Origin of the sequence: uncultured Umboniibacter sp. (assembly GCF_947497555.1) — a bacterium.
In the GTDB taxonomy this organism is placed as follows: Bacteria; Pseudomonadota; Gammaproteobacteria; order Pseudomonadales; family DSM-25080; genus Umboniibacter.
Map to the genome: position 1 here is coordinate 229,730 of NZ_CANMGY010000003.1, position 57,671 is coordinate 287,400.

General features: G+C 49.0%; 50 protein-coding genes (2 of these 50 running past the window's edge). 17 read left to right on the forward strand and 33 right to left on the reverse strand.

From position 1 onward, the window contains the following. Positions 1-669 carry the 5' portion of a rod shape-determining protein gene (locus Q0698_RS05900; RefSeq protein WP_121877213.1) on the reverse strand. Its footprint begins 372 nt before the window's first position, so 669 of the gene's 1,041 nt are visible here — the first part of the coding sequence; its start codon is at positions 667-669; its stop codon lies beyond the left edge, outside the window. 219 nt (positions 670-888) lie between these two features. Between Q0698_RS05900 and gatC the strand changes: the two genes are divergently transcribed. The 4 genes from gatC to cysZ are packed head-to-tail and all read left to right on the forward strand — an operon-like array spanning position 889 to position 4,901. Then, the gene (gatC, locus tag Q0698_RS05905; RefSeq protein ID WP_298634683.1) at positions 889-1,176 is read left to right on the forward strand and encodes an Asp-tRNA(Asn)/Glu-tRNA(Gln) amidotransferase subunit GatC; all 288 of its coding nucleotides are present in this window, start codon (positions 889-891) and stop codon (positions 1,174-1,176) included. 10 nt (positions 1,177-1,186) lie between these two features. Then, positions 1,187-2,662, forward strand: coding sequence for an Asp-tRNA(Asn)/Glu-tRNA(Gln) amidotransferase subunit GatA (gatA, locus tag Q0698_RS05910; protein WP_298634686.1), 1,476 nt, complete (start codon positions 1,187-1,189; stop codon positions 2,660-2,662). Further along, complete coding sequence (gatB, locus tag Q0698_RS05915) at positions 2,659-4,116, forward strand: Asp-tRNA(Asn)/Glu-tRNA(Gln) amidotransferase subunit GatB (protein ID WP_298634688.1); 1,458 nt, start codon at positions 2,659-2,661, stop codon at positions 4,114-4,116. The genes gatA and gatB overlap by 4 nt, the downstream gene beginning before the upstream one ends. Positions 4,117-4,118: 2 nt before the next feature. Then, positions 4,119-4,901 (forward strand): sulfate transporter CysZ, encoded by a 783-nt coding sequence (cysZ, locus tag Q0698_RS05920; RefSeq protein ID WP_298634690.1) that lies wholly within the window; start codon positions 4,119-4,121, stop codon positions 4,899-4,901. Positions 4,902-5,087: 186 nt separating this feature from the next. Here cysZ and Q0698_RS05925 read toward each other — a convergent pair whose 3' ends face one another. The 5 genes from Q0698_RS05925 to Q0698_RS05945 form a co-directional block, all read right to left on the reverse strand. After that, a complete protein-coding gene (locus Q0698_RS05925) occupies positions 5,088-5,675 on the reverse strand; it encodes a YhgN family NAAT transporter (protein ID WP_298634692.1) in 588 nt (195 codons plus the stop codon). A 47-nt stretch (positions 5,676-5,722) separates the two neighbouring features. Continuing rightward, a complete protein-coding gene (locus Q0698_RS05930) occupies positions 5,723-7,669 on the reverse strand; it encodes a prolyl oligopeptidase family serine peptidase (protein WP_298634693.1) in 1,947 nt (648 codons plus the stop codon). Between the two features lie 4 nt (positions 7,670-7,673). Continuing rightward, positions 7,674-8,285, reverse strand: coding sequence for a hypothetical protein (locus Q0698_RS05935; RefSeq protein WP_298634795.1), 612 nt, complete (start codon positions 8,283-8,285; stop codon positions 7,674-7,676). Beyond that, entirely contained in the window at positions 8,258-9,196 is a 939-nt protein-coding gene (locus Q0698_RS05940) for a class I SAM-dependent methyltransferase (protein WP_298634694.1), read from the reverse strand. Before Q0698_RS05940 ends, Q0698_RS05935 begins: the two co-directional genes overlap by 28 nt. A gap of 62 nt (positions 9,197-9,258) precedes the next feature. Beyond that, positions 9,259-11,874: a TonB-dependent receptor gene (locus Q0698_RS05945; protein ID WP_298634696.1), complete on the reverse strand. Its 2,616-nt coding sequence runs from the start codon at positions 11,872-11,874 to the stop codon at positions 9,259-9,261. Positions 11,875-12,244: 370 nt separating this feature from the next. On the opposite strand from Q0698_RS05945, the gene Q0698_RS05950 reads away from it, so the two are divergent. From Q0698_RS05950 to Q0698_RS05965, 4 genes are all read left to right on the forward strand, one after another. Further along, positions 12,245-13,330 carry a methyltransferase gene (locus Q0698_RS05950; RefSeq protein ID WP_298634698.1) on the forward strand — a complete coding sequence of 362 codons (1,086 nt, stop codon included), beginning with the start codon at positions 12,245-12,247 and terminating at the stop codon, positions 13,328-13,330. A gap of 91 nt (positions 13,331-13,421) precedes the next feature. Continuing rightward, a complete protein-coding gene (locus tag Q0698_RS05955) occupies positions 13,422-14,837 on the forward strand; it encodes an aldehyde dehydrogenase family protein (protein WP_298634700.1) in 1,416 nt (471 codons plus the stop codon). Between the two features lie 3 nt (positions 14,838-14,840). Beyond that, positions 14,841-16,097 carry a TetR/AcrR family transcriptional regulator gene (locus Q0698_RS05960; RefSeq protein ID WP_298634702.1) on the forward strand — a complete coding sequence of 419 codons (1,257 nt, stop codon included), beginning with the start codon at positions 14,841-14,843 and terminating at the stop codon, positions 16,095-16,097. After that, entirely contained in the window at positions 16,090-16,635 is a 546-nt protein-coding gene (locus tag Q0698_RS05965; RefSeq protein ID WP_298634703.1) for a histidine phosphatase family protein, read from the forward strand. Before Q0698_RS05960 ends, Q0698_RS05965 begins: the two co-directional genes overlap by 8 nt. Before the next feature lie 120 nt (positions 16,636-16,755). Here Q0698_RS05965 and Q0698_RS05970 read toward each other — a convergent pair whose 3' ends face one another. Continuing rightward, the gene (locus Q0698_RS05970) at positions 16,756-18,978 is read right to left on the reverse strand and encodes a bifunctional (p)ppGpp synthetase/guanosine-3',5'-bis(diphosphate) 3'-pyrophosphohydrolase (RefSeq protein WP_298634705.1); all 2,223 of its coding nucleotides are present in this window, start codon (positions 18,976-18,978) and stop codon (positions 16,756-16,758) included. A gap of 138 nt (positions 18,979-19,116) precedes the next feature. Between Q0698_RS05970 and Q0698_RS05975 the strand changes: the two genes are divergently transcribed. The 4 genes from Q0698_RS05975 to Q0698_RS05990 all read left to right on the forward strand — a co-directional run bounded on the left by Q0698_RS05975 (position 19,117) and on the right by Q0698_RS05990 (position 25,126). After that, positions 19,117-19,626, forward strand: a complete 510-nt coding sequence (locus tag Q0698_RS05975) for a DUF1643 domain-containing protein (protein ID WP_298634708.1) — start codon at positions 19,117-19,119, stop codon at positions 19,624-19,626. An 87-nt stretch (positions 19,627-19,713) separates the two neighbouring features. Then, positions 19,714-20,733 carry an efflux RND transporter periplasmic adaptor subunit gene (locus Q0698_RS05980; RefSeq protein ID WP_298634710.1) on the forward strand — a complete coding sequence of 340 codons (1,020 nt, stop codon included), beginning with the start codon at positions 19,714-19,716 and terminating at the stop codon, positions 20,731-20,733. Beyond that, positions 20,730-23,831 (forward strand): efflux RND transporter permease subunit, encoded by a 3,102-nt coding sequence (locus Q0698_RS05985; RefSeq protein WP_298634712.1) that lies wholly within the window; start codon positions 20,730-20,732, stop codon positions 23,829-23,831. The genes Q0698_RS05980 and Q0698_RS05985 overlap by 4 nt, the downstream gene beginning before the upstream one ends. 5 nt (positions 23,832-23,836) lie before the next feature. Then, the gene (locus Q0698_RS05990) at positions 23,837-25,126 is read left to right on the forward strand and encodes an FAD-binding oxidoreductase (protein WP_298634713.1); all 1,290 of its coding nucleotides are present in this window, start codon (positions 23,837-23,839) and stop codon (positions 25,124-25,126) included. Positions 25,127-25,142: 16 nt separating this feature from the next. On the opposite strand, the gene Q0698_RS05995 is transcribed toward Q0698_RS05990, so the two are convergent. The 6 genes from Q0698_RS05995 to Q0698_RS06020 all read right to left on the reverse strand — a co-directional run bounded on the left by Q0698_RS05995 (position 25,143) and on the right by Q0698_RS06020 (position 32,571). Next, complete coding sequence (locus Q0698_RS05995) at positions 25,143-26,507, reverse strand: tetratricopeptide repeat-containing sulfotransferase family protein (protein ID WP_298634715.1); 1,365 nt, start codon at positions 26,505-26,507, stop codon at positions 25,143-25,145. A gap of 171 nt (positions 26,508-26,678) precedes the next feature. Then, entirely contained in the window at positions 26,679-28,748 is a 2,070-nt protein-coding gene (locus tag Q0698_RS06000) for a M13-type metalloendopeptidase (RefSeq protein WP_298634717.1), read from the reverse strand. 100 nt (positions 28,749-28,848) lie between these two features. Continuing rightward, entirely contained in the window at positions 28,849-29,139 is a 291-nt protein-coding gene (locus tag Q0698_RS06005) for a hypothetical protein (RefSeq protein WP_298634719.1), read from the reverse strand. Between the two features lie 61 nt (positions 29,140-29,200). Next, positions 29,201-30,349 (reverse strand): DUF3089 domain-containing protein, encoded by a 1,149-nt coding sequence (locus Q0698_RS06010; protein WP_298634721.1) that lies wholly within the window; start codon positions 30,347-30,349, stop codon positions 29,201-29,203. A gap of 333 nt (positions 30,350-30,682) precedes the next feature. Next, positions 30,683-31,744 (reverse strand): phosphotransferase family protein, encoded by a 1,062-nt coding sequence (locus tag Q0698_RS06015; RefSeq protein WP_298634723.1) that lies wholly within the window; start codon positions 31,742-31,744, stop codon positions 30,683-30,685. After that, positions 31,741-32,571, reverse strand: coding sequence for an SDR family oxidoreductase (locus Q0698_RS06020; RefSeq protein WP_298634725.1), 831 nt, complete (start codon positions 32,569-32,571; stop codon positions 31,741-31,743). The genes Q0698_RS06015 and Q0698_RS06020 overlap by 4 nt, the downstream gene beginning before the upstream one ends. A gap of 142 nt (positions 32,572-32,713) precedes the next feature. On the opposite strand from Q0698_RS06020, the gene glpK reads away from it, so the two are divergent. Then, on the forward strand, positions 32,714-34,204 hold the full coding sequence (gene glpK / locus Q0698_RS06025; RefSeq protein ID WP_298634727.1) for a glycerol kinase GlpK: 1,491 nt from the start codon (positions 32,714-32,716) through the stop codon (positions 34,202-34,204). A gap of 295 nt (positions 34,205-34,499) precedes the next feature. On the opposite strand, the gene nhaA is transcribed toward glpK, so the two are convergent. The 9 genes from nhaA to Q0698_RS06070 form a co-directional block, all read right to left on the reverse strand. Next, positions 34,500-35,675: a Na+/H+ antiporter NhaA gene (nhaA, locus tag Q0698_RS06030; protein ID WP_298634729.1), complete on the reverse strand. Its 1,176-nt coding sequence runs from the start codon at positions 35,673-35,675 to the stop codon at positions 34,500-34,502. Between the two features lie 105 nt (positions 35,676-35,780). Continuing rightward, entirely contained in the window at positions 35,781-36,218 is a 438-nt protein-coding gene (locus Q0698_RS06035) for a ClpXP protease specificity-enhancing factor (RefSeq protein WP_298634731.1), read from the reverse strand. Between the two features lie 60 nt (positions 36,219-36,278). Further along, positions 36,279-36,914, reverse strand: coding sequence for a glutathione S-transferase N-terminal domain-containing protein (locus Q0698_RS06040; protein WP_298634733.1), 636 nt, complete (start codon positions 36,912-36,914; stop codon positions 36,279-36,281). Positions 36,915-36,999: 85 nt separating this feature from the next. After that, the gene (locus Q0698_RS06045; protein ID WP_298634736.1) at positions 37,000-39,228 is read right to left on the reverse strand and encodes a ubiquinol-cytochrome c reductase; all 2,229 of its coding nucleotides are present in this window, start codon (positions 39,226-39,228) and stop codon (positions 37,000-37,002) included. Next, positions 39,228-39,824, reverse strand: a complete 597-nt coding sequence (petA, locus tag Q0698_RS06050) for a ubiquinol-cytochrome c reductase iron-sulfur subunit (protein ID WP_298634739.1) — start codon at positions 39,822-39,824, stop codon at positions 39,228-39,230. The genes Q0698_RS06045 and petA overlap by 1 nt, the downstream gene beginning before the upstream one ends. Positions 39,825-40,307: 483 nt before the next feature. Next, the gene (gene rpsI / locus Q0698_RS06055; RefSeq protein WP_121877245.1) at positions 40,308-40,697 is read right to left on the reverse strand and encodes a 30S ribosomal protein S9; all 390 of its coding nucleotides are present in this window, start codon (positions 40,695-40,697) and stop codon (positions 40,308-40,310) included. 13 nt (positions 40,698-40,710) lie between these two features. Further along, positions 40,711-41,139 (reverse strand): 50S ribosomal protein L13, encoded by a 429-nt coding sequence (gene rplM, locus Q0698_RS06060; RefSeq protein WP_298634743.1) that lies wholly within the window; start codon positions 41,137-41,139, stop codon positions 40,711-40,713. Positions 41,140-41,656: 517 nt separating this feature from the next. Continuing rightward, positions 41,657-42,760: a cell division protein ZapE gene (gene zapE, locus Q0698_RS06065; RefSeq protein WP_298634745.1), complete on the reverse strand. Its 1,104-nt coding sequence runs from the start codon at positions 42,758-42,760 to the stop codon at positions 41,657-41,659. Positions 42,761-42,773: 13 nt separating this feature from the next. Then, positions 42,774-43,406: an alpha/beta hydrolase gene (locus Q0698_RS06070; RefSeq protein WP_298634747.1), complete on the reverse strand. Its 633-nt coding sequence runs from the start codon at positions 43,404-43,406 to the stop codon at positions 42,774-42,776. 117 nt (positions 43,407-43,523) lie between these two features. On the opposite strand from Q0698_RS06070, the gene Q0698_RS06075 reads away from it, so the two are divergent. From Q0698_RS06075 to Q0698_RS06085, 3 genes are all read left to right on the forward strand, one after another. After that, positions 43,524-43,937 (forward strand): hypothetical protein, encoded by a 414-nt coding sequence (locus tag Q0698_RS06075; protein WP_298634749.1) that lies wholly within the window; start codon positions 43,524-43,526, stop codon positions 43,935-43,937. A gap of 71 nt (positions 43,938-44,008) precedes the next feature. Continuing rightward, entirely contained in the window at positions 44,009-45,103 is a 1,095-nt protein-coding gene (locus tag Q0698_RS06080; RefSeq protein WP_298634751.1) for a trypsin-like peptidase domain-containing protein, read from the forward strand. A 136-nt stretch (positions 45,104-45,239) separates the two neighbouring features. After that, entirely contained in the window at positions 45,240-45,773 is a 534-nt protein-coding gene (locus Q0698_RS06085; RefSeq protein WP_298634753.1) for an aspartyl protease family protein, read from the forward strand. Between the two features lie 97 nt (positions 45,774-45,870). Here the strand turns inward: Q0698_RS06085 and Q0698_RS06090 are convergent, their stop codons facing one another. The 11 genes from Q0698_RS06090 to Q0698_RS06140 all read right to left on the reverse strand — a co-directional run bounded on the left by Q0698_RS06090 (position 45,871) and on the right by Q0698_RS06140 (position 56,971). Continuing rightward, on the reverse strand, positions 45,871-46,608 hold the full coding sequence (locus Q0698_RS06090; protein WP_298634755.1) for a 50S ribosomal protein L11 methyltransferase: 738 nt from the start codon (positions 46,606-46,608) through the stop codon (positions 45,871-45,873). After that, positions 46,605-46,778: a rubredoxin gene (locus Q0698_RS06095; protein WP_298634758.1), complete on the reverse strand. Its 174-nt coding sequence runs from the start codon at positions 46,776-46,778 to the stop codon at positions 46,605-46,607. The genes Q0698_RS06090 and Q0698_RS06095 overlap by 4 nt, the downstream gene beginning before the upstream one ends. Positions 46,779-46,854: 76 nt before the next feature. Next, positions 46,855-47,682 carry a DUF72 domain-containing protein gene (locus tag Q0698_RS06100; RefSeq protein ID WP_298634760.1) on the reverse strand — a complete coding sequence of 276 codons (828 nt, stop codon included), beginning with the start codon at positions 47,680-47,682 and terminating at the stop codon, positions 46,855-46,857. Between the two features lie 4 nt (positions 47,683-47,686). After that, positions 47,687-48,784 (reverse strand): AI-2E family transporter, encoded by a 1,098-nt coding sequence (locus Q0698_RS06105; RefSeq protein ID WP_298634762.1) that lies wholly within the window; start codon positions 48,782-48,784, stop codon positions 47,687-47,689. Positions 48,785-48,822: 38 nt separating this feature from the next. After that, on the reverse strand, positions 48,823-49,413 hold the full coding sequence (locus Q0698_RS06110) for a 1-acyl-sn-glycerol-3-phosphate acyltransferase (RefSeq protein WP_298634764.1): 591 nt from the start codon (positions 49,411-49,413) through the stop codon (positions 48,823-48,825). A gap of 202 nt (positions 49,414-49,615) precedes the next feature. Next, the gene (locus Q0698_RS06115) at positions 49,616-50,032 is read right to left on the reverse strand and encodes a biopolymer transporter ExbD (protein ID WP_298634766.1); all 417 of its coding nucleotides are present in this window, start codon (positions 50,030-50,032) and stop codon (positions 49,616-49,618) included. Positions 50,033-50,222: 190 nt separating this feature from the next. Beyond that, on the reverse strand, positions 50,223-51,809 hold the full coding sequence (locus Q0698_RS06120) for a peptide chain release factor 3 (protein WP_298634793.1): 1,587 nt from the start codon (positions 51,807-51,809) through the stop codon (positions 50,223-50,225). Positions 51,810-52,110: 301 nt separating this feature from the next. Then, a complete protein-coding gene (locus tag Q0698_RS06125; RefSeq protein ID WP_298634768.1) occupies positions 52,111-53,265 on the reverse strand; it encodes a hypothetical protein in 1,155 nt (384 codons plus the stop codon). A 275-nt stretch (positions 53,266-53,540) separates the two neighbouring features. Further along, a complete protein-coding gene (locus tag Q0698_RS06130) occupies positions 53,541-54,725 on the reverse strand; it encodes a hypothetical protein (protein WP_298634771.1) in 1,185 nt (394 codons plus the stop codon). Positions 54,726-54,818: 93 nt separating this feature from the next. Then, the gene (locus Q0698_RS06135; protein WP_298634773.1) at positions 54,819-56,402 is read right to left on the reverse strand and encodes an SGNH/GDSL hydrolase family protein; all 1,584 of its coding nucleotides are present in this window, start codon (positions 56,400-56,402) and stop codon (positions 54,819-54,821) included. Next, positions 56,399-56,971 carry an aspartyl/asparaginyl beta-hydroxylase domain-containing protein gene (locus Q0698_RS06140; protein ID WP_298634775.1) on the reverse strand — a complete coding sequence of 191 codons (573 nt, stop codon included), beginning with the start codon at positions 56,969-56,971 and terminating at the stop codon, positions 56,399-56,401. Before Q0698_RS06140 ends, Q0698_RS06135 begins: the two co-directional genes overlap by 4 nt. A gap of 218 nt (positions 56,972-57,189) precedes the next feature. Here Q0698_RS06140 and Q0698_RS06145 point away from each other — a divergent pair, with 218 nt between their 5' ends. Further along, positions 57,190-57,671: the 5' portion of a TonB-dependent receptor gene (locus Q0698_RS06145; RefSeq protein ID WP_298634777.1), read on the forward strand. It continues 1,972 nt past the right edge of the window; only the first 482 of its 2,454 coding nucleotides appear in the window; it begins with the start codon at positions 57,190-57,192; its stop codon lies beyond the right edge, outside the window.

Consider the following 57,671-nt stretch of genomic DNA (forward strand, 5'->3'; position numbering starts at 1 on the left):
GCCAATTTCATGCTTGATTCGCTCTGCTGTAGCATCGCCAATAACACTGCCGTAGTTACGACGGACATAGTTCGAGATTGCCTCATCAAAGCGATCGCCACCAATGCGCACTGAATCAGAATAAACAACGCCCGAAAGTGCCAAAATAGCGATTTCAGTGGTACCACCACCGATATCAACGACCATTGAGCCACTGGCCTCTTCAACCGGCAGTCCCGCTCCAATAGCCGCAGCCATAGGCTCCTCGATTAAGTGCACTTCACGTGCCCCGGCACCCAACGCCGACTCACGAATCGCACGACGTTCAACTTCGGTTGCCATGCAAGGCACGCAAATCAGTACGCGAGGACTTGGCGTCACAAACGATGATTCATGCGTCTTTCGGATGAAATGTTGTAGCATTTTTTCGGTCACTTTGAAGTCGGCGATGACGCCGTCTTTTAGTGGTCGAATGGCAGAAATATTGCCCGGCGTTCTACCCAGCATGCGCTTGGCTTCAACCCCGACGGCTTCAACCATTTTGGTGCCCTTGTGATCGCGGATTGCAACCACCGATGGTTCATCTAGGATGATGCCTTTGTCCTTGGCATAGATTAGTGTATTGGCAGTACCCAAATCGATCGAAAGATCGCTTGAAAACATTCCGCGAATGCCCTTGAAAAGCTTCATTTAATTAACCTTTTTATATGTGTTTGACTACGCGTCATAATGGTTAGATCTAGGCGTCAAACTTTTTTGTATAGAATGATGCAACTCTAACAACCATGGGGTTTTAGAGCAAGGAGCTAATGTGTTAAGTTACGTCCATTGGTCGGTTTTTTAGGCTCGGTTCGCTTTTATGACCACAGAGTACCAATTTCGTTCGCTTTTAAGAGGTTTTTACGCGGTATGTCCATTACTAATGAGTCCGTTCAACACGTTGCTGAACTCGCAATGTTATCACTTGATCAGCCAGCCATCGACAAGGCGACAACTAAACTCAACCAAGTCCTTGATATGATCGACAAATTGCAGGCGGTGGACACCGAGAATGTAGAACCTTTAGCGCACCCCTTGGATGCTATCCAAGTGCTGAGGGCTGACGAAGTCACCAAGTTAAATCGTCGAGAGGCATTACTTAGCAATGCTCCAGAAGCTCAAGATGGGCAATTCGTTGTTCCACGCGTAGTAGAATAGGAACTGCCACATGACATTGCATACCCAATCCGTTACTCAGCTCAGCCAACTTCTAAGTCAAGGCTCGCTATCAAGCACCGAACTGACTGAGCATTTTTTGCAGCGTATCGAATCGCTCGATAACCAAATCAATAGCTTCATTACCGTAAACCGCGAAGGCGCCCTAGCGCAGGCTAAATTAGCCGATGCACAACGCGCAAGCGGTTCGGCTGGCTCACTCACCGGTGTCCCCATTGCCCACAAGGACATTTTCTGCACCAACGGTTTAAGAACCACCTGTGCAAGCCGTATGTTGAAGGACTTCATTCCTCCCTACGAGTCAACCGTTACCACAAACATTGCCGCGGCTGGCATGGTGAACTTAGGCAAGACAAATATGGATGAGTTCGCTATGGGCTCGTCCAATGAAACCAGCTTCTTCGGAGCCTCTCGCAACCCCTGGAACACCGATCATATACCGGGCGGTTCATCCGGCGGCTCCGCAGCGGCCGTCGCGGCGGCCTTAGCCCCTATCGCTACGGGAACGGATACTGGTGGCTCGATACGCCAACCGGCCGCTCATACCGGGTTAACCGGCATCAAGCCAACCTATGGGTCGGTTTCACGCTGGGGAATGATTGCCTTTGCGTCCAGTTTGGACCAAGCAGGGCCTATGGCCACTTCAGCTGAAGACGCAGCGCTCCTTTTAGAAACCATGGTCAGCCACGACGATAAGGATTCCACGAGTGTTGCTCACCCGAATGGAGCATTCACCAAAAACCTAAACGCTTCGATTGCTGGAATTCGTATCGGCGTACCTGAGTCGTTCTTCAACGCCGACTTGGACACCGAAGTGGGCGATGCCATTCAGCAAGCCATCAGCCAACTACAAAAGCTTGGCGCCATTATCGTTCCTATCTCTCTAGAGATGAATCAACATGCTTTGAGCGCTTACTACGTCATTGCCCCCTCGGAAGCCTCGGCGAATCTTAGCCGCTTCGACGGTGTCCGCTTTGGTCACCGCTGCGACGACCCAAAGGACCTCAAGGATTTATATAGTCGTTCTCGTAGTGAAGGTTTTGGGGCTGAAGTACAAACTCGGATTCTAGTTGGCACCTATGCCCTGTCAGCGGGTTACTACGACGCCTATTACCGTAAGGCACAAAAGCTACGTCGTCTCATTAAAGAAGACTTCGAACAGGCCTTCAAACAGGTTGATATGATTCTAGGCCCAACTACCCCAAACACCGCCTGTAAGATTGGTGATAAATTCGGCGACCCGGCGAAGATGTATCTCGAAGATATCTACACGCTAGCCGTTAACCTTGCTGGCCTGCCAGCCATTTCACTCCCCTGCGGCATCGCCAACGGCCTCCCTATCGGCATGCAGCTCATTGGCAAAGCCTTCGGTGAAGCGGATATTCTCCAAATGGGACATCAGTACCAGCAGCATAGTGACTGGCATAAACAGCGAGCGCCTTTAGCATTGCAGGGGGTTTCAGCATGAAGTGGGATGTAGTTATAGGCTTAGAAATTCATGTTCAGTTAGCCACTCGGAGTAAGATCTTTTCCGGCAGCTCCACGCAGTTCGGCGCGGCCCCGAATACCCAAGTTGATGAGGTCGACATGGCGCTGCCAGGCACCTTGCCAGTGGTCAATCGCGGCGCCATTGAAATGGCGACAAAGTTCGGTCTAGCTATTGGTGCGGAGATTGGCAGAGAGTCCGTCTTCGAACGAAAGAATTACTTCTATGCGGACCTTCCAAAGGGTTATCAAACTACTCAGCTTGAGAAACCGATTGTTGGGGCGGGCGAAGTCACTGTAACACTCGAAGACGGCTCTGAGCGTCATATTCGCATTCACCACGCTCACCTCGAAGAGGATGCAGGTAAATCTATTCACACTGAAATACCCGGCAAGACGGCTATCGATCTCAACCGTGCGGGAACACCGCTCATTGAAATTGTCACCGAGCCCGACATCAGATCCGCTGAGGAAGCCGTTGCTTTCCTGCGTAAAATCCACTCACTAATTACCTATATTGGCATCTCCGATGGCGATATGTCTCAGGGTTCAATGCGCTGTGATGCCAACGTCTCGGTTAAACCGGCGGGGCAGGAAGAACTCGGCACGCGTGCAGAGATCAAGAACATCAATTCGTTTCGCTTTGTTGAGAAAGCGATCAAGGTGGAGACGCAACGACAGATTGAATTAATCGAAGATGGCGGAACCGTTGTCCAAGAAACACGCCTCTACGACAGCGAAAAAAATGAAACGCGCAGCATGCGATCTAAGGAAGTAGCCAACGACTATCGCTACTTCCCCTGCCCCGATTTACTGCCGATTCACATCGACGATAGCTTCATCGAAGCGCTTCGCGAATCGCTCCCAGAGCTTCCTGACGACAAAGCCAAGCGTTTTGTTTCGGACTATCAAATACCCAACTATGACGCACAACTCATAGCTAGTGACCGCTTACTATCTGAATATTACGAAATCGTCGTCGAGGGTTGCAAAAGTGCTAAATTGGCAGCCAACTGGGTGATGGGTGAGCTTTCGGCTGCGCTGAATCGTGACAGTATCACCATTGAAGAATCTCGGATTAGCGCCGCTCACTTGGCTCAGCTTATTCAACGAATTAATGACAGCACACTATCATCTAAAATTGCCAAGCAGGTGTTCGAGTCCTGCTGGAATGACCAGTTAGCGCCTGACGAAATCATTGAACGCGATGGCCTAAAGCAGAACTCCGATAGCGGCGCACTCGAGCTGATGATTGACGAAGTGATCGCTAATTCGGGCACTCAAGTAGCCAACTACGCTAAGGCCGCCGCCGACAAGCGGCCAAAAATGCTCGGCTATTTTGTTGGGCAGATCATGAAAGCGAGTAAGGGGCAAGCTAACCCTAAAATGGTCAACGAGCTGCTTATCGCGAAGCTCAATGTTTTAATTGAGGAGTAACTATGGCTACACCACAGGTACCTATTTCTTCGTTTACTTATGTTGCCAAGGGCCTACGGCTCTTGCTTGATAAACGTATTCGTCCCTTTGTGGTGATTCCAATTGCCATCAACGCCATATTGTTCATTGGGCTCAATATCTATGTGTTTAGCCACCTTAGCGAATGGAATCAGTGGCTGGTTGATACTTATCTACCGGACTGGGATTGGCTCCGTGCGTTGGTCGGATGGTTAGTCGCTATTCTCGCCACCTTAGGAATCTTGGTGGGCAGCGCTTACACCTTCAACTTCGTGGCTGGGCTAATTGCTGCGCCGTTCAATGGCTTACTGGCCGAAAAGGCCGAGGAGTTATTGTCGGGAAGAAAGCCCCCGCCAGAGAAGATCTCCGCGATGATTTGGCGCACCCTTGGTAGAGAGCTGCGTAAGCTAGGCTATTTTATTCCCCGCGCGCTAGGTGTGTTACTGGGATGCTTGTTGCTAGGCTTTATCCCGGTTATTGGCTTAATTGCACCCTTTCTAGCCTTTGCCTGGGCTGCCTGGTCGCTGTGCATTCAGTACTCGGACTACTGCTTTGATAACCATCAAATCGATTTTAACGAATCACTGAATAAGTTGCGGAAAACTCGCCCTCAGAGTTACGGCTTCGGCGCTACCATCGCCGGTGCGTCGATGATTCCCATCATTAACTGGTTCGTGATGCCCGCAGCAGTGATCGGCGGTGTTGTCTATTGGGTGGAGAAGCATCAAGACGCCCACTTTGAAGCAAAACTAAGCAATAGCGATTAGTTTTCTTGGTGTTTAATCATTTTCTCGGCGATAAAAAAGGCGCTCCATATAGGAAGCGCCTTCGATAGAGCTAGCGCATCTTCGTTTAGCTCGTCAACATTAATCCGTTACTGTTAATTCGTTACTTACCCCACGCCGGAGTGCTTTTAGTGGGTGGGTTAAACCATACTCCTCCAAAAGAACTGACTAGTCTAAGACATGAGTGAGTCCATCTAGTGCCATCTGTACTGAGATCATAACCAGAATCATCCCCATCAAACGCTCTACCGCTACCAAACCTCGGTCACCCAATAATTGATAGAACTTGGTGGAGAAGAAGAGGATCAGCGCAGACACCGCCCATGCCGCGAGTAGTGCTCCAGTCCACTCCAGCATCATTTCGGGGTTTTGACCAACTAATAGCATGAGGAATGCCATCGCTGACGGCCCAGCAACTAAGGGTATCGCCAGAGGGACTATAAATGGCTCACCGGACGCGTGCTCGCCCATAATACCGCCCTCAGCCGGTGGGAAAATCATTCGAATTGCAATAATGAAGAGCACTATAGCGCCACCGATCGAGATCGTTTCGGTTTGTAAACCCAACGCGTCAAGGACGACCTTGCCGAAGAAGAGAAAAAACAGAAGAATTCCCAACGCGATGAGGAGTTCGCGGATTAAGACTCGCTTTCTACGTTTCTCGTCGACATCACGTAATACCGCTAAGAACACCGGGATATTTCCCAGAGGGTCCATTACCAGTAACAGTGTTAAAAAGGCGGTTAGCCAATCCATTTTAGCGTTCCTATATTTAAGTCAAATACGTCAGACGACTTTAGCGGTTAGTTTAGTGCATCACAGCGCTGAAGAAATGCCTGCACCTTCTCGTACTGATCCAAGCGGTTCTCCTTAAAATATAGACCATGCCCCTCTTTATCATAGAAGTAATACTCATAATCTAAGTCAGTTTGCTCAAGGGCCTCAATCATTGTCTCGGCGCCCACCATTGGCGTACGAGTATCCTCTCGCCCGTGCACGATCATGAATGGCACGTTGATCTTATCGAGGTTATGAATAGGTGAATTCGTTCGAAGGAATTCAGGGTCCGAGCCAATAGCCTTATTCTCATAACCACCAGTATTGAAACCTGAGCCCGCATCCCACGTTTCCAATTGCTGAGCTAGGTCGAAAACACCGGCAATGATTACGCTACAATCATAATAATCGTTGTGGCGCACAATGCTCTGAGCCGAGGCATAGCCCCCGTAGCTTCCACCCATAATGTAAACCTTTTCACCCACTGAGTAATTAGCCTGAACAAACTCTGCGCCTTCGCGCATATCATCAAGCATCCGTGTGCCCCACTGAAGGTAACCCGCTTCTTCAAAATTCAGCCCGTAGCCACCCGATCCGCGGAAGTTCGGCGCAAAGACCGCATAGCCAAGTTCAGCCATCATTTGCATCCGCCCATCGAAGCTGAACGGAATATAGGGGCCATGAGGTCCACCGTGTATATAGCTCACTAAACCCTTCGGTTGGCCGTTACGAGGCATTAACAACCAGCCCTGAAGCTGAACGCCGTCGGAGGATTCGTAATTAATGGCTTCGAAGGAATTGAGCGCAAGCTGATCAATCTTATCCGCTGACCCCACCAAAAAACGCGCTTGCCCTTTATCCGCTTCCCAAACATAGTATTCGCCATTAATGCCCGGCGAACCTACGTGAAGAGTAAAGTTTTCAGAATCATCGTCGGCACCCGATAAAGAGACAGTATAGCCCGCGAAACTGCGAACAAATCCGCCAACAATTTTCGCCGCCTGGGTATCTTGATACATTTTAAATTCTGGCTTATCCGCTACCCACTGAGCAAACTCGGGATAGCCATCTCGATCGTAGTTAATCTCTACGGAAGAAACGAAGCCAAATTCATCTTCAACCGTTACCTCACCACTGTGTAATGCAATCTTAACTAACTGCTGAGGGGCATTAAGATCTTCACCTACCTGAGACAAACCAAATACGAAATCACCATCAGCCGTGACAGATTGCGCATAAAAACCACCGGGCAAATCAACACTGATTTCGGCCCAACGCTCGTTTCTCCCACGATGGAAGTAACGGGTTTCATAGTCAGTAGTTATTGCCCAACTGAAGGCCTTTGTAGCCTCGCGATTGGTCAGAAACGCTGCACCTCGAGCCGGCCCCGTCACTAACTTCTTCATATCACCGGTCGCTAACTCTAAGCGATAGATCGACGGTCGTACACCACCATCAGCCCGCTCCCATGGGGTGATAGAAACTAGGATGTTGTTGGGGTCGTCGGGCAAGGATGAAAGCACTTGCATACCACCGCGAATCAAATCACCTCGGGCTCGAGCATTATCTTCATAATTACCTTGGTAATACCAAATACGTTCATTATCACCCGTGTTGACGTCCAATAAAAACAGATCCCCGGCATCCGCAGGGCGTTGTCCTTCATTAATTTCGGTGAGAACCGCGTAGGCGTACAATTCATCGTCAATCCAGTAGCCGTAGGAAACTTCGATGTTATCACTCTCTTCATAGCGAATACTTTGGACGGGTTCCATCGTCTCACGCGACAGGATAATTAGGGTATTACGCCCTTCTCGTTTTTGCACCACTGAGAAATACTCGCCGGTCGGCGATACCGAAAGGTTACGGAATTCTCTGCCATCTAAAAGTGCTTCGAAGCTCTCTGGCAGCTCAGCGTTAACCGGTATGCTAGTAATCGCGAGCAATAGCGCGATGGTAATCGTTCTTATCATGAACTTATAATTCCTTTACTTTGATTCGCAATCCATCTTGATTCACTAAAAACATCGAAGACATCATCCCCGCCTCTATTAACAGCTGATCGCCTTCCTTGAAGGTTGCGTAGCTTCCAGACTCCCGTCGAAAGGTGCGTCCTTGCTCGGTGGCAAAGAAAACCTGCCGCCGAGAATTTCTTCGTACATCACTAACAATAAGCGTTTGTGCGTTAGCTATGACCTCGTCGTAGGCCTCCTGAGCCCTTGCGGCAACAGTCTCATCAACGGTGGCTGCTAGTTGATCATCCTTGGGTTCGGATTGCGTTGGCTGAGTGACTACCTCAGTGGCATCAGCTTGGCTATTGGTGGGAGGCGCGGTAACCGCAGCTGGCGCCACCGGAATCTCTGGTGTGTGATTATCAGCCAGTTTCGGTGCGTCTCCTTCGCTCGTCTCAGCAGGCATTACTTCCGAGGTAAGCGCGGAGGGTTGAAATAAACTATCATAACAGGCCAGTCGGACCAGATCGTCGGCCTCTGTACGACATACCTCGACAGACTGGCTCTGAGCCGGCGAAGACAATAAAAGACTACTTCCTAGAAATGAAACTAAGAGACTACGGCAGTTATGGCCCATGCTACAGGTGCTCCTTCATGTTCAAGAGATTGTTTATGTACTTTCGCGAATCCAACGTCCCTAAACTGCTGGCAGATGGCTTCGGCACCCTTCTCATCTTTGGCAACCTCTACCATCTGACGGAATCTCTCCTTAGAGGCTTCGAAGTCGGGCAGAATTGAGTTAATGCGAAGCTTTCGAGACTTCGTATCGTCACGAATATGCTTAAAATAGAGTAACACTTGGGTTACGAAATCCACAAGAATTGGGTTTCGAGACTCAGGATCAACATTCATTATTTTTGACACTTCATCGTTGACGACTTCCCTAGCGGCTACTGCCTTGGCATTCTGGGGAAGTAATGCAGGATCGCCATGACATTCGTTCAAACAAATATCGATGTCTACGAGTGCTTGAACCACAATCGCCATCACGATGAAATCAAACTCGCTTAAGGCCTTTTCCGACATTTTCGTAATGATTGAGTCGTTATGATGAACCAACAGCTCCACTCGCCCTTCCTTAGTCAAGGACTTTAGTCTAGGGATCGATTGATCTAAGTTACTGTATTCTAGTCCGTAAACGGAAGCGATGATATCAAAGTCATCGCGCGGAAGCGTTGCGAGCTCAATCCCTTGCCGAGCGACTAACTCCACTGAGAAACTGCCATTATCTCTCTTCGTTACAGCGTCAGATACAGCCACATCAGCCGCATCAACGCCTACGTAATGACCTTCAAGGTGAGACTCAAACAACACCGGTAGCAATGATGCATTACCACAACCCACTTCAAGTACGGACAGTGGCGAGGCCGCCTCCGCTATGACATTACGCCACCAGCTATTAATATAACCGCGTGTATAGCCATCTGCATAGTACTCGCCAAACGTAGTGCTATGACCCTTTTGCCAAAAGTTTCCCCATGCATCCATGATTATTCTCCAAAAAAAAAGCCCGCTAATGCGGGCTTTATTTTATATCAATCTAGCAAGTATTAAAGCTCGATTGAGTACTCTACGAAGATAACACGGCCTGTGTTGTCGTACATGTACTCATCAGCTTGCTCGCCGAATTGGTCTAGCAACGGATCTTCATTAAGAATGTTGTTAGCACCAACCTTAACTGTACCGTAGTCGTTGAAAGAGTAACCAACAGAAGCGTTGTGTACCATCCATGCGTCATACTCAGTACCGTTGATTGCGTCTTCAGATTCGCCGATGTAATCAACGTTCCAAGATGCAAATACGCCACCAAGAGTCCACTGGATGAAACCGTTTGAACGCCACTCTGGGAATCCTAGGTCGCCCGCTGCGTTTGCAACGTTGCCCTGACCGAAGTCCTGCTCGTATTCGTAAGTTAAGTAGTAAGAAGAGTTACCACGAATCTCGAACATACCAAAGCCAGTTTCAACCAAGCCACCCAACGAGAAGTCAACCGCTTCACGAGTTAGATCGCCTACTGCGTTCTGGTAACCAGCGCTGATTTCGTCAACTCGGCCGTTTGCAGAACGCATAACTGCTGGGTTACCACCTTGTGAGTAGTAATCAACGTCAAGCATATCCTGAGCAGAAACATACTCAATTGAATCAGAAATGCTTAGGTTAAAGTAGTTAACACCAACGTTCCATGCATCAAAGAAGTTGTAGCTAGCACCTAACGAGAAAGTCTTCGACGTTTCTGCGTCTAGATCTGGGTTAGAACCGATGTAAGTATCAAACTGACGTGAGTTACAGTCAGCTTCTGAGATACCGTTTAGCTGACAGCCGTAGTAGTCAGTTGCAGTTTCAGCAGAGAACGAAGTAACACCGTAAAGATCAGACAAATCTGGAGCACGGAAGCCTTCACCGTATGACGCCTTGATTGTTAAATCAGGAATCATTGAGAAGGTAGCACCCAAACGAGGTGATACAGCGCTACCGAAGTCAGAGTAATCATCGTAACGAACAGCTGCGTCAATATCTAACCAGTCAGTTAGCGGGAAGATTGCTTCAGCAGAAATCGCAGATACATCACGTGCACCTTCTGCAGAGTTACCAGCAGAACCACCAACTAGACCCGCTTCAGACTGACCATCAACAATTGCTGCATAGGAAACTTCGAAAGTTTCTGCGGCAAAGTATGAAGAAGCCATACCACCAGCCATTTCGAACATATCCCACTGAAGACCAACGAACATCTTCTGAAGATTCATTGTGTCATCATTAAGGGTTGTAGCCTTTAGATTAGCAACGTACTGGTCGTAGTCAGTGATATTGTAATTGATGTTGTACTCAAAACCACCATAACTCAGGTAGTAAGTACCAACTGAAACCGACTTGTAGTCAGAGTAGGTGTAGTAAGCTTCGTAAGAAAGTGAATCGTTTAGATCACCGCGAAGACCCATGTTGATGTCGGTCAACGTGTCAGTAACTGTATTATCACGAGTACCGATATCTACCCAACGGAAGTAACCGTTAACGGCTTGGCCATACGGGTTCTTAGGGTCAGATGCAAGTGCCGCACCTGGAGCCGCTGGCGGAGCATAGCGACCAAAAGACTCATTCTGAGCAATGACAGCGTCAGCGAAAAGTTCAACATTATCAGTCAATTCAAATGTAGAGCTAACCCAAGAGTTAATGCGCTCTGAACCAGCACGGTTTGCTGATACGTTAGCGTATGCATAACCACAGTAGAAACCTGTATCTGGACCAAATACTAGATCAGCTTTCATTTCACCTACGAACGAACCATCATCAACACAGTTGCTACCAGGTGTAACTTCCCAAGTGTCACGATCCATTGGATCAAACGCTTGGCCGTTGTAGTCAGGGTTCAACAAAGTGTAACCATAGAAAGATACACCAGCAGTCTCAGCATAACCGGTAATATATCCATCACCGTCCATGTCAGAGTAACGCGCTGCGGTATACTCACGATCCTTATCAAATACTGGATCACGGCTATCATACTCAAGACCAAACGTTACAGAACCACGATCGCCTTTAGCACCAGTCAAGAAAGAGAAACTTTTCTCAACACCGTCATCTTCAGAACGATCACCGTAACGAGCATTGAACTTCATGCCTTCGTAATCAGTCTTAAGAATTACGTTTACAACACCAGCTACAGCGTCAGAACCGTATACTGCCGATGCGCCATCAGCGATGATTTCTAGACGGTCAACCGCAGAGAAAGGAATCATGTTCAAGTTAACTGTACCACCGCCACCAAGTGATGGTGAACCTACGGTACGACGACCGTTGATAAGTACAAGTGTACGTCCAGCGCCAGCACCACGAAGGTCAACTGTCGCATTCGACTGAGCTGAGCTACCAGAAGACTCACGGAATGAACCCAACGAGTTTAGCGTTGACGAACGAAGTGCATCGGCAACTGAGATATCGCCAGAGATCTTCATGTCATCAGCACTAATTGTGATGATTTCCTGAGAATCAGTGTTGGTTGAACGCTGAATACGCGAACCGGTTACAAAGATTTCTTCAACCTGAACCTGTTCTTGCTCTTGTTCAACTACTTCAACTTCCTGAGCAAATGCAGGAAGAGCCACACCAGCCAAGACTGATGCACTAATCGCGTTGCGAATAGCTTTTGTTAAAGGTGCAGTTTTCATTAAATATCCCCCAAATGGTTTTAATTGTTATTACTGCTTCCAGTCACAAATGTAACCGAAACTAATAACAAAAAAAACCTTTTTTTACGTATAACCCCGTAATTATCGTAGTAGTTTTGTGAACACACCCAGCCGAACTATAGTCATCATAAGGAAAACACCCTTCGGAGATTGCGTTTCACTAATGCAAACCGCAGGATTACGAGTCGATACAACGCATGCCGTAGCGGATCATATAATTGATTAGTCCGCTGATGACGATTTTTTCTACAACAGAAATTAGATAACGAGCATGACGAAAGGTTCTTTAATAGCGACTATCGGCAATTGGCAATAACCAAAAGTAGTCGAATTAATAGGGAGTAACCTGATGAACATCAGCACGCAGGAGCGATTTCAGCAACTCGATCAACTCCTACTCCGGCATTGGTCAGCTTGGCAACCCGCCTTCGGCTCCGACGCGAAGCTATGGCTGACAGAAGCCACTTTAACAGCCATTGCACATGAACTTGGGTCGGCAACTCAGCTGACGTCATCGCCACTCCTGCCAATCCAATCCGAGCCACCAGCTGGAACAAAACTGCGCAAATGGCGGCAACTACAGCACTTCAAGGGATGTTTTAATTCATCGGCCGAGACAATTGTTGATTGGTGTTGTGGTATGGGCCACCTATCAGGTCATTTAGCAAGCGACCGTCATGCCGTAATTGGCTTAGAGATCGATTCTTCTCTTATAGCGAGAGCTTCGGCACGCAGCAGCAAAATGACACTATTCCACCAGTGCGATGTCCTCAGCGAAGCCGAGCAATATCTATCCTCCGCACAGTCCATTGTGGCCTTGCACGCATGCGGAGCTCTGCACACTGCGCTAGTTGAGAAGGCCGTCGAGTCGCAGGTCCATGACTTACACTTCTCCCCCTGCTGCTATCACAAACGATTTAATCGAGGTCTTAAGATGCTCTCCCAACCAGCGAGACGATCTCCGCTGGTACTTAACGAGAGAAACATCCAGTTAGCGGTGAGACAATCCGTGACAGCGCCCAAACGGGAACAATTCGCGAGAGAGAAATTACGCCTCTATAGATTGGGCTTTGACGAATGGGTAAAGCGGGAACTAGGAATCGAGCATTACACACACCTACCCAGCACCTCACCAGCAATAGCAACTAAGGGCTTCGCTACCTTTTGCGCATGGGGCGCGAAGCAACGTGTTCCCGAGCTATCAGGAGTAGCGGTGAATGACGAATCGAGGCTGCTTTCCAGCGCTGAGGAGCGGCTTGAGCTTGAAGTGGCCTACGAAGCCCAGTGCGAAGTCTTTCGACGGGCGCTAGAAATCCGACTCTGTTTAGACAACGTACTCTTTCTCGAAGAAAACGGATTTCAAGCCGAACTCATTGAGTTTTGCCCATCATCGATTACACCACGAAACATCATGATTCGAGCATTTCGAGCTTAAGTTAGCGACCGCCGTCGGACACTAACTATTGATTCGAAATGCAATTCACATAACACTGATTCATAAATTACGGGTTACAACGAGGACAGTGATGCCTACCAACACCAATAACATTGACGCAATCTTCCTGCAACAAAAGGCCAACCTTCCTACGCTAAAAGCGCGCAGTGCTGCGGATCGAATCGCAATGTTGCAACGTTTGAAGCGCGCTATCCTTCGCTTTCGTAAAAACATTGTTAAAGCTGGCGCGGAGGATTTTGGCAAGCCTGAAACGGAAGTCGATATCGCCGAGATTATGCCGCTTCTTAGCGAACTTGCTAATACTTCGAAGAACCTTAAGCGCTGGATGAAACCAAAGCGTGTCCGCACCCCCGCCACACTTTTCGGGTCGAGTGGGAAGATCATCTATGAGCCGAAAGGCGCCAGCTTAGTTATTGCGCCTTGGAACTACCCTGTGTTCCTCAGCCTTGGGCCAGTTATCAGCGCCGTAGCTGCCGGCTGCAGCGCGATAATCAAACCATCCGAATTTACTCCGGCACTCAGCGCAGTGATTAGGGAAATCGTAGAGGACGTCTTCGACGTTAACGAGGTTGCCGTGATTGACGGTGAGGTCGAAACCACCACTCAGCTCTTAGCGCTCCCCTTCGATCACATTTTCTTTACCGGCTCGCCCAATGTTGGGAAAGTTGTGATGGCCGCAGCGGCGAAGAACCTAAGTTCGGTAACACTCGAACTTGGCGGCAAATCTCCGGTGATTGTAGATGAAAGTGCAAACGTGAAGGACTGCATCGACAAGCTAGTCTGGGCTAAATTTACCAACAACGGCCAAACCTGCATCGCACCTGACTATCTTCTGGTTCATCGCAGTCATGAGCAGAGTTTTAGCGATAGCCTTTACCAGCGCATTGCCACGGTTTATGGCGCTGATCTAGCGGCACAGCAACAGTCGCCAGACCTTGCTAGGATGGTTAACACTCGTCATTTCGACCGAGTGCAAGCCCTGCTGGTTGAAGCTAAATCGAAGGCCAAAACAATTTTGGGGGGGCATTGTGATGCCGATGACCGATTCATCTCCCCAACTCTCGTAGTGGAGCCCAGTGCGGACTCAAGGATTATGCAAGAGGAAATTTTTGGACCTTTGTTGCCGATACTTTTTTACGATGAACTCAGTGAAGCGCTGAGTATAATCGAACAGCAACCCAAACCACTCGCGCTCTATATTTTTGCTAAAGACAACCGAGTCGTCGATGAGGTCATCAATCGGAGCACTGCGGGCGGCACCTGTATCAACACTTGCCTCCTTCACTTTATTCACTCTAACCTTCCCGTTGGTGGCGTCAATAATAGTGGCATTGGCAAATCTCACGGCCGCTATGGTTTCCTGGCGTTTAGCAATGAACGAGGTGTAGTGAAAGATCATCTATCTCTCAGTAAACAACTTTTCGCACCCTACACTCCCCGTGTTAAAAAAGTCATCCAACTGACCCTGCGGTTCCTCGGTAGGTAGATCGTGGCGACCGCCAACATCGAGAAGAAGCAAGCGCTGCGGCGTCGCCAAATTATGGAGCGAGCCGCCGCCGCATTTAATCAGTTCGGCTACGAAGGTGTTTCCATCGCAAATCTGGCAAGTACTCTGGGCATGCGAAGCAGTAATATCTATTACTACTTCGATACCAAGGAGGTATTACTAAGAGATTGTTACTGCGACTCACTAGATACTTATGCCGCTCAACTAGCGGAGATAAAACAACAGTCTGCAAGCTATCAAGAGATTATTCGCAATTTCTTCAGTTTCCACTTCAGAACCTGGCATGAGGTTCATACGTCAGTAAAACCTCCTCTCGCCATGATTTACGAACAACATCTTTTGTCCCCTGAGGCGGGGCTCCAAGTTAAAACTGCATTTGATTCCGTTCAAATACAGCTAGGAGAATACTTCCAGCAATGTCAAAACAGCGGCCTTCTGCGAGAATTCCCTCATCAAGCGGCAGCCGATTTTCTGCACGCAATATTCGACTGGGGGACAGTTTGGACTAATCGTATTCACTCTCCAGAGCAAATCTCCAAGATTAGTGAGATTAACTCTGATGTTTACCTTAACGGTGTTGCAACACACTATGAATCTCAGCTACTGAGTGAACTCCGCCATCTCGACATCTGCGAGCAGATAATTCAGCGCGCAGCTTCCCTTGAGGGGCAAGCTCCGTCCAAAGATGCCATTAGTTGCGCGGCAACGCGCTTGTTTAATACTCAGGGCTACGAAGCGTCCTCCATTGATAGGATTTGCACCGAAGTGGGCCTCACTAAAGGGGCGTTTTATCACCATTTCAAAGACAAGAACGCACTACTTAAATACGCTTTTCGGCAGGCGTTTACCTTCGATAGATATCTCTACCAAGAAGTCGTTCAGCATGCTAAAAATGGTCTTGATGCCATCAAGCTACTTGTTCAGCTCGATGCAATGACCATCCATAACCAACACATCCAACTACCACTATTTCGTCTAATTAATAAGTTAGCACCCGAGGATATCAGCGTTGCCATTCAAGAAGTTGATGATAATCGTAAAAGATTTATGGAATTCGTTGCCTCGGGAGTCCAAGATGGATCGATGCGCGGCGGCTCTTCTTCGGTCATTGCTCATTGTTACTTTGCACTAAAACAACGAACACTCCGCTTCCCAAATCCCATCGGAAGTTACGCTGAATCAACGTTAGACGAAGCATGGGATATTTTTTTCCACGGAACCCTAAAACGCAATGCCTAAACTTTACGTTGTTCGTCATGGCCACCCACAAAGTAAATGGAATGAAGATCCTGATCCCAGCTTATCTGAGCAAGGTCGTGCGCAGGCTTCAGAGATTATAAAGATCCTTTCAGGTCTATCATTTTCCGAGGTGGTCAGCAGCCCCATGATCCGTGCCGCGGAGACCGCTATGATTGCTGCTGCAGGGCATGATATTAAAACAGAGCAAGCGATTCGTGAGATACCTAGCTATTGGATACCCTCCAGCCAACGACATGACTGGTTGAATAGAGTGCTTCGATCAACATGGGATGAGGTAGAACCCGAAATAAATGTCTGGAGAAACCACCTACTTCATTGGGCCTCGGCCCTAAAAGAGGACACCGTAGCGTTCAGTCACTTTGTCGTCATCAACGCACTCTTATCGGCAGCCACGGATTCCAACACAGTAGTCACTGCGCTTCCGGATCACTGTGCTATCGCCGAATTCGACGTAATTGATGGGCAATTGCATTTCATCGGCATTGACCGAGAGTTAGATAGTGAGATTATGGTTTAGTATCAGCGCGGACATTACCACATCTTGACCTCAAAGCGCCGGTCTAATCGCGGCGCAAAAAATAGCTGACCGGAGGGGAAGTGAGCCTCATATCGGTTCGAAATTCAAGCCTCGACCCCCTTATACTCCCCGCTTTCGTTTCGCCGAAACAATGCCCGGAAGCGCCACGAGCTTCGCCAACACTCTGCCTAGATGGTCTAGCGTCGGCACGACAACAGTCAAGGCTATGTATTTTTCTCCTCCAGACTGATCCGAGGAATAGAGCGCGGCGATATCAACTTTTTCATCGGCCAGCAGCACAGTCATATCTCGCAATAACCCCTCTCGGTCAACTGCTTTAATTTCTATATCTACACGGAATGTTGACGACGCATTATCGGACCATGTAACCGCGACCATTCGGGCAGGTTCCGTTTCCTTTAAACGAAGCGCGTTGGTGCATTCAGCACGGTGAACACCTACTCCCCGACTCACCGTGACGTAGCCCACGATATCATCACCTGGCAGAGGGCTACAGCACGTTGCTAGGTAACTCATCATGCCACCTTCACCCCCTACATAGACCGCCTCTTTGTTGGCCACCGGAGGATTCAAGTTAGCAAGTTTAGAACGAATACCCTCTGCATCTAATGGCCGCTGAGTTCGGTCAGACATTCGCTGTGCGGCCGCCAGAACCTGAGTAAGCTTTAAATCTCCAGCGCCTATCGCGGCACACATCCCAGCTTGATCTTTATAATTCACCAGTCCCGCAAGCTTACGAAGATTTATACCGCTGTTACCCATACGCTTCAGTTCGGCGTCTAGTGCCTGTCGGCCTAGCACTTCATTTTCGTCACGTTCATCATTCTTAAACCAGTGAATGATCTTTGCTCTGGCTCGCGAGGTAGTAATATACCCGGCATCACTCGAGAGCCAATCTCTGCTTGGACGGCCATTCTTCTTGGTTAGAATTTCAACCTGATCACCCGTCTTGAGCGCCTGATTCAATGGGATAATCTTGCCGCCAACCTTTGCACCTTTACAGGTATTCCCTACATCTGAGTGAATTCGATAGGCAAAATCTAGCGCTGTAGCGCCCACTGGAAGGTCAATGACATGCCCGGCTTTCGAGAAGACATAGATTCGATCCGCCTTAACGACGGTAGATAGCTCGCTATTCGCTCCGTCATCGATTTCATCGTGCCAATCCAGAACCTGTCGCAACCACTCCAACTTACTTTCGTAGGAGCTCTTGGTATTCTCAACATCCGTCCCTTTGTACTTCCAGTGAGCACAAACGCCCAGCTCAGCTTCGTTATGCATGGCTCGCGTTCGGATCTGCACCTCCATCGTCTTTTGATGAGGACCGAAAACCGCGGTGTGCAGACTACGATAACCATTGGCCTTAGGGTTAGTAATGTAGTCATCAAATTGTTGTGGGATATGATTATACAGCGAGTGAATGACCCCCAGCGCGGTATAACAGTCGGCTAGCTCGTCAACTAAGATGCGAAAAGCGCGAATGTCGAATAACTGCCCAAAGGTATAGTCCTTGATCTGCATTTTTCGCCAAATACTATAGATATGTTTAGCACGGCCCGTAACCTCTGCGTTCCTAACCCCAACTGCCGCCAGCGCCGCTTCAATTTGCTGCTTTGCCTCAAGGATGAATTGATCTCGATCGATGCGACGTTCATCAAGTTGCTTAGCCACGGAGGCATACTCGTCGGGTTTCAGATAGCGAAAGCTTAAATCTTCTAATTCCCACTTTATGTGGCCGATACCCAGCCGATGCGCCAAGGGGGCATAAATCTCTGACACCTCAATGGCAATTTGACTCCGTCGATCAGGATGGTTCTTAACGGCTCGAATTGCGCAGGTACGCTCGGCTAGTTTTATCAGTGCCACCCGAACGTCATCCGTTAAAGCCACCAACATTTTTCGTACGTTATCTTTCTGGTTAAGATGTGCAGCATCTCCGCCGGAGGCTTGACGCCTCGAACGCGATACTGCCGCCATCATCAAGGTACCGGATACCAGCTCCGCTACGTCACGCCCCAAACTATCTTCTATGTCACTAAGCGAAACAAAATCTTCCCTCACCGCTCGGTAGACCAACGCTGCCGTCACGGAGGCCTCATCAAGCTCCAACTCAATTAGAATCTGCGCCATTTCAACGCCAATCTCTAAACAACTCAGATTGGCCTGCCATTCACTGGGTGTCGGGATAGCTCGCAACATCGCTATGGCCTGATCAATTCGCGTTACGGAGAGAAGATCTCTGCTTTTTACGTAGTCCAGCCATTGATCGATATCAATATTGCCTGACTCCGAACGAATCAACGTAGGACGAACCTGAACCATTACACTAATCTACCTTCCAGACGGGGGTTTGTTTCTATAAATTGGAGCCTAGCCGGTTTGCAAGCGCTAACTATATTTTTACAGCTCGCAATTGTTGAACTATGCTCACTTCTTAATTGTAAAATAGATACTAAACTTATGAGTCATCACAGTGTGTATTCTCGCTGCGGTCAATACCGGTTTGCCCACTGGTATTCTTGGGACAATCAGCTGCCATCGATAAATTTTATCGGTCTCAACCCTAGCGACCTTGACGCCGCGGATGAGCCAGTGATCAAACGTTATGTCGAGCTGGCTAAGCGCTGGGGCTTTGGCGCTATTTCCGTTGCCAATCTATTTGCCTACCGCTGTGCCAATCCTCTTCGCCTTGAGAGCCATGCGCCTTCCGTTGACGAAAACAATAATGGTTGGCTTAAGAGCCTACATGTTGATGCGGATATTAGCGTAGCCGCATGGGGCACTCACGGACAGTTAAGTCACCGTGCAGACTGGGCCGTAAGAAACCTCGTCAACCTCTCCTGTTTGGATATTAACGCGAGCGGTCAACCGAGTCATCCACTTCTAATCTCAGTGACAGCGACCATCAAACCTCTTCGACAAACCGTCTATTTCAACCAAACTGAACCAAGCTTACAAAAACGAGCGTAAGTGCCTATCAAGACAGTAAAGATCAGTTAGAATATCATGACTAACTGAATACTTTTTTCCCCTTACCTCAGGTTGATACCTTACATTATGCGCGCAAATTTATTGATAAGCTTTACCATTCTGCTCTCGGGGCTAGCTTTCTCCTCTAATTCGTTAGCCCAACGTCCGGCAACTGCAATTGTTCAACCCATCGTATTTGCGCCGAAAACCGAACGATTGGAATTGACAGGCACCATTGAATCGTCGAATTCAGTGGAGATTTTTCCCGCTGTAGGCGACGTGGTAACCCATGTTTACTTCGAAGCGGGTGACGAGGTTGAGACAGGGTCACCACTGATCCAACTCAATAATCGCCGCGAGCAAGTTGCATTGGAGCTCGCTGAGATCAATCTTCGCGACACTCAACGGCGATTAGATAGACTACAGACTATTCATTCACAAGCCGCCGCTTCGCAGCAGGAGTTAGATGCAGCCATCTTGACACGAGACCTTGCTGCCAACCGCTTAGCTCAGGCTCAGGTTGAACTAGACGAGCATACTGTCATCGCTCCCATTACAGGCATTGCTGGACTTAGTGACGTCCGTGTTGGCGACCGAATAACGCCCAGCACAACGATCACAACGCTTGATGACCTCGATCACTTATTCGTTCTTATTCGTATCCCTGAATCGTTAACTCCCACCTTAAGTAAGGGCCAAACCTTCACCCTTAGCACTTGGGGAGATCAGACCACGTCCATCATCGGTACCGTTACCGACTTAGACTCACGGGTTGATCCGGTTACTCGTACGCTCAAAATTCGCCTAGCTATCGAAAATGTTGACGGGTTGCTTCGCCCTGGGATGAGCCTCAAAGCCGACCATCTTACCCAGGGACAGAGTTATGCCAGTATTCCCGAGGCCGCGTTACTGTGGGGTGCTAGCGGTGCGTACTTATGGACGTTAGACAGTGAGAGCAAAGCACAGCGTCGAAATGTGGAGATCGTTCAACGCCAAACCGGAGTGATTTTAGTTGAAGGCGACTTACAAGTCGGCGAGCAACTGATTGTCGAGGGGGTTCAGCGCCTGCGCTCTAACCAATTAATTACCGTGGTGGAGCAACCATGAGCGACTCAATCCACCAATCAACCAACGATATCGCCTCGTTATCGGTTCGCCGCCCGGTGTTGGTTACCGTATTGAATCTACTGATAATGGTAGCGGGCTTCGCCGCGCTATTTGGTGTCGAGGTTCGTGAATTACCAGACGTAGACCGCCCTGTTGTGACCGTGAGGGCCGTTTTACCTGGAGCTTCGCCAGAAACCGTAGATGCCGAAGTGACCAGTCACCTAGAAGCGGCTGCTACGCGGGTGAGTGGTGTGAAGAACATTCGTTCTCAAAGTGAAGAAAATACCACACGTATCGTTATCGAGTTCCAACCGAATGTAAACCTTGATGCTGCTGCTAGCGAGGTTCGCGAGGCGGTTAGCCGGGCACGTCGTCAGCTGCCCGATGCGGTGGAAAATGTTTCTGTAATTAAAGCAGATAGCGACGCCGACCCCGTCGTAAATCTCGCCGTCGCCAGCGACACGTTAAGCCGTGAAGCCTTAACGCGTAGAGTGGAAACAGATATTGCTCCGCGTTTGATTAGTATCGAAGGTGTTGCCGACGTTCAGTTACGCGGCGATAGCGAACAAGTCCTCATTGTATCCATTGATCCATTAAGACTCTCATCATTCGGGATCTCAATCCTCGACGTTCGTCGAGCCATTGCAGATGCTCCGTTTGATATTCCCGCGGGAAGCTTTCGTTCAGTTGATCAACAGCTCATTATTCGTGCCGATGCCACCGCGGATAATGCCAAATTAGTTGAAGAACTTGTGATCCGTGACGAGACTCGTATCGGCGATGTTGCCAACGTCTACTTCGGCCCAGCTGACGTTGAGAGCTTGGTCCGTTTAGACGGAAAAGCTGTTATCGGTGTGGGTGTTATTCGTCAGGCAAGATCCAATACGATCAATATTTCTGACAAAGTACTCGCTCTTGCCAAGGCCTTAGACCAACAATATCCAGATTTAGAAGTGCGCGTAACCTCTGACGAAGCACTATTCATCAGACAATCTGTGAGTGAAGTCGTCAGTACCTTGCTACTAACGGTCGTCATGGTGGTCTTCACATTGTGGCTGTTTATTGGCTCGTTTCGTACCACTATCGTACCAGCCCTATCTATTCCCGTTGCCTTGGTAGGATCGGTCGCAATCATTTGGTTACTCGGGTTTTCTATTAACATCTTAACCCTGCTAGCACTCGTTCTTGCAACCGGACTTATTGTTGATGATGCTATCGTAGTCGTAGAGAATATTCAGCGTCATCGCGCGCTGGGAGAGGGACGAAGAGCCGCAGCCGTCTTCGGCAGTAGAGAGGTATTCTTCGCTGTGGTGGCTACCACCGCGGTGCTTGCTTCCGTATTTCTGCCCATCGCCTTTATGCCGTCAACAGCCGGTCGACTCTTTCGAGAATTTGGTGCGGTTCTCGCCTGCGCCGTTATCATTTCCAGTATCGTCGCCCTGACGCTAGTTCCCGCTTTCGCCGCGAAGCTTCCATTGCGCAAGATTGCCAGTACACAATCACTCAGCCGCAGAGCGCGGTTAGGGTCTGTCCTGAAGAATTTCTACAGTCAGTCTCTGGATACCTGCCTGCGCCATCGCTTTAAAGTATTATTCCTTTCAGTGGTCGCTGCTAGTGCAGCAGCCTCTTCCTACCTCACTATTGACAATGAACTGCTTCCAGTCGAGGACCGAGGAGTCATCCGCGCGTTCGCAACCGGGCCCGATGGTGTTGGCCTCAACTTTATGAATCGCCAGGCAGTGCAGATGGAAGCCATTCTGCAGCCCTACGTCGACAACGGCCAAATTGATTCCCTGTTCACCGTTGTAGGACAATGGGATCCGAACCGCGTACTCATCACTGCTCCACTCAAGCCATGGAACGAGCGGGACTATAGCCAACAGGAGTTGATCGAAGAACTGCGAGGCCCGCTGGGAAGTATTGCTGGCGCTCCCGCGCGGGTATGGAGTTCAAATAGTTTGAACTTGCGTGGTCAAGGTGGCGGTATGGAGTTCGCGATTACCGGTGAGGATCACCCAAGTATCTATGAGCAAACCCGTTTAGTCGTGGATGCATTGGAAGAACAGATTCCCAATCTGTCCGATGTCGAAATTAAATATCAAGCAACACAGCCTCAGGTTAGGCTCAAAATTGACCGTCAACGTGCTTCAAGCTTGGGTGTTCCGCTTAACGCCATTGCCACTACCTTGCGTGTTGCCGTGAACGGCGACGACGTAGTGGACCTGAATGTGGGTGATCAATCCATCCCCATTATTTTACGTTCTAGCCGCTCCGCAGTGAATAGCCCTTCAGACCTTAATAATCTTTACGTAGCCAGTGATTCGGGGGCGATGATCCCAATGAGCTCACTCACGTCGTTTGTGGAAGAGGGTGTTGCGGCCGAGCTAGAACGTCACGCTCAACGTCGCGGTATTCGCGTTGAACTTGGCGTGGAGGAGCTCACGATGCAGCAGATGATGGACATCGTTTCTGATACCACCGCCGAAATACTTCCGCCTGAGTATGGCTTAGTCTTTTTGGGTGAAGCAGCAGCCTTGGAGGAGACCAGCAATGAAGTTGCCTTAACCTACGCACTGGCATTATTGGTCGTTTTCTTGGTACTCGCGGCACAGTTTGAGAGTGTAAATAGCGCTGTAGTTGTGATGCTTACCGTTCCTTTTGGTATTGCGGCAGCCGTGTTATCCCTTTACCTCACCAACACCAGCTTTAATATCTATTCACAAATTGGCTTAGTAATGCTCATTGGCCTGATCGCGAAAAATGCAATTCTCATCGTAGAATTTGCCGACCAGCTCAGGGATAGGGGATACACGGTTGCGGATGCTGTCCGAGAAGCTGCTGCGGTAAGATTACGCCCAATTATGATGACTTTGCTTTCCACGATTCTTGGGGCATTACCATTGATTCTCTCTACAGGCGCCGGAGCCGAAGCGAGAAACGCTATTGGCTGGGTAGTCTTCGGTGGCCTAGCCATGGCCGCGGTATTTACGCTCTATGTAACCCCCATTTTCTATAGCTATATCGCACCGCTTGCTAAATCTCGCTCCTATGAGACGCAAGAACTTATGAGCGAACTAAGTAAAGGGCCTAGGAGCTAATTTTTATGAATGTTAACAATCAAGGTCATGCTGAGTCCTACTACGCCGCTTCAGCGAACAATAAAACACCCTATCCACAACTTGACGGGCACCTTCAGACCGATGTTGTAGTAGTAGGTGGCGGTTATTCAGGCCTGTCTTCTGCGTTGCACCTCGCTGAACTCGGTTTCTCGGTCGTAGTGCTTGAAGCGTCCCGAATAGGCTTTGGTGCAAGTGGTCGTAATGGTGGCCAGATTGTGAACAGTTATAGCCGCGACGTGGATACCATTCGCGCCAAGTACCAGCCTGAAATAGCTGAGCCACTCTGTAAGATGATTTTTGAGGGCGGTGATATTATTCGTGAGCGAATTAAGACCTACGACATTAAGTGCGACCTTAAACAGGGTGGTATCTTTGCCGCCAAAACCACTAAACAATTGAAAGCATTGGCTAAAACTAAGGAGCAATGGCAAGCCCTTGGGAATGACCAACTCCAGCTACTGGATTCCCCCTCAATACGAGAGCATGTCAATACTGATCTCTATGTAGGTGGACTTTTGGATAATCGTAGCGGGCATATTCACCCACTCAACCTGGCGCTCGGAGAAGCGGATGCGCTTATCCGTCTAGGCGGCCAAATTTTTGAAATGTCTCCCGTAGAGCGTATTACTAAGGGAGATAATCCGGTTGCCTATACCCAAATGGGATCGGTGAAAGCCAAGTTTATGGTACTTGCTGGCAACGCCTATTTAGGAAACTTGGAACCTAAACTAACCACTAAAGCGATTCCCTGCGGAACGCAGGTAATAACGACTGAACAGCTTGAACCAGAAGTCGCGCAGTCATTACTGCCAACCGACGTTTGTGTCGAGGACTGCAACTACCTGTTGGACTACTATCGTTTGACAGGTGACCATCGATTGCTCTTTGGCGGAGGTGTTGTGTATGGCGCTAGAGATCCAGATAATATCGAGAAGCTACTTCGTCCCAACCTAGAGAAGACCTTCCCGCAGCTAAAGGGTATTAAACTGGACTATGCTTGGACTGGAAACTTCCTACTGACCTATTCACGCATGCCACAGTTTGGCCGCTTTGGTAGTTCTGTCTACTACTTGCAGGGCTATAGTGGTCACGGCGTAACCTGTACGCACTTAGCCGGGAAACTCGTTGCTGAGGCCATTAATGGTCAGGCTAAACGCTTTGATGCCTTTGCTAACCTACCTCAGTTTAGCTTCCCTGGTGGCCGTAACTTTGCCATCCCTATGTCGGCCATGGGTGCAGCTTGGTACGGTCTCAGAGACAAGCTCGGTTTCTAGAGCTCAATAATTAGTCTCAAGCTTTGAAGAATAGGTTATCAACCACTTGCTTAATCTGCGTCAAAACTTGCGCATGCTGACCGAGTGCTTGCTCATACTTTTTCCACGAGCCAACTGAACGTTTATTGATGGGCTGTCTAACCTGGCCGGAACTTGGCGTAAGAACAGGACGCTCAGACTCATAAAACTTCAAGCATGCTTGCTCTAAAGGCTTATCTAGATAGGCGAATAGGCGATCTATTTCCGCCTCGGGAGTATCCGTGAGGGTCTCGTAAGAGATATGATGAATCCTTGACCCGTATTGAGATTGCCAACGACGCATCAGCGTAGCGTAGCCCTGCCAGTAGAAGGCAATTCCCTCCAAAGCATTGGTATATTCGTTGCCCTTAGCAAAAAATTGTTTATAAACTGCCATGGCGTTGTCCCGTGGATCACGGACAATATTGATCACCTTTGCCTTGGGAAACAACGCAAAAATTAATCCAATATGAAGAAAGTTAGTTGGTTCTTTATCGATGAGCGCCCCAGCAAAGTGAGGTTGATGAGCCTGCGCTTGTTCAAGGTAGCGCTGTGCCATCTCATCCAGAGATTGTTGATCTAAGTCCGCAAAGCCTTTCGACAAGCTAGCCTGCTCTAAACCATGCGCGAAACGTCTGATATATGGCAGTTCATCGGTTGCTTCGATAGCACTGTGAGCCGCAAGAATTTGCTCAAGCAGCGTAGATCCAGAACGGTGCATGCCCACAATAAAGATTGGCTGCGCATCGCTAGAACTCACTTTACTATGCCAAGGGATCTGCGCACTTTGCATCACAAACTGTTGAAAAGCAGACGGGTCAAAGGGCTGTAATTGCCAGGCTATATTATTCGCACGTTGAGCACTCATAAACGCGTGTTCGTATTCACCGCGACTTTCAAGCACTTTAATCATGGCAAAATCTGCCAAGTAGCGAACCTCTGGTTGATCTTTGAAACGGTCAATAAATTGCTCGAGTGCAGAGATCTCTTCTGAGCTAAATGGTCGCGTTTTCAGATCGGCTAATGACCAAAACGCGACGCCACTAAAGTAGGGGTTTTCGTCAGTAATCATACTACGGTAGGCGGTGGCGGCTGCGTCGGAATCATTGAGCGCCTTGTGCGCATGACCAACCACTAATTGAACAGCTAAATAGTCCGAATGTTTGGGGCTAACATCGCTAAATGTCTCCAATGCCTCCGCGGGAAATCCCGCCTGTAGCTGACTTCGACCGAGGTCGAGTAAAGCTTTAGGGGCATTACTATCAATCGCTAATATTTGTTCTATCGTGCTGATAGCGGCTAGATAGTCCTCTGCGGCTAAAAGCGCTTCTTTATGACTTACTAGCTTTTCGAGCTGCGACATATACTCCAAACCCTATTCGAAATTCTAAAGCCCGAATAGTATCATCATTCACGACGGCTAGGTTAATGAACCATCACCTCAAATTTGGATCTCTCACTCCCTCACTACTAGGAATTAAAAAAGCCAGCTCTTTCGAGCTGGCTTTGTGGTCAAATAGTGACAATTGGTGAACTACCAGATTTTAACTCGGTCTTCCGGAGCCAAGTACAACTCGTCACCCGGCTGCACCGCGAACGCATCGTAGAATGCCGGCACATTTCGAACGATACCATTGACACGGTACATAGAGGGTGAGTGCGGATCGGTTTCAATAAGATTACGTAACGCCTCGTCACGGTACTTATTGCGCCATACCTGCGCATAACCAAGAAACACGCGCTGTTCTCCGGTAAAGCCATCAATCACCGGCGATTCGTTACCATTCAAACTCATTTCATAGGCACGCAAACCAATGCTTAGGCCACCTAGATCGCCAATATTTTCACCCAGCGTGAACTCACCATTTACGTGGAGATCTTCAAAGGGATAGTAACCATTGTACTGCGCCACTAACTTAGAAGTTCGCGCTTGGAATTCACTCAAATCAGCCTCAGTCCACCAATTTCGAAGTACACCGTCCCCATCGAATGTTGAACCTGAATCATCAAAACCATGCCCGATCTCATGGCCAATCACCGCACCAATGGCGCCGTAGTTCACCGCATCATCCGCTTCAAGGTTGAAGAAGGGTGGCTGTAGAATGGCCGCTGGGAATACGATTTCGTTGAGCGGAGGATTGTAATAGGCGTTCACCGTCTGAGGTGTCATGCCCCATTCGCTGCGATCCACAGGCCCACCTTGACGCGCAATATTCTCCGCCCAGTTCACTTCACGAACATTACGAATATTAGCGAAGTGGTTATCGCCACTGATTTCCAGTGCCGAGTAGTCACGCCAGTTTTCTGGATAGCCAATTTTCGGTGTGAATTTGTGCAGCTTGTCCAATGCTTGAACCTTGGTCTCAGCGCTCATCCAGTCCAGTTCGTTGATACTCGCTTCATAGGCGCTGATTAGATTCGCTACTAAGGTTTCCATCTTCGCCTTGGCTGCTGGGGGAAAGTGCTTGCTAACGTAGACCTTACCGACCACCTCTCCGAGGGTGCCGTTTACCACCCCTACGCCTCGCTTCCACATAGGCTCTTGCTCTTCAACACCGCGCAAGGTCTTACTATAGAACTCAAAGTTCTGCTGATCCATGGCCTGGGTCAAAGAAGAGGCGGATGCGTCCACAAGCTTCCACGTTAGGAAAGTTTTCCAGTCATCAAGGGAAACACCCCGCAAAATGCCATCAAGCTGAGTTGAGTAATCCAGCGAAAGAACAACCAGGTTATCAATCTTGCCATTCATGCCCGACTCAGTCAGATAAGCATCCCAATCAAAGGTTGGCATCACCTCGGCGAGTTGATCTACTGGAATTGGATTGTAGATCTTAGTCATATTACGCGAGTCTTCTTTCTTCATATGCGCCGCCGCTAAGCGAGTTTCTAGCGCCATGATCATCTCGGCTGCCGACGCTGCGTCCGCCACTTCGGCAAGCGTAAGCATCGCTTCAATATGAGCAACGTAAGCGGCGCGAATCTGTTCGCTGCGCTCGCCTTCGTTGAAATAGAACTCTCGATCAGGAAGGCCAAGACCGCCCTGAGCGGCATATACCATGTAGGAGTTTGGATCAGTAAAGTCAACGTATTGACCCATACCTAGCGGGTTATCTACCCCATATTTCGAAGCGTAGGCAAAGTATCTGGCCAGGTCACTCTGGCTAGAGATATTGCTAATTAGCTCAAGTTCTGGCGCTAGCGGTGCAATACCCAGCGCATTACGTTCGTCCCAGTTGGTATAGGCGTTGTACATATCACCTACCTTCTGCTCATCACTTCCAGCCTCATGCGAAGACGCGGCGGACTCTTCAATGATGGCACGAATATCTGCCGTGGCTTGGTCTCGCAATAAGCCAAAGACACCAAATGAAGAACGATCCGCGGGAATCTCCACACTATCTATCCATGTGCCGTTTACGTAGGCATTGAAATCATCACCCGGCTTAACCGAAAGGTTCATAGCATCAAGATCGAGACCAGAGATAGGCGTCAAACTCGCGACTTCCATACTTTCTTGATCAACGGTGGTATCCGAATTTGTAACCGATTCGCCGCAGCCGAATAGAGCCACGGCAATAGCGCCCGACAGTAGAAGTTTTTTCATAGCATATCCATTATTTTTGTGTGGTTTAAATTAGACTTCATACAGACTACCGAAAAGTTCCGGTCGATACTAGGAGGGGTTTAGCTGCTTCGGAAAATGACTAAGCAGTAGGATCAATTTCAGCGCTATTAAGTAGCGTCTGAATCGTTTCGCAGGCGGCTCTTTCTCTCGACGACTTAGACAACTGAGGCCAGCGTTGCTGGCGCAGCAATGACAGTTCAGCAGCCACGTCCACGTTACGATAACTATCCAACAGCCGCTCTGCGAGACTCTCGGTTAGCGGGTAATAATAGTGTCGCTGTTTGTCATCATGATTTCGCTGCTCAGGGTCCCACGTATACCAAAGCACATCATCCAAATGGTTGCGAAATTCATCAAAGCTTAAAATCATAAATACCTCACTGCCCAATCGTATTATAGCTTATTGGTCAGCAGTGAGATGGTGGTTCTGGCTAATGTACCAATAAACGTTCCAGTGCATTGGCGCGTAGATTACCCCAAAAAAGCTGATAATCAGCTAAGTGCAAGTCTCCTTCGGCCGAGACAAGCCCTCGAAATGGGGAGGTATCATTTACACCCGAGACGCGTAGTATTCCATTCCGACATTCGGCTCCGTATTGACCCAGCTCAAGCTGTTCAACACTGGGAGTGACACCGGTAGCTTGGTTCGCCATCGCCGCGGTTTCGTCCAGCGAAGCGGAAATCACCAATGAGCCCAAATTAAGCTCCGCCGCCGCAGGCTCAGAGTCACTCCAGTTAATGGGATTAATACATAGCCGTTGTGATCCCCCGGTAGATCCCCATCCTTCCGGGTACCAAAGTGGATACTGACCCGTTAAGTTCGCGGTGGGGATCGCACTATCCCAATGAAGTAGGCAACCCTGGTCGAACTCAGACGTACAGTTCTTGATATCCAAATAGACTGACTCGGCATAGTCCTTGGGAACGGCGTAACCCACGGTATAGGCCGCGACCAGCTGAGCATGCAGCGGTTGGTCGTCTACGTACTCTTTCAGTAATCGCAGCGCATGAACCGTACCCTGGCTATGGCTCACAACAAAAAATGGGCGATTCGGATCTCGTTCCGCGAGGAAGACCTCAAAGGCCGATGCGATATCTTCGTAGGCCACATCGAGTGCCTGAACGCCATCGTCATAGTTGCGCTCAAAAAACACCGCCATCCCAGCTTGTCGGTACTCGGGGGCCCAAACCTCACAACACTCTGAAAATGCAGTCGCCTGTGCCAATAACATTGCCTGGGTCTGTTCACTCGCAAAACTGGGCGTAGTCATTGGCGAATTCCAAGAACTTGGCGAGTAGTAGCCAGTGGGATGGATATAGAAAGCATCCGCCATGGGCGACGCTAACATCAGCCCCTGCTCATCGAGCCCGGTCTCAAGCATCGATTGATTACCCGGGAATGCCGCCCAACTACTCGCCTGTTGGTAGTTCGGCGCCGCGACGGTTTCCGACGCGGAGAATGGAACGGCCGGACTCATCGCCCATTCAAGTAATTCTCCACGGAAAAGATAAAAAATCGACAGCGCGAGAAGGACAACTACCCCTATGGCAGAAAGCGAGATGGTAATGATGCGATTCATAGTAAAGCCGACTCCTGAAGAAAGCTTGAGACGATTGAGTAGCACCACCGTTAGGGAGCTGTGACAGTACAAACTCTAGCTGAACGATGTTAACTCAATAAACTAGTTGATGAACAGCATAGTTGTATCGGGCGATCGAGAGGTCTCGAAATTTCGGACAGTCGATCTGATTGTTACGACGAGTACAGAGTAATAATCCAATATATGGTCCGGATCATAGTCACTTTCCGAGCGCTCAAAGCACTCGGGGAGTGACGACAATCAGCATTATTTTGTTAACAAACGCCCGCTGACCAACATGATGTATATGCTCTGACTCTAGCTTAGTGCCCGTTAATTACCCGGAAGCTGAACGAGCTTTCGACAATGATTACCCATCGCGTTAACAGCTGCCTTAAACATTGCGAATCGCTGGTCTTGAGTTTGCCCGTGATAGTAGCGGTAATAAATCTGCTGCAGAATAACCAAATTACGCCAATAGCCGTATACTAAGTAGAACTTAAAATTAGTGGTATCAATTCCAGTCTTACTTGAATAGTACGCCAAAATTTCATCACGTGTGGGCATTCCTTCATCCATTGACGGTTGGGTGATCAGACCCTTCATATAATCAGGATCATCCGCTTGGATCCAATAAGCCAACGTATTTCCCAAATCCATCAGCGGATCGCCAAGCGCTGAAATCTCCCAATCTAGGACCGCGCCAACTTCTCGGGTATCCGAATCGATGATGACGTTATCTAGGCGAAAATCACCGTGAACAATACAGGCGCCAATCTCTTTACTCGGGCGATTAGACTCAAGCCAAGCCTGAACGTCCAAAAAATCATCGACATCATCGGTCTTCGCTTTGTTAAAACGCTTATTCCAACCGCCAATTTGACGTTCGATATACCCCTCTGGTTTACCAAACTCTGTTAAACCAACGGCTTCAATATCCGTGTTATGGAGGGCAATCAACTCGTCAAACACCCTAAATACGAGTGCCCGTTTTTCGTCATTGGAGAGCGACCATTCGGACGGGAACTGATTCCGAATTAAGGTCCCCTCTACCCGCTCCATCACATAGAACTCTGCGCCGATGACACTCTCATCATCCGTATAAAACAAGGTCTGAGGCACGTGAATACTGGAATCTTTGAGTGCCGACATCACAAAGTACTCGCGATGCATTGAGTGCCCACTTTTTGGTCGGGTACCGAACGGAGGGCGACGCAACACAAGTGAGCGCGAGCCGAACTTGACTTCATAGGTTAAATTCGAGTTCCCACCAGGGAATTGGCGAACGGACATCTCACCCTCCAATCCCGATATATTCGTGCGCAGGCAAGCCTCAAGGTCATCCCAATTCAATTCTTCACCCGCTTTGATGTCCACAGTAGTGTTGTTGCTCATTTTGACTCCTTGAGTTGACTGACCGGTAGTCTAATACCTGATTCTGGGTTAATGGCTATCGACTGTCGGCGTAACTTCCTCATTCCACCTATCCACCGGCCATAATTATCGGCTTTCGCCGCAAAAAATTTCTTAACTTCAGGGTGTGGCAGAATCATAAAGTCTCCCGACTCTAATCCCGCTAAAACACTTTCGGCTACCTGATCCGGGGTCAGTACCCCCGCTATGTCGCTATGTCCGTCTGCCATCCCGATAAGCCCGGTTGCGACCGCCTGTGGAGCGAGGACTGATACGCCAATCCCGTCGTCACCGTGGGTAATGGCCAACGATTCAGCAAAGCCAATTGCTGCATGCTTAGTCGTTGAATAAGCCGCATCACCAATCTGATTTAGCAAGCCTGCAGCCGAGGCGGTGTTAAGAAACCAGCCTGTTTTTCTGGCTATGAAATGCGGTAAGCATGCACGAGCCGCGTAAACATGTGCCATCACGTGAAGTTGCCAGAGCAAATTCCAATCGTCGTTGCTTGCCGAAGTGGCCCACCAAGGTTCGCCGTCACCTTTACCTGTTCCGGCGTTGGACACGAATAGGTCGATGGCCCCCTCTTCAGTTTCAATGCGATCGACAAGTTCCTTGAGTGCAACTTCATCGCACACATCAAGACTAGCGCTCAGCCCTTCTACATCATCGGCTACTTTCTTGGCTGCTAGGGCATCACGATCAACGATGATAATCTGCTTAGCACCCGCTGCGTGAAAGCATCTCGCAAGCGCTGCGCCAATGCCAGCCGCTCCCCCAGTGATCACAATTCGAGAGTCTTTTATTTTCATTCTTAGCTCCTATTTCGGATCTAGCTTAACACGCGGTAGCGTCTAAATTGCACTAGGGTAAATCATTAGCGAAGATGCATCAAAGCCAAAAACTGGGTAGAGTGATACTCCAGAATTTGTATTTTAATCGCTGAGGATACCTATGAGCTACCTACTCACTATCGACCAGGGGACGACCAGTTCACGAGCGATTATCTTTGCTGCTGACTTTACTGAGGTTGCTAGCCATCAAGTCGAGTTTCAACAGTTCTTCCCCAGCAACGGCTGGGTTGAGCACGACGCGCTTGAGATATGGGAATCTGTATTAATTACCGTACGCCAAGCTCTTCATAAGGCCCATCTTAGCGCTGAGGATATCACTGCAATAGGCATAACTAATCAGCGAGAAACGGTTGTGGCGTGGCAGCGAAGTACGGGGAAACCCATCGCTCCCGCCATAGTGTGGCAAGATAGACGTACCGAGTCCGTCTGCCGCCGCTTGCGCGAGCAGAATCTTGGCGAAGGCATCAAACATAAAACCGGCTTAGTGCTCGATCCTTATTTTTCAGCCTCAAAAATTCAGTGGCTCCTCGAGAACACTTCTGGCGCTAGGGAACTCATGATCGAGGGCGACGTGCTAGTTGGTACGATGGATAGCTGGCTTATTTGGAACCTCACCGGCGGCGAGGTCCATGCTACCGATGCCACGAATGCGTCGCGAACTCAGCTGTTCAATATTCGCAAGCAATGTTGGGACGAAGAGTTGATGACGCTATTTGGCGTCCCGGAAGCGATACTTCCCGATGTTTACGATAGCGCTGATGACTTTGGTGAAACCGACTCCTCACTTTTCGGCCATTCCATTCCGATTCGAGGCGTTGCAGGTGATCAGCAGGCGGCACTAATTGGACAACGCTGCTGGCAATCCGGAGATATAAAATCTACCTATGGTACCGGGTGCTTTGCCATGGCGAACACTGGATCTAGTATTGTTTACAGTGAACACCAACTTCTCTCTACCGTTGCCTACCGAATTAATGGCCGAACTCACTATGCCATTGAAGGTTCAATATTCATGGCGGGAGCCGTCATTCAGTGGCTAAGAGATTCCCTTTGTATTATTTCCTCTGCCGATGAATGTGAGAACTTGGCCGCAGCGGTTGATATTGATCACGGAGTGGTCATGGTGCCCGCGTTTACGGGTTTAGGTGCGCCACATTGGGCTGCTGACACTCGTGCGAGTATTAGCGGTATGACGCGCGGCACTGATAAACGCCACATAGCCAGTGCCGCCTTACAAAGTGTCGCGTTTCAAAGTGCTGATTTGTTCGCGGCGATGCGCTCCGATGGTGTGGAGCTAAAGCAGCTCAAAGTAGATGGCGGAATGGTGAATAATTCACTCTTTTGCCAGTGGTTGGCGGACGTCTCTGAACTAAGCATACAGCGCAGCGGCTTTACCGAGGCCACGGCGCTTGGCGCTGCCTATTTGGCGGCTCTCGGTGCCGGCATTGTTAACGACTTAGAGGCTCTACCTCAACCCAAGGACGTTGGCGATCGCTTTGATCCCAAAGTCGACCCTGCGATCCGAGAGACATTATTATCAAGATGGCATGCTGCGGTAAGTCATGAGCTCAAGCGTTTGGATAATAGTTAAGCATTTAAGAAGTTAAGCATTTAAGAAGTTAAGCATTTAAGAAGTTAAGCATTTAAGAAGTTAAGCATTTAAGAAGTTAAGAAGTTATTTAGTTAGCTAGGTCTTAACTCGCGCTTCCATAATGCCAAGTATTCTGACAGTGCCTAGCCTCCGCGTAATGGCCGCTGCTAACTTGGAGATGACCGAGCTCCCAGTAGTTAATCGCTAATCCAAAAAAAACCGAGCAACTCCTTCGAGCGCTCGGTTTTGCATAACTCTATGAAGCTACCAGCTTAGGCAGCTTCTGGATGAATCATCAGCCTCTGGCTACTTTTGGTAGCACCAGCCAGAGCACGAAGAAGCCTACGATTGCGGAGATCCAAGAACCGGCTAATACACCTATTCGGTCAATCATGATCCCAGCCTCGCCGCCACCACCTGCTCCCGAGAAAGCGAGTGTACCAATGAACAGACTCATGGTTAACCCCACGCCACAGATACAGCCCACTCCGAACAAAGCGGACCAAGAAACATCCTTGGGTAGGGTTGCCCAGCCGACTAGAATTGGGATAGCGGCAAAAACGAACACGCCTATTGGCTTACCCACGGCTAAGCCAGCAGCAATACCGACTGGAATACTCCCCATTGCATCAGCTAACGGAATACCGGAGAAACTGATCCCCGTATTTGCGAAGGCGAAAATGGGCAAAATCATAAAAGCGACATAGCGATGAACGGCATGCTCAACTTTGTGGACATACCCCTCAGTACCGTCTTTGAACTTCAGCGGCAAGGTAAAGGCGAGTGCGACCCCTGCCAGCGTAGCGTGAACCCCACTCTTCAATACACATACCCACATGATGGTGCCAACAATCATGAAGATACCAAGGTGTTTAATGTTTAACACGTTGAATAAAATCAGAACGAGTAAAGCGATACCACCAGAGATTAAAGAAAGCGTACTTAAATCCGAGGTGTAGAAAATCGCGATAATAATGATAGCGCCTAGGTCATCCATAATTGCGAGTGCTAGTAGGAAAACCTTTAGTGCTGGCGGTACGCGGTTTCCGAGCAGGCTCAAAATCCCTAAGGCAAAAGCAATATCCGTAGCCGTTGGGATTGCCCACCCTGCCATGGCCGCTTCATTACCCCAGTTGAAGTAGGCATAGACCAGAGCGGGGACCAACATCCCACCTACTGCTGCGAAGGCTGGCAATACAATCTGCGCGGGGGAACTTAACTCACCTTCCAAAACCTCACGCTTTACTTCCAAGCCAATCATGAGGAAGAAAACAGCCATGAGTCCATCGTTAATCCATAGGAGAAGTGGCTTCTCGATATCGAGAGAACCTACTCGAATCTGAACAATTAAATCCAACCAAGCCTGATAATATTCATTCAGCGGCGTATTCGCCACAATCATCGCTGCAGCCATTGCAATCACAAGCAGCATTCCGCCTGCGGCTTCCCAACGTAAAAAATCCTTGAGCATAGGTTTTCCTATTATTAAGTAGTGTTCTAAAGCATTTCCAAACGCGTGGTAATGTTCCATCTCTGAGCGCGAGATGATCTCTGTTCGCGTTGTTTAATTATGCCGTTACTTTACAACCTTAAGCGAAGGACGTCCTTTAGTAGTTGACGAAGGCGGGGGCGAGTCGGGATCAGGGTCATCACTATCTACTGCTAATATTGTTCCCTCACTGAGGGAGTAAGGCTCAATCTCCTGAGGATCAAAGAACATCCCCTCGTTGGATTCCTGCGCAACCAAACCCAACACTGCCCAGATAGGAACCCAGATGGTTCTAGGGATGCCACCAAAGCGAGCATTAAAGCTAATACCGTCATTGTGCAAGACTAAGTTCTGTACAGCCGAAGGCGCAATGTTGAGCACGATCTGGCCTTTACTAACGTATTCCTGAGGGACTTCTACATCTTTAGCTAATGCATTGACATAGAGATAGGGGGTCGCGTTATTGTCAAGAATCCAGTCGTAGACAGCTCTACAAACATAGCCTCTATTGGGGGTCATCTTCATTGTTACATCCTTAAAGCAAAAATGGCGCCAAAAGGCGCCATTGTGAGACCGTATTCTTAATTATAGATCACGCATCTCTTTTTCCAAATCCGTCAATGAGTTTTGGAACGACTCGCGTTCGAAAAGGCGCGTCATATAGCCCTGCAGTAATTCAGCAGACTTGCCTTCGCCCAAATCGATACCCAGTAGCGGTAAGCGCCACAGGATAGGAGCCATACAGCAATCTACCAACGTCAGCTCTTCGCTCATAAAGTAGTCAAGCTCACCGAATACCGGCGCTGTAGAGAGTAGACCTTCACGCAGTCGCTTACGGGCAAGTTCGATAACCTTAGGGTCCTCATGAGTCTGAATAACACTGATGAGCGGCGCCCAATCACGTTCAATTCGATACATCAACTGGCGGCTTTCAGCTCGCGCAACAGGATATACAGGTAGTAGAGGTGGGTGCGGGAATCGCTCATCAAGATATTCCATCATCACCTTTGACTCGTACAAAGCTAAGTCACGATCAAGCAAGGTTGGAACGGTACCGTAGGGATTTAATTCGAGTAATTCCTGCGGTCTGTCATTTAAATCAACGTCTACGATTTCTACCGTGACGCCTTTCTCAGCGAGAACAATACGAACGCGGTGACAAAATTGACAAGTGGCATTAGAAAAAAATGTCATGGAGGATCGCTTAGCGACAACACCCATAGAAGTTACCTCGACTGTTCAAAATATAAAAGCACAAAAGGGCAGCTGTAAAAGCTGCCCTCGATAAATTCAGCTAAACAAGTGTTTAGTGAACGTCTTTCCAATATTCGCGATTCAGAAGATATGCGAATACGAAGAATACTGCGATGAATAATAACACAAACATGCCAATACGCTCACGCGTCAATTGCGTAGGTTCTGCCGTGTAGGCCAAGAAGTTAACTAAATCGTAAACGGCTTGGTCATATTCTTCAGCTGATAGCTTGCCCGGCTCGACAATCGCTAGCGTACCACATGGATCTTCTAGCAATGGCGCGCCTGTCAACGGATCACGTTTCTGCCCGCCATTAGCGGCCAAAACAGGCCCTGGAGCACATTCGGTCAGACCTTGAAGCTCTAACAGTGCGTGCGGCATACCAACATTAGGGAAAACCTTGTTATTCACACCCATTGGACGTGAAGGATCCTTATAGAAGGTACGCAGGTAAGTGTACAACCAGTCAACACCGCGAGCGCGAGCTACCAAAGTAAGATCCGGTGGTGCTGCGCCAAACCACTGCTTACCGAGGTCTGGCGTCATTGGAATTTCCATAAGCGAACCAATAGTTGTGCCAGAGAAATTCAAGTTCTCCTGCATAATGTCATGGGGAATTCCCAGGTCATCCGCCGTGCGCTCAAAGCGCTGGAACTTAAGACTATGACAACCCATGCAGTAGTTCGTGAACAACGCGGCGCCACGTTGGAGTGACTCTTGGTCACTCACGTCAACGTTCGCAGAGTCTAGCGGGTAGCCTGAACCACCCGCTGCACTGGCCTGTAGCGGCAGCGCTGTTAATAATGCAACGGCAACTAGGCATAGGATAACTTTCATTGGCCCCATGCCACCGTCCATAGTTACACGCTCAGGTTCTTGCTTCTCACTGTCAGCCGCAACGAGCCAAGGCATGATGAAGAAGATACCGGCAACGATTAAGCCATAGACTGCTGTTGCAATCATGTGAACATCGGTTTCAGTCCCAGACATAGTGGTTGAAATCGCTGATAACGAGATACCCGCAATCAACACACCCCAGAACCACATACTTACGTAGGTGCCGGTAGTCTTGATACCCGCACGCGACCACCATGGCATACCCAGTAGGAACGCAAAGTAAATCGTCGTAGTCAGCTGACTTAGCACGGTACGCGACGGTGTAGCGGCTTTAACACCTAGCACACCTAGGATGATGAAAGAGCTCACGAACAGACCCAGCATAATGAACGTCACTTTACCTTTGTAGCGAACTGAACGCGCTTTCGCACGATCAAGCCAAGGCAAGACGAACAATACGGCAATGGCAGCACCCATGACGATAAAGCCAAGGAACTTAGAGCTCAGCGGGCCAATGTCAATGGTTACAGCACGCAACATCGCGTAGAACGGGGTGAAGTACCAAACCGGTGCAATATGCTCAGGGGTCTTCAGGTTGTTTGCTTCTTCGAAGTTAGCGTATTCCAAGAAGAAACCGCCCATCTCTGGCATGAAGAACAGTACCGCACAGAAGATAAACAGGAACACTGCAATAGCTTGTAGATCATGCACTGTGTAGTAAGGGTGGAAGGTGATGCCATCTACAGGATTACCTTTCTCATCCTTGTGCGCCTTGATTTCTACGCCATCAGGGTTGTTCGAACCAACTTGGTGTAGCGCAAGGATATGCAGTACAACCAATGCCAGTAAGACAATCGGCAACGCTACCACGTGCAAGGCAAAGAAACGGTTTAGCGTAATACCTGAAATCAGGTAATCACCACGAATCCATTCTACTAGTGCTTCGCCAATTCCTGGGATTGCGCCGAACAGGTTAACAATTACCTGAGCACCCCAGTAAGACATCTGGCCCCAAGGAAGTACGTAACCCATGAAAGCTTCTGCCATGAGCGCGAGGTAGATCAACATACCGAAGATCCATACCAGCTCACGTGGCTTACGGTAAGAACCGTAAAGTAGTCCGCGGAACATGTGCAGGTAGACAACGACGAAGAACGCCGAGGCGCCAGTACTGTGCATGTAGCGGATAATCCAACCGTAGTCGACATCACGCATGATGTACTCAACCGAAGAGAATGCCCCTTCCGCTGATGGTTCGTAGCTCATCGTTAGCCAAATCCCGGTGACCAACTGGTTGACCAGCACGATGGACGCGAGTACGCCAAAGTAGTACCAAAAGTTAAAGTTCTTCGGAGCGTAGTATTCGCCCGCGTGTTTATTAAAGGCCTCGGTTACCGGTAAACGGTAGTTGAGCCACTCCATAAATGACTTCATTTTCGACATTATGCAGTCTCCTCGTCGACGCCAATAATAAGCAAGCCGTCGGTTTCAAACTTGTAAGGAGGAACTTCGAGGTTAACTGGTGCCGGTACACCTTTGAGTACACGACCAGCTAGATCGAACTTCGAACCGTGACATGGGCAATAGAACCCGCCGAACCACTGATCTCCACCTAAGTCGGCGGCGCCAACTTCGGGGCGATACTGAGGAGCACAACCTAAGTGAGTACAGATACCAATCAAAACCAAGTACTCGTCCTTAATCGAACGATAGTGGTTCTGAGCGTACTCTGGCTGCATTGGCTCTACAGATTCCGGATCGCGGAGTTCGCCGTCCATCTTGTATAAGTCCTCAAGCACTTCTGGCGTACGTCTAACAACGTAAATTGGCTTACCTCGCCATTCGCCTACCATCATCTCGCCAGGAGCAAGCTTACTGATATTCACTCGAGCCGGGGCTCCAGCGGCCTTAGCTTTAGCGCTCGGGGCCCAAGACCCTACGAACGGAACGGCTGCACCCACTGCACCCACCGCACCCACCGCTCCGGTGGCTCCGATAAGAAATTTACGGCGCGCCGTATTTACTCCGTCATCGCTCATGACGCATATTCTCCCATCACAACTTCACTTCAAACTTAGGCTTATCGCCGCGTTTACTGCACTTAAAATTATCTTGGTATGTTATAAGAAACCCCTAAGAGTAACAAGGTTATCTAGCTCGCTAATGCGATGATTTAAGACAATTTTTGACATTGTTGAAGACTATAGACGATTTGCGCCATCGTGCCTGCGCGACGGAAGCTAAAAGCGCTGCAATCCCTCCTTAGTCACTTAGCACTTTATTGTGCCTATTGATTATTACGAACCACCACCATTTTAGGCTCAGCCGCCCATCGGAAACTTACGGTGCGCGTAGGGCAACACGTGTCAGGTAGGCACAAAAACAAAGATGAGAGTGAAGGGGCGAAAGCGAAAGCGTACTAAGAAACAACTACTCTAGAACGACAAAACCCCGCACTAGGGCGGGGTTTTGAATTTTCGAACAACGATTCGCACCAGGCCAATCGTCGATAGGATCGAAAATTAACGCTTCGAGAACTGAGTGCTCTTACGTGCTTTGCGTAGACCAACTTTCTTACGCTCAACTTCACGAGCATCACGAGTTACATAACCCGCTGCACGCAATGCGCCACGTAAAGTTTCGTCATAGCTCATCAATGCGCGCGTTAGACCGTGGCGAATTGCGCCAGCCTGACCGAAAGCACCACCACCTTTAACGGTAACAGCGATATCAAACTTTTCGGTAAGTTCAGTCAACTCAAGAGGTTGACGAACGATCATACGAGCTACTTCACGACCGAAGTACTCATCTAATGAACGATTGTTAACAGTGATCGCGCCACTACCCGCCTTCAAGAAGACTCGTGCGGTAGCAGTCTTGCGGCGACCGGTTCCGTAGAATTGTTCTGCCATTGTTCTGCTCCGATTAAATGTCTAATTGCTTAGGCTGTTGTGCTGTATGTGGGTGCTCAGCACCTGGGTATACTTTAAGCTTCTTGAACATTACACGGCCAAGAGGACCTTTTGGTAGCATACCTTTAACAGCTGTTTCGATGGTGCGCTCAGGCGCTTTCTCGATCAACTTCTCGAAAGAAATTGATTTCAAGCCACCAATGTAACCCGTGTGACGGTGATACATTTTGTCTTTAGCTTTGTTACCGGTTACGTTAACTTCTGCTGCGTTCACAACAATAATGAAGTCGCCAGTGTCAACGTGTGGGGTGTATTCTGGCTTATGCTTGCCACGTAGGCGTGTAGCGATTTCAGTTGCCAAACGACCAAGGGTTTTACCCTTAGCGTCAACAATGAACCACTCGCGCTGTACAGCTTCTGCTTTTGCACTGAAGGTTTTCATTAAAACAAAATCCTGCTCTAGGCGGTTTCCCGCAAACTAAAAGAACACGACAGATTCTCGATAAGAGAAGAAGACAGGACAGCAGCTTTAAATCATTTCACTCAGCCAAATTGCGTGATTAATAAACCACAGCAACCCAGTGATAGAAATCACTAAAGTACCGTAAACGAACGGGCAAACACCTTGGTTTGCTTATCGATATGAATCGGGGCTACAGAAGAACCTTCGATTCGGCGAGCTATTTGTCTTCATGTTGTCGTGCTCAACCTTTGGCGCGGAACTATATAGAAGTCAAACGCCATTGTCTAGCGCAACTAATAAAAAAATACGCCAGCGACGCGAACTATAGATCAGAAGCTTTGAGCTTCCTATACGAGCTACCCGACTTAAGCCTAAGAGTTGTACTTAATGGGGGCCTATCTCAATCAGAACTACCCTGACGAGATGCACACATCAATCTTCTAGGGCTTCAACGATTGACCGCCCAAGTTGGTTGACTTGAGCGCTTAGTTTTTCGCTATGCTCTATGCTCCTGAGCAAGGTATTCATGCGATTGCATCTCCAACAACCGGCTTATGGTGCGTTGGAATTCAAACTGCATCTGATCTCCCACGTAGAGATCGTGGATGCCGACCTCTGCGGCAATAATCAGCTTCACATTGCAATCGTAGAACTCGTCAATGAGGTAAACAAATCTTCTAGCCTGATCTTCGATCTGAGCGTTGAGTTGCGGAACGCCGGATAGAATCACTGCATGAAATTCCTTTGCCAGCTCAATATAGTCGTGCTGTGAACGCGGCCCGTTGCAGAGGGCATCAAAATCAAACCAGGCAACATCATCATGAACCCGTCGGCCAATTACCGTTCGCCCTAATAATTCGATCTCCACGGCACGCTCACCACCTGAGTGGTTCGCTGTTAACTGAGAGAAGGCTGCTCTAAGCGCATCATCAGTCTGCTCGGGTTTACCAATATGGTAGAGCTCCGCCTGCGAGAGAGTGCGTAGACGATAGTCCGTGTCGCTATCAACATTCAACACCTCACAGTGGGTTTGAATCATCTCAATCGCGGGGACAAACCTTCTGCGCTGTAAACCGTTTTCATAGAGCTTTTCTGGTGGGATATTGGAGGTAGCTACCAAGGTAATCCCTCGTGCAAACAACAGCTGGAACATTCGCCCCAACAACATGGCATCGGTGATATCCTTGACAAAAAATTCATCGAAACAAATTACTTTCGTTTCCGCAGCAATCTCGTCGGCCACATGCACCAGTGGGTCACTGCGTTTTTCTAGCCGTTTAAGATCACCGTGAACACGACGCATGAAGCGGTGAAAATGCATCCGCATCTTACGCTCTCCGGGAATGGCGCCATAGAAGACATCCATCAACCAAGTTTTGCCTCGCCCTACACCACCCCAAAGATAGAGGCCCTTGATGGGTGCAACCCGCTTTGGCCGTTTCAAAACCTTGCGCCAAACGGAAACAGGAGCTGGGTCATGCAATGCCATACAAAGATGGTCATAGACTTCAGTTAGTCGGGTCACCGTTAGCTCTTGCGCGGGATCGTAACTAAATTCGCCGCTATCAACTAAGGCTTTCCATTGTTCGTAGGGACTCAAAATGTGTTGCTCCTCACACAGCGCCCAAGTGCTTCATCACTCGACGCTTAAAATCTGAAAGAATACCGTGGAAAAAATGCGAGCCCTCATCGAACACCTCAACCGCTGGCGCAGGGGTGGTATTTCGAGCCCATTCAAAGGCATCCTCGGCATCACAAACTTCGTCAGCCGTACCCTGGAGAAGTAATACCGGGCAATCATACTGCGTTGGATACTGATATTTCCCTGCTGGCGGAGCAACTAAACATAAATGCTTAGGCTGGCACTCGGCCGCACCTCTTGCCGCCACCATTGAACCGAAGCTAAAACCACCGAGATATTTAACTAAGCCACCTCGATGTTCATTTACCCAGCGGTTAATGGCCAACAGGTCTTCAACTTCGCCATCACCGTCACCGTAGCTACCTTCGGAATCGCCAACCCCCCGAAAGTTGAAACGTAGTGCAGCGATACCACTGTCTCGATACGCACGCGCGAGCGTATGCGCCACCTTGTTATGCATGGTTCCGGCGTAGAGCGGGTGCGGATGGCACACAATAGCAACGCCACGAAGATCTTTTGGGCAACCATCGATGACCGCCTCTAATTTACCTTCCGGCCCATCAATAAAAAACGTGTGTGATTTCTGACTAAATAGATTGTTCATGAAGTAGTACTATAGCTTTAATGGAGATACCTCTATAATAACGGTTAATACGTTGTTTTTTAGACTTTATTTACAACTAATCAGAACCAGCCATTTTAAAAGCTAATGGAGAAAGCCGTGGATAGTTTTATCACCCCTATTTTTATTGCAATCGCCTTCCTTGTTATTGGTGTAGTTGTAGGTTACCTAACCGGCATTAACAAAGCTCAGCAAACCACGTCAATTCAGCCTGAAAAACCGATTACTGACCCAACTGCTGAACTTCGCCGTGATCTGGCTACGTATTTCGATCACATGGCAGCAGCTACCGCCGAGCTCAACCGCCAGGGTGAAACCTTGCAGTCTCAGTTAATCGATAGCGCTCAACAGATTGCTAATATTAACCTAACTAGCCATTTCGACGGCACTAAGCCATCACTTTCACATGCAGAGCCGCCAAGAGATTGGGCGCCTAAAAGTGCGAATGCTGTAGGTACACTCTCCGAGGAATACGGCCTTAAGGATGAGCCCGTTGAACCGCCTCGCATATAATCACGGCCTATTCAGCATTATAAAACAATAACAATACGGCGCCAAAGAGGCGCCCTACAGGGAAGATTGGGATGACAACTAGCGCCCTCACAAAACACCTTCGAGATTGGCTGTGGCCGATTATCGCTGGGGTTGCCCTAGGATTTGTAGTGCTGAGTGGTGATACGATAGTACCCAATCCCACTGACAACATAGAAACTCAAGACGGCTATCGACAGGCCGTTAATCATGCCGCCCCGGCTGTGGTGTCAATCTATTCTCGTAAAGTTGCCGAGACTACCGAACAGGATCGTGCTCAAGCACAGCTCTCCCGCAACCTTGGTCTACTCCAGCAGGACGAGCATGAAAGTACCGTTCTTGGTTCTGGAGTAGTGATTCGCAGTGATGGTTACATTGCCACCAATCGTCACGTGATTGCTGACGCTACCGATATCTTGGTGGTGTTTGCCGACGGTCGCGAAGCGACGGCAGAGCTACTCGGTGACGATTCTTTCAGCGATTTGGCGGTACTTAAAGTTGAACTTAACAATCTGCATACCCTTGCCCTTGAGGAGCCTAGCGAAATTTTCGTCGGTGACATTGTTCTCGCAATCGGTAACCCCTTTGGTGTCGGTTTAACTGTTACGCAGGGAATCATAAGCGCAACCGAGCGATTAAATATCAATTCGGGCGCTAGTGTTTACCTCCAAACTGATGCGGCGATCAATCCCGGAAATTCAGGTGGCCCATTGGTTAACACTCATGGTGAACTCGTCGGCATAAGTACCTCGGTTCTGGGTAGCCGCACCGAAGGCATAAGCTTCGCCATCCCAACATCAACGATTAAGTATGTAGTCGAAAGCATTATTGAAAATGGGCGAGTATCGCGAGGCTGGCTAGGTATCTCCGGTGGATCGCTAACCAACTCTCTCATACGTTCACTTGGCTTACCCACAGATCAAGGCCTTGGAATAATTTCGGTGGCACCTAACGGACCAGCTGATTTGGCTGGCTTACAGGCGGGTGATATCATCATCGGTTGGGGTGGCGCGCCGCTAACCTCCCCCGCTCTGGTGGCTCGACAGGTAGCGACCGCTGAAGCCGGCCAAAAACTCGAACTGACGGTATGGCGTAATGGCGCATCTTTTAAGGCAGAACTCATAGTTGCGGAGCAACCAAGCGAGTAACATTCTCCGCTTTGATAGTACTTCTGCGTATCTCCCCCTCCCAAATCAACTAATTCAAATCGGTCGCTCCCTACTGTGCTAGCACTCGGCTACACCTATCTTGAGACTCTCAGGTATTTTCACACGGAGTGGCACGATGAAACGGATCCCAGCACTTAGCAAGTTGCTTCACAGCATCATTTTGATTGCCACACTTCTACTACCTTTTAGTAGCGTGCACGCCGAGGATCTTCGCGCCCTACTCAACAACAGAGGCTATATTGCCATTGAACTGACCGAGAATCGCTTCGGACACTTTATCGTTAATGGACAGCTCAATAGCATCCCAGTAGATATTTTAGTGGATAGTGGTGCGACAACAACGGTAGTCGACCAGAGTTTTGTTAAGCGTATCAACGCGTCCACTCGCGAATCATCCATTCGTGCGGTTGGCCTTGGCGGCTCACAGGGCTATCTAGAAATTGCGGATTTCAACGATTTCACTCTAGGGGAGCAGATTCTGGAGGCCAGTGAAATGAAAGTGATGAATTTAGAGCATATCAACCGCGTCTACCGAAGCAAAGACGTTCGTACCTTATCAGCAATTATCGGCTCTGATTATTTGAAAGCGCACAATGCCATTATTGACTACGAGAACAACCTGCTTTGGCTTGCGCCCGCTACAATCTAAACTAACAACACCTTAGTAGGTGAAAGCGGGCTTGAAGTGGCTGCAAGTGAGTAGCGTTCGTTAAGCCCTTTTAACTGCTCCGTGAAACGTGTCGCCACTAGTTAGTTCTCCGGTAAAAATTCACACAGCGGTGCATTAGCAGTTCATCTAAGTCCGGCAACGTAATTGACTGAATTTCGAATTCCCAGTGATAGCGTGAATGACTAAAATTTCGCACGCGAGAGTCTGCAACGAGCACTGACTTCGACCAAGCACAGAAGTCATCCAATAGCGGCAAGTTTTGCGGATCATATAAGACATCAGCTGCCAATAGACAATCCGCTAAGCCAATACGATTCATATCGGAACAGAGTACCAAGGCATTCTGCCATTCCTGTTCAGTTATCACATCCCAGAGCAGGGAATTAGGACTATCGTGCAGCCGCTCATCGCCATCGATAACTGCTACGCCGTTGAGTTCAGCATTAAGCTTCGTAGCCTGAAGCGCATCGGGATCAATATCACAGGCAACCACTTTCGCCCCCGCTTTAACCGCTGCAATACCCGCCACACCGGAGCCACAACCAAAGTCGACCACACGTTTTCCCGACACCTCAGCAGGATGATCAAGCAGATACCTCGCCATGGCCTGACCGCTTGCCCAACAAAACGCCCAATAGGGCGGATGCGTCCATGCCGCACTGACTTCCTGTTCGGTGAGCGGGCGTCTAAAACAACTATCCTCTAGCAGACAGAGCGAAATTTCCGGCGCGTCGGGTAGTTGAACCACCTCAAGTTTAGCCTCCGGTAGAATGGCGCGAATTCGCTCACTGAGGACAATTTGGTCCGTGATCAACCTATTTGAACCATCTCGAATTCGTCCTTACCTACCAGACAATCAGGACACAACCAGTCTTCTGGAACATCTTCCCATTTGGTTCCTGGCGCAATTCCGTCTTCGGGCCAGCCTTCGGCCTCATCGTAAACGTATCCACAAACGATGCATTCCCATTTTTTAAATTCCATAAATACCTCAAGTCAGTTAATGGCGCGATTTTGCCATACTGTCATACCCGCCACCAGTGCGACTTTCACTAGCCAACTAAAGTAAGCTTCCAGTGGTTCCGCTACGCCATTGCCAGGACGGTATCTGGTGACTGAATTGTGCACTGAGGTCCTGTATTGCTCCTGCGAACTCCGGCGCTCTCGCATTACTAGGAGTGTGGGCAAAACAATAAACCTCACGCCCGTCATCGACCCACTGTGCGAAACGTTTCGCCCATTGGGTAGCGTGATCCTTAGCGCCTTGCCAGTAGGTATGAGAAATCAGTCGCACCATGGGTGTATCGGTTAGGGCATAGCCATAGGTAGGCACGTTGGGTTTTTTACGCTGCGCATCTTGGGTGGCGTCGTTATCCGCTGCCGACGCTCGAAGGGCACGCGTATCAAACCAAATTCGTTCAATACCAAGTTGGTAGAGCAACTGGTTCGTTGCACGTTCGGTTTCCGCTCGATCGAAGAAATCCGGGTGACGGAATTCAATACCGTACCGAAGTCCTGCAGGCAGGCTCAACAAGAAAGCTTCTAGTGATGAAAAATGAGCTTTAGTAAAAGTAGGCGGTAGTTGGATCATAAATGGCGCACAACGATCTAACACCACATCCAAAACACGAAAGAACTCGTTGAGTTCTGGGCTATTCGCCACCAAACCGCCACGATGGGTAACCGTTTGCGGAAGCTTAAAGGAAAAGCGGAAATCACTGTGGGTATCTAGCGACCATTGAGCCACCGTTTGTAGCGATGGTAGTGCATAGAAAGTGCTACCGGCCTCCACAGTATTAAACTGTTCAGCGTACGCGGCTAGCCCTCGACCACCAATTTGAGTAGTCCAGTCGCGATGATGCCACTGCGCCAAGCCCAGTCGCAACACGAACTTAGTTTCCGTCTCCGGCGATGCGGCTCAGTTCTTCGTCACTCATTGGCTCAAGCTCTTCCTCCGGTACTGCTCCGCCCAGCATGATGGCGATAGAGCGTGTTTCCGGGAAATGCTCAAGAGCTATTTTAACCGCCATGGTCAGCGGTACGGATAAGAACATGCCAACGGGCCCAAGAATCCAACCCCAGAGCACTAAGCTTAGGAATACCACCAGCGTGCTCAAATTGAGGCCACGCCCCATGATTTTCGGCTCAATGACATTACCCATGATCATATTCACCGCTAAATAACCCAACGCCGTTAAGGCTGCGGGCCCCACTCCCAATTGCACCACTGCTAGTAATACGGCGGGAATAGCTGCCAATATCGATCCTAAGTTAGGAATAAAGTTAAGTAAAAAAGCCACAAAAGCCCAAAGGAGAGGATAATCAACACCGATAATCCACAACCATAAACCAATTACCACCCCCGTGGCCAAGCTCACCCACAACTTAAGTGTCATGTAGTGCACAACCGTTTCACCGATACGAGAAATAGAATCCCCAATGCCACCGGACGAGTTGCCCTTATCGATGAACTTGAGTTTACCTTTCCAACTATCCATTTCTGACAGAATGAATATCACCGTAACCAGTATGAGTAAGGTATTCGTCATTAAGTTACCAAAGGAACTCAGAGTATTACCTACCATACCTAAAAGCTGGCTAGGGTTAACTTGCTCTCGAAGGGTTTCGGTTGAAACTTCAATCCCCATTGATGCACCCGTAGTCTCGGCCCACGCTAGGAATCCAGCGCTTATTTCGGTGAGACGGCTTTGGTAGAGCGGTAAATCACTAATGAATTGTGTCACTGACCCGCTAACCAAGGCGCTCATGAATGCCAACACTGCGGTGACCAGACACATAATCAAAAAGATTGATAACCCTGTAGGAACCTTGCGCTGTTTAAGAAAAAACAGTATCGGCCCACATAGCACTGCAATAAAAAGACTTAATAATAACGGCACCAGTGCAGCTTGAGCTGCTTGCAATCCTGCTACGGCAACCACCAATGCTGCGGCACCAATTAAAAAACGAAGTAACGGGTTTGCGTACATAAGCCCTCCTAGGCTGAAATTAGTCTTCCTAACTATTGCTACAGATGTTGCTCTGGATATTTACCTCTGTAGGGTTTAACAGCCATCTGAACCCGCTCCATATCCGTATCTAAATCGCCAGTTAACGGCACGGGAGGAATAAAGGCGATGGTTTTGCTTGGATAATCAATATACGCAGGGACTATAGGGAGATTCGCTGCATACGCGATACGTAAATAACCCGTTTTCCAATGGTCCGTTTTCTTGCGCGTTCCCTCGGGAGCAATTGCCAAAATAGCTTTATCCATTTCTTTTAGCTGATCAGCCACTTGTTCGATAAGACCCTTCGGATCATGACGAACAACAGGAATTCCACCCATTGCGTAGAAGAATTTACCAAAGAAGCCCTCGAATAGCGTGTGCTTACCCATAAAATTAACACGAAAATCCGTTGCCATGACCATTGCGATGGCATGCGCGAAATCCCAGTTACTGGTGTGGGGTGCTACCGGCGTTACACACTTTGGCACATCCGGAAACTCACCAATCAGGCGCCAGCCCGAAATTCGCAAATATAGCCTACCAATGAACCGAAGAATCGGTCGGCGTTTGATCGGAGTATTTGAATTCGGGACCGCTAAATTTTTCATCTGTTCACTTCCGAAGCTATTTTGTTATTTTTTTGATCGTTAATTATGGCACAGCCCTGCGCCAAGATGTAAGTATTAGATTCTGAGAGCAAGGGCTGAACAAAGATCTGAAGGCGTTACTGAACCAGTTCTTCAGACGAAAAAAAGCCGACTAGAGTCGGCTTGTTTTCTACTTGCTTAGCGTGATTAAATTGATTAGCGATTACTCGCCCTCAATAACCAAAGCAACCGGCGCGTTGGGTGCTGCAGCGCGAGCAGCATCAGCCGCTTCAACGAATACACCCGTGTCGGCAGTCTCAGCCGCCATGACAACAACTGAACCATTTGGGTTCTCAGCCAAGATACGACGAACGTTAGCTTCTACCGCACGGATATCAACACGACGACCATTAATCTCAATCACGTTAGACGCGTTAATATTGATCACAGCGTTCTGCGGTGCATCGGGCGGAGGAGGTGTATCATCCGTTGAATCAGGGCGATTAAAATCAAGGGCAACTTCGTTAATGAACGTAGCCGTTACAATGAAGAAAATCAGCATGATGAATACGACGTCGAGCATTGGCGTTAAGTCAATTTCGTTTTCTTCGTCATCAGCAGGTTTCGCAAAGCGACGCATATTAAAATCCTAATTTATTTACTAATAAGTTCTATGAGCACATTGTGCCCATTTACCCAGTACGATGTAAACACCCGAGGGGAGTTTTTGTTCGCAAAAGTGTGACCAACGGTTAGATATCGGTCTGAATAACCCAACTCTTGAGGTTAATAGTAGACAACAACTAGCAGAATCAGTTCAAAATAATTGATTAATGCTCTCGCGTTGCTCTAAATTCAACATCCGGCCAACGCTCTTGGGTTAACTGCAAGTTAACGCGGGTGGGTGCTAAGTAAGTGAGATGACCACCGCCATCAACTGCCACATTCTCACTATTTTTACGTTTGAAGTCTTCTAACATGCGCGGATCTTCACACTCAATCCAGCGAGCGGTGTACACATTCACCGGCTCATACACAGCTTCCACTTTATATTCTTCCTTCAATCTATACGCAACCACCTCGTACTGAAGCACACCTACTGCACCCACTACGATGTCATTGTTGCGCGTTGGGAAGAACACCTGCGTTGAGCCCTCTTCAGACAATTGCTGAAGACCTTTCTGTAGCGCCTTCATCTTCAACGGATCTTTGAGGCGAATTCGACGGAACATTTCCGGAGCGAAGTGAGGAATTCCGGTGAACTTCAGCTCTTCACCCTCGGTGAAGGTATCACCAATCTGGATGGTGCCGTGGTTATGCAAGCCGATAATATCGCCCGCTACCGCTTCCTCTACATGGGAACGTTCGCCAGCGAGAAAAGTGACCGCATCGGCGATTTTGACATCCTTACCAATACGAACGTGCTTCATCTTCATGCCACGAGTATAGGAGCCCGAGCAAACTCGCATGAAGGCAATACGATCTCGGTGTTTCGGATCCATATTCGCCTGAATTTTAAAGACGAAACCACTCAATTTTTCTTCTGTGGCGACAACCTGACGACTCGACGCATCTCGGTCCAGCGGCGCTGGTGCCCATTCAACGAAGTCATCTAACATTTCACGTACACCGAAGTTACCGAGCGCCGTACCAAAGAATACTGGGGTAAGCTGACCCGCCTTGTATTCGTCGATATCAAATTCGTGTGTCGCACCGCGAACCAATTCAAGCTCCTCGCGAACTTCGTCAGCATAAACGCCGAGCAGCTCATCGGCTTCTGGTGAATTCAAACCTTGGATGCGGATATCTTCAGGAATAACCGAGCGAGATCCCGCCTTGTAGAGGTGAATGGTGTCCGTATATAGGTTGTAAACACCCTTAAATTCTTTACCCGAACCAATTGGCCAGTTGATTGGCGCTGCCGCGATGCCTAAGACTTCTTCCATTTCGTCCAGCGTTTCAATGGGATCGCGAATTTCTCGATCCAGCTTATTGACGAAACTGATGATGGGCGTATCGCGCAAACGACAGACGTTCATCAACTTGATGGTTCGATCTTCCACACCCTTCGCTGCGTCAATAATCATGAGACAGGAATCTACGGCGGTTAGTGTCCGGTAGGTATCTTCAGAGAAATCTTCGTGGCCTGGCGTATCGAGAAGGTTCACCGTTCGGCCATTGTAGGGGAACTGCATCACCGATGAGGTCACCGAGATCCCACGTTCCTGCTCCATGGTCATCCAATCTGAGGTAGCGTGACGATCCGAGCCTTTACCCTTCACCGAGCCAGCTTTTTGGATCAACTGCCCTAACAGCAGTAACTTTTCGGTGATGGTGGTTTTACCCGCATCCGGGTGAGAAATAATCGCAAAGGTTCGACGATTGGCAATGTGTTCACTGACCGACATGGCGTTGATTTACCTGAAAAACAAATAGGGGCGCGAAGTATAACCGCTTTGGCGAAAAAAGGCACAACCGCGTTTTGGGACGCGCATTGGGGACCGCGCATTGGGGACGGGTACATACGCCTACCAATAGCCCCTATTAACCACCCATCGGGGTGGGTGGTTAATGCCTCGGCGTAGAATGCAATTAGGGGTCGAATTAGGGGTCGGGTACATAAGTGGGTACGCCAATTGTTTTAACTACCCTTTCAGGGGGGAGTACAGAATTGAGCAAAACCGTATGTACCCGTCCCCAATGCGGTATCCACTTCGTCTAGTGAGTCTGAGTTAACTCGGAACGTAATGCCACCAAGCTATCAACGTAATTATTCCAACCCTCCTCATAGCGAGTATATGACGGTGACGTCATATTCATCGCCTCACATAGCTGGTCGCCTAAAATCTCACCGATCACGTTCTGCGGCCAAAGGATTTGCTGAACAAGCGATCTACCCTGGCAGCTTGGCGCTCCGTCTTGAAGACGATCCAGATTTTCTACAAGTCGATTTGCGGATCGCTGCGATTGAAAGAAGACTAAACTCATTAGCTCCGCGGCGGACAAAGCCCAGCCCCCCTCTCCAAAATGATCCCATATCTCGATGTCACTCAGATTGCTAACAACTATGGCGAATCCGACTCCAAAACGAGTTTCTCGCTCCCTTACTCCAGCCCAGATTTCCCCTCGGTTACTCTCAATTCGCTTGATAAAAGCATTGATTTTCGATGTTAAATCAGTGCGCGTAGCCGTTGACAGAAATTCGAGTTCCAGTAATTCACGGATAAATTCGGCACTAAACACGCTAGCAAGTGCGCTATCAATAAGTGAATTAGGATGCTCAATAAGCTCCATTTGTTGAGCCAACCATTCTGCGAGTGCTAGCTCATCTTGATTACGAATAATGTACACCAGTTGCCAATACCTTGACTGCACCGGGCTCAACGCCCCTAGCTCCAGCGTAAAATAATAATAGTCTTCTGGATCAAGCGACGAACCACCTAGACCTCGCCAATCGGTAGTCGCCAGCCGGTGGTTCAGCTCTTGCCAAGCTACTGAATCGAATACCTCATCATTTTCGTCAATGGCAGCAATCCGCATAAGCTCAGAGAAATCAGTACCGTAACGAGTTATCGGCCACCCCTCTGCGCCGGTTGACAGCGCACTAATCAGCTCGCTGGTATCGACAGGTATTCGATCACCCTCCGCTTTAGCTAGTGCAAACCGTTCACGCCCTGCCTCTTCAGCATCGCGATCCAGGTCCTCTAACCCCAATCGTCGATAGTGCTCCGCAGATAAGGCTTCCCCCTGTTGATAACTCACTACCAACTCAGAGGGTTTAGCATCAAATACCGGCAGGTTCAGTACGATTGCGTAGGTGATATAGGCCGCTAGAAATAGCCCAAGCTTTTTAACAATTTTTGAGATTTTCAACTGTGTCTACCTTCCCGTGGTTAACTACATGCGAAGCTGGCTATCTTAGCCCTTAGCCCTTAGCCCTTAGCCCTTAGCCCGTCAATGATAACACGCTGCCCAATCAACTACTCTTTTCCATCACAACAAAGTGAGTCCGAACATCATCAAACTCTACCTGCCCAGCCTCGGCGCCCAGGCTCAGGTACAACTTCCACGAACCTATTGGAACAGGCTAATGCAACTCCGCTCGCACCAAAGCGCAGTATAACGGCATGGACCTGACCCCAAACCACCTACTGCAGCTGTGCTAACTCAGCGCGTAATTCCACTAAACTATCAACGTAGGTATTCCAAAACTGATCGGCTTCATCAAAATGGATAGACTGTACATACGAGGAAACGTGCCACAGAGCATCCAAAATTAGCTCACCCACTATATCTTGAGGAAAAAGAATTTTGCTAAAAATTGGTCTGTGCGTAACTATCACTCCATTGATTTGGCTGTCGGAGTAATCTGCGGCTCGATTTATAAAGCGTTGCCGTTGGAAGAAGACTACAAGCGCGAGCACCAAAGTGGACTCAGCCCGGTCCGACGTCTTGTATTTACCGTCCCATACTCCAGCAACACTCAAGTGACGCGTCCCGGTTATTAGAGTTCCGACAGCGATTCGAGCTTCATTTTCTCTAACTCGCATCAAGATCGCACTTCGATTCCTGTCAATGCGCTCGATAAAAGTCTTGAGTTGCGCGGTTACACTACTGCGCCCAGCTGTTGACAAGAATTCAAGATCTAACAGTTCACGCATCGTTTCCGAACTGTACCAAGGGCGCTGGGCAACCGACTTGCGATAGTAAAATGGACCAGGGTACTCAATGTAGCTCATGTACCGCGCTAACCACTCTGCCAGAGCTACTTCATCTTGGTTACGAATAATGTAGACCAGCTGCCAAAGACTAAGTGAAAGATAATCATAGTACTCGCCATACATGAAAAAATACCGATAACTTTCTGCATCAAGTGTTGTCTTGCCTAACCCTTCCCAGTCGATACTAGTCAGTCGGCGATTCAACTCTTGCCAGCCTGCCGACTCGAACACCACATCATTTTCTGCAGAGGCTGCAATGCCAACAAGCTCAGAGACATCTAACTGGCGTATCCGTTTACCCGACTCTCCCGTCGAGAGCAACTCAAGCACATCATTGTTGTGAGGGCGTAGATCAAATTCTTCGTCTAACCTCGCTCGTTCGAATAACCTCGCTCGTTCGAGTATCTCACGCCCTACCTCTTCCGCATCACGATCCACATAAGTCAACCCTATAAGCCGATAGTGCTCCGCGGATAGAGATTCACCCTGCTGATAGCTCATCGCCAACTCAGTGGGCTGCGCATCAAATATCGGTAAGTTCAGAACAACCGCGTAAGTGATATAGGCCGCTAGAAAAAGCCCCAGCCTTTTAACTATTTTTAAAATCTTCAACAGTGCCTACCTTCCCTTGGCTAACATCAGAATTGGCTAAAGGCTTATCCCCCTAGCCCGTCGTATCGAGATAGCAGTTCGCAGCCTTCGCACTTACTTTTCATCCATCACGACAAAGCGAGTCCGAACATCATCAAACTCTACCTGCCCAGCCTCGGCGCCCAGGCTCAGGTACAACTTCCACGAACCTATTGGAATAGGCACCTGCCACATCACCTCACGCCATTCAGTAGTTAACCCGTCAAATGATTGACGTGCGGCGGTGTTGCGCTGATAAAGCGCCTGCGCCTCAGTATCCAGCAGCAATTCGGCAGAGGCATTCGCATCACCGCGAATTTTTGCCCGCACTTGAATAACTAACCCCGCTTCCGATGGCCCAGGCAGTGTATCACCCGTGGCATCAAAACCCTGATGAACCGTCGAGTCAGCATCAAGCCTCAGCCAGCAATTTATTTCATCGCACTCACGCTGAGCCGACTCCGACGCATAGCGCCAGCCAAAGGCTCTAAAATCCCCATAAGCCACAGATTCAAAGTCGCCATTGGCGACCTGCCCATCATCCGAAAACCCATTGAAAACAAGCGACTCCTGTTGAACCTCCCAGCCCATTTGCTCGGAGATATGCGCGGCGAGAAGTCGGGCTTGACCACCGTGTTCTACCATCGAACCGTGCCATTTCTCCCAGGTCCACGGATAGTGAAGGTAGGACAGATTCCCGCCCACCTCGGCAACCACTTCGGCGGTATAGTTCGCCGGTTCATTGAGGTCCCACCCATAGGCGTTATACAGCACAATATGAACCGCATCGCCATAGACTTTGCGCAGCTCGGCCACCACCGATTTGAAGCGTCCCTTCATTTGCGCGCGAATCGTATCGGGGTTAGTGGATGAGGCCTGGCCGAAGCCATTACCGGGTTCGGCAGGAATACGATAAATATCATTCGCGCCAGCATTCACAACAATCACCTGTGGGGCGAAATTGGTGCGAAACTCGGGTCGTTGGCTAAAGAAATCGGGCGAATAGATAAAGCGCATCACATTATTATCGCCATAGCCGCTCAGGGTTGCGCTGCCGTACGCTTGAGTGGTGGTACGAGCGCCTAACATTCGCGCGGCCATGGCTGGATAGGCGAAGAAAGCACCCGCGAATCCTGAGTCATGTTCGGAATAGTTACTGGTCCCATCCATGTTTGAATCACCGAAAAAGGCGATTCTCCTTTCGGAAGGCGAAGGCGGAGCCAATAATTCACCCTCATCATCGACTGCAACACCATATAAGGTGCTTGGTGTGCCATCGTAAGTTTCTTTGAAAAAGACAATCTCGTGGGGTTGAGACGAATCCAAATTGGCTGCCAAGGTCACTAGCCTGCGGCCAGACTCTAGTCGCAACGGGCTGGGATTGGGAACGCCGTTAATCACCACGCGAAAATTCTCTGCCTTGGCGCCTACGTCAAAATCAACAGCAAGTTCCGTTCCTCGAAATCTCAGCGCTAAGGCACTTCCCGCCCAGCTCATTTGCGGTTGCTGAGCCGACCCATACCACACACCTCGGTAATCGAGCAGCTCGGAATCCGGTGAAATAGTCGCTGCCGCAGTGCCTTGCGCCATCATGAACGGAACGAGAAAAAGCTGACTTAAGCAGATTAAATTCAGCAACCGCTGCCGCAAAGACTTCATACCACCAGCTCGAATTTATGCATTTGACTTGGCGGAACATAGTCGAAAATAAAAGTCGTTCTCGCTTCCGAACCCTTGTTCATCACACTGTGCTGTAGTTGATTATTTATCTCGTAAGCATTGCCCACTTGAAACTGATTAGGCCGCCCGTTAATCATAAAACGCACTTTAGGGTTGGTGACAATGGGAATATGAATTCGGTGACTGAATTCAAATGAAGCATGCTTATCAACATGCGGTTTGATAATACCGTCAGGGAGCAGTTTTGCGGCCATCGCGCGGATAATCACGCCGCCTGGCTCGTAGTGATCCTGAATAATTTTATCCATCAACGGCTGGGCAGCTTCGGCCAATAACTCATAGCCTGGTTCTCGATTGACCTTAATTTTCGGCCAGAGCTCGCTCTCAAGAAAATACATCACCAAGCTTTGCGTTTGATAGTGCACTTCAAACTTACGCTGACGATACTGATTCTCCAGCCACTGCTCTTCTACCGCCATATTGATAGACGCCTGAAGTGGTCTGTAGTCCACTGGGCCGAGGTCGCGAAGCGGTGCGTCAATATTCATAAATAACCCTTGATTCATTGTGTGAATTTTATTCAACTCGCACCCAAAAAAGATCAACCGCGTTTAATTGCCTAAACATCGGAAATTACGTAACTTGGGTTTCATCGGGCGGGCAGTCCGAGCAGCAGTTAATTTATAAACATAAATAATATAAAAATAAAGTGCTGAATGCAGTTGTTATGCAGGAGCACCGTTAAACACACTCTGGGGGAACAACTATGGCTCGATTCACTCCAAATCGTGCGCGTCACCCACTCGCTTCAGCGGTTAGCTTAGCGCTAGCTTCGACTTTAATGTCGGGCTCAGTACTTGCGCAGACCGAGGAAGAGGGGGAGACCGAAGAACGCAAGGGCGGCATGATTGAAGAAGTATTAGTCACCGCAACAAAGCGCAGCGAAAACATGCAGGACGTTTCGCAAAGTATCCAAGTCATGACCGGGGAAGAGCTTACTCGCTCTGGCATGCTTAACTTCCAAGAATTCCAAGCGGCTATCCCAAGTTTGTCATCGGTGTCCACTTCGCCGGGTCGAAATGAGATGGTTTTCCGCGGTATCAGTACCGGCTCACAGGAATGGCGTACTGATTCATCGGTAGCGGTTTATATGGATGAAGTGCCTATGACCTCGGCGGCACAGCAAGTTGATCCACGTATGGTCGACATGGCGCACATTGAGGCACTACCGGGTCCACAGGGTACGCT

Coding starts and splice junctions, on each gene's coding strand:
- Q0698_RS05995 (WP_298634715.1), bottom strand. CDS start 26,507: ATGTCGCAGCTCGAAAAGCTAGTAAGTCATAAAGAAGCGCTTTTAGCC.
- Q0698_RS05935 (WP_298634795.1), bottom strand. CDS start 8,285: ATGGGCCATAACTGCCGTAGTCTCTTAGTTTCATTTCTAGGAAGTAGT.
- Q0698_RS06005 (WP_298634719.1), bottom strand. CDS start 29,139: ATGATTTTAAGCTTTGATGAATTTCGCAACCATTTGGATGATGTGCTT.
- petA (WP_298634739.1), bottom strand. CDS start 39,824: ATGAGCGATGACGGAGTAAATACGGCGCGCCGTAAATTTCTTATCGGA.
- gatA (WP_298634686.1), top strand. CDS start 1,187: ATGACATTGCATACCCAATCCGTTACTCAGCTCAGCCAACTTCTAAGT.
- Q0698_RS06035 (WP_298634731.1), bottom strand. CDS start 36,218: ATGAAGATGACCCCCAATAGAGGCTATGTTTGTAGAGCTGTCTACGAC.
- Q0698_RS05985 (WP_298634712.1), top strand. CDS start 20,730: ATGAGCGACTCAATCCACCAATCAACCAACGATATCGCCTCGTTATCG.
- gatC (WP_298634683.1), top strand. CDS start 889: ATGTCCATTACTAATGAGTCCGTTCAACACGTTGCTGAACTCGCAATG.
- Q0698_RS06115 (WP_298634766.1), bottom strand. CDS start 50,032: ATGCGTCGCTTTGCGAAACCTGCTGATGACGAAGAAAACGAAATTGAC.
- Q0698_RS05950 (WP_298634698.1), top strand. CDS start 12,245: ATGAACATCAGCACGCAGGAGCGATTTCAGCAACTCGATCAACTCCTA.
- Q0698_RS06040 (WP_298634733.1), bottom strand. CDS start 36,914: ATGGGTGTTGTCGCTAAGCGATCCTCCATGACATTTTTTTCTAATGCC.
- rpsI (WP_121877245.1), bottom strand. CDS start 40,697: ATGGCAGAACAATTCTACGGAACCGGTCGCCGCAAGACTGCTACCGCA.
- Q0698_RS05940 (WP_298634694.1), bottom strand. CDS start 9,196: ATGGATGCATGGGGAAACTTTTGGCAAAAGGGTCATAGCACTACGTTT.
- gatB (WP_298634688.1), top strand. CDS start 2,659: ATGAAGTGGGATGTAGTTATAGGCTTAGAAATTCATGTTCAGTTAGCC.
- Q0698_RS05980 (WP_298634710.1), top strand. CDS start 19,714: ATGCGCGCAAATTTATTGATAAGCTTTACCATTCTGCTCTCGGGGCTA.
- Q0698_RS06135 (WP_298634773.1), bottom strand. CDS start 56,402: ATGAAGTCTTTGCGGCAGCGGTTGCTGAATTTAATCTGCTTAAGTCAG.
- Q0698_RS06085 (WP_298634753.1), top strand. CDS start 45,240: ATGAAACGGATCCCAGCACTTAGCAAGTTGCTTCACAGCATCATTTTG.
- Q0698_RS05930 (WP_298634693.1), bottom strand. CDS start 7,669: ATGATAAGAACGATTACCATCGCGCTATTGCTCGCGATTACTAGCATA.
- rplM (WP_298634743.1), bottom strand. CDS start 41,139: ATGAAAACCTTCAGTGCAAAAGCAGAAGCTGTACAGCGCGAGTGGTTC.
- Q0698_RS06105 (WP_298634762.1), bottom strand. CDS start 48,784: ATGTACGCAAACCCGTTACTTCGTTTTTTAATTGGTGCCGCAGCATTG.
- Q0698_RS06140 (WP_298634775.1), bottom strand. CDS start 56,971: ATGAATATTGACGCACCGCTTCGCGACCTCGGCCCAGTGGACTACAGA.
- Q0698_RS05955 (WP_298634700.1), top strand. CDS start 13,422: ATGCCTACCAACACCAATAACATTGACGCAATCTTCCTGCAACAAAAG.
- Q0698_RS06015 (WP_298634723.1), bottom strand. CDS start 31,744: ATGAGCAACAACACTACTGTGGACATCAAAGCGGGTGAAGAATTGAAT.
- Q0698_RS05965 (WP_298634703.1), top strand. CDS start 16,090: ATGCCTAAACTTTACGTTGTTCGTCATGGCCACCCACAAAGTAAATGG.
- Q0698_RS06095 (WP_298634758.1), bottom strand. CDS start 46,778: ATGGAATTTAAAAAATGGGAATGCATCGTTTGTGGATACGTTTACGAT.
- Q0698_RS06080 (WP_298634751.1), top strand. CDS start 44,009: ATGACAACTAGCGCCCTCACAAAACACCTTCGAGATTGGCTGTGGCCG.
- Q0698_RS06010 (WP_298634721.1), bottom strand. CDS start 30,349: ATGAATCGCATCATTACCATCTCGCTTTCTGCCATAGGGGTAGTTGTC.
- Q0698_RS06000 (WP_298634717.1), bottom strand. CDS start 28,748: ATGAAAAAACTTCTACTGTCGGGCGCTATTGCCGTGGCTCTATTCGGC.
- Q0698_RS05975 (WP_298634708.1), top strand. CDS start 19,117: ATGAGTCATCACAGTGTGTATTCTCGCTGCGGTCAATACCGGTTTGCC.
- Q0698_RS06020 (WP_298634725.1), bottom strand. CDS start 32,571: ATGAAAATAAAAGACTCTCGAATTGTGATCACTGGGGGAGCGGCTGGC.
- Q0698_RS05990 (WP_298634713.1), top strand. CDS start 23,837: ATGAATGTTAACAATCAAGGTCATGCTGAGTCCTACTACGCCGCTTCA.
- glpK (WP_298634727.1), top strand. CDS start 32,714: ATGAGCTACCTACTCACTATCGACCAGGGGACGACCAGTTCACGAGCG.
- Q0698_RS06070 (WP_298634747.1), bottom strand. CDS start 43,406: ATGAACAATCTATTTAGTCAGAAATCACACACGTTTTTTATTGATGGG.
- Q0698_RS06110 (WP_298634764.1), bottom strand. CDS start 49,413: ATGAAAAATTTAGCGGTCCCGAATTCAAATACTCCGATCAAACGCCGA.
- cysZ (WP_298634690.1), top strand. CDS start 4,119: ATGGCTACACCACAGGTACCTATTTCTTCGTTTACTTATGTTGCCAAG.
- Q0698_RS05945 (WP_298634696.1), bottom strand. CDS start 11,874: ATGAAAACTGCACCTTTAACAAAAGCTATTCGCAACGCGATTAGTGCA.
- Q0698_RS05970 (WP_298634705.1), bottom strand. CDS start 18,978: ATGGTTCAGGTTCGTCCTACGTTGATTCGTTCGGAGTCAGGCAATATT.
- Q0698_RS05925 (WP_298634692.1), bottom strand. CDS start 5,675: ATGGATTGGCTAACCGCCTTTTTAACACTGTTACTGGTAATGGACCCT.
- Q0698_RS06045 (WP_298634736.1), bottom strand. CDS start 39,228: ATGTCGAAAATGAAGTCATTTATGGAGTGGCTCAACTACCGTTTACCG.
- nhaA (WP_298634729.1), bottom strand. CDS start 35,675: ATGCTCAAGGATTTTTTACGTTGGGAAGCCGCAGGCGGAATGCTGCTT.